Origin of the sequence: Allobosea sp. CRIB-10 (assembly GCF_900112185.1) — a bacterium.
Lineage (GTDB): Bacteria > Pseudomonadota > Alphaproteobacteria > Rhizobiales > Beijerinckiaceae > Allobosea.
Genome location: NZ_FOKP01000037.1, coordinates 1 through 41365, shown reverse-complemented (window position 1 = coordinate 41365; position 41365 = coordinate 1). Strand labels below are relative to the sequence as shown.

The following is a 41365-nucleotide window of genomic DNA, read 5'->3' as shown; positions in this document are numbered from 1 at the left end:
CGCGACCCGCTACGACAAGCTCGCCAGGAACTATCTGGCCTCGCTCTGCCTCGCCGCTCTCGTCGCCTACTGGCTGCGTTGAGTCTCGACCATAGTGCCCGTCTGGCGCAACCGTCTGCTCACGGAAATTACCCCTGACGATCTCCGGGCGCACTGCGGCAAGATTGTCGAACGTGGCGCGCCAGCTACTGCGATCCACGTTCGGGATATCCTGAAGCAGGTCTACGGATTTGCGATCCTCCACGGTGAGAAGATTGCCAACCCCGCTGACGATGTGGGGCCGGCCTCGATCGCGAATTTCGTGCCGAGGGATCGCTCGCTCTCCCCCTCGGAGATTCGAGTGATGTTGAGGCAATTGGAGCATGTCGCCACGCTGCCGACCATCCGTTTGGGTCTTCGCCTCTTTCTGCTCACGAGGGTTCGCAAAAGCGAGCTTCAGGACGCGACATGGGATGAGGTGGATTTCGAGAACGCCGTCTGGACGATTCCGAAAGAGCGGATGAAGCGCTCCAAGGCGCATAACGTCTACCTGTCGCGCCAGACTCGCCATAGCGGTGGGCGAGGGAGATTGCCTCGGCGACGGGTTGAACCACGCCCGTTTCGTTATTGACCATCATGACTGAGGCCAGCAGCAGTCGCTCATCGACGAGATCGGCGAAGGCGGCGAGGTCGAGGCGACCGGCCGCATCCACCGGCGCGTGGATGACTTCGAGACCAGCGTCGGCCAGGGAGCGCGCGGCTTCAAGCACCGACTTGTGCTCAATCGCCGAGACGACCAAGCGGTTTCGCGTCGATCCAGAGGTTCGCAAGGTCTGCGCTACGCCGAGAAGCGCCAAATTGTTCGCCTCAGTGGCTCCGGAGGTGAAGACGATTTCCGCGGGCGCTGCCCCGATGAGCTCGGCCACCGCTGCGCGGCCCGTCGCCACGATCGCGGCCGCCCCCTCGCCAGCGCCATTTGGTGATCCCGCATTCCCGGGCAGGTCCCAAGCGGCCAGCATAGCCGCCCGTGCCTCAGGGGCCAGAGGCTGAGTGGCGAAGCCGTCGAGATAGATTGGTCCGTGGGCCACGATAGGGGAATCGCTGAATGATGTCTTGTCGATGCCCTGGACGGTAGCGGCAGGACGGCGGACTTCCAAGGGACAAGGTTCCCGGTGCCTAGCGCGGCCAGACGTAGTGGGTACCTGCGGATAGAAATTGGTCGGTCTACTATCCAGCTATTGATGGAGGGGGAATAAAGATGTGAAATATCAATATCTTACGGAAGTTCGTGTGCAGAGTCCGTCCCCAAATGTTCCCGTTTTCTTTTGTTTCCGTTCTTCCGGCAAGATAACCGGAAATCCGTGCAAACGTCCCGGTGACCGCCTTCCTTGATCTGCGCTGCGAGGAGGCACCGCCGGCAGATCGGCCTCTTTCCGCGCAAGTGATCTCGGAGCGATTATCTCGCATTTCAGATGCGCGATAATTCTTGATATGCGATGCTCAAGAAAATTCCCGCGGACGTTCTGCAGGGTGAACTCGCAGCCCTTGGAGAGCGGCTGTTTCACTAGGTGCGCGGCCCTACGCCCAGAGTCAGACCCCGCGGCTGTCCGGGGTCCAGATCAGGCGCCGATGTGCCTGACCACTGACGGGCACCTTGGTGCCGGCCATTGAGCAGCCGTTTACCCATATCTTCAAGTCGGTCGGCACCGCCGGCTTCGAGACGTTGCCGGTCGTCGAGTAGCTTTGCCTCGAGCTCGGTCGGGCCGTGGGCTAGAGGTGCCCGAAGCCGCTTTGATCGACATGCCTGACGGCATGCGCCAGCCCTCCTCGTTGAGTGTTTCGATATCCGTCGAAGCGCTGAGGACCGCCGCATGCTGGCGATGGAGGATTTCTGCCCGGTACTGGGGCTCCCGAACTCGGCGAAACATGACGCCACGATCGAGCGCATGGCGCGGGGATTGCGCCCGTTGTCGGCCGACCCGGCTGCCGATCTCGAAATCCTGTTCCGGCGCGCTCTGTTCACGTGGTGCATCGCCGACGGCGACATGGTGGCTCCCCATCACGATGGATGCTGTCTTCTGCATCGAAGCGGACGAGGACACCCTGGCCCGCTTCCGCAAGCCGGAGATATTCAACACCGATCAGGGCTCGCAGTTCACCAGCCGCAAGTTCACCAGCCTGCTGATCGGAGCCGACATCAGGACCAGCATGGACGGCAAGGGCGCTTGGCGCGACAACGTCTTTGTTGAGCGCCTCTGAAAATCGGTCGAATACAAGGCGTCTAATTGCGCGCTTATGCCAGCGTATGGGAGGCCCGCGCGTCGATCGGCCGGTATCTCACCTTCTACAGCCACCAGCTGCTCCATGGCGGACAGCCGCCCGCCGTGGTCTATTTCAACGCCATCGAAACCGACCCGCCAGCCAAAGAGAGTAGCTTAAACCCGCCGGATATCTGTCCAAGAATCCGAGAGTAGCTCAGCTCCCATACGTCACCCGAAAGATTGACAGCGCCAAGGGACTATTTAACAATCATTGCAACTTATAGGGGGGAATGGTGCAGACGGAAAAATCGTCAGCCCTGTATGACAATGTGCTGGCAAGCGACCGGCGTCGCGCCCTTACCTCACGATCGAGCCCTCTAGCCGGTCGTAGCTTTCGTTCCCGACTGGAATTCTCTCTCCTCGGGTCGAAGAGACAACGCGGCATATCTCACCAGTGATAGTCAACCTCCACTCCGCGCCGGAATGAGAAATTGCGATCTCCGCTGCGAGGGGGGAATGACACTCAAACGATCAATTTTAAGATTCGATCTGGTCAAATACCGCAGTACGCATCGGGGTCTCCTATCGAATCTTCGACTCCGCCCGGCAGGCCGTTGACGTGAACGGCCCAGTAAAGCGAAACGCAAACTCGCATTGGGCTCACCCGATATGCTTAGGCTGATCTACCGGTTCGGAAACATCACGGCCGGGGCCATGCCGGTCCAGGTTACCGACGGACTTCCCCGTATCGGGGCGAGAACTCTGGCCGCCGCCGCCGTCCTTTCAGTCCTGTTGGGTTTCGGCTTTCACATGCTCTTCAAAGGTCTGACGGGTTGGCTCGTCGTCAACCCTCTGGTTGGGGTTCTGGTGGGCGATCCCGTGGCCGATACGTCTATCGTCGATCCGAGGGCCATGGATCGAGGCGGCAAGCGCTGGGCCTATACTTGGGCAGTTCTCAACGCGCCGCTATACGCCGAGCGGGCGACGTTGGAAAACACCACGGCACCTTCCGAGGTGGTGAAATATGATAAGCCTGTCCTACAGAGACAGAGCCTCAACTGGCTCTATTTCGATCTTATAGGGACGTATTTCGGCAGCGACGTTTCCGCCATCCAGATCTACGAATATCTCCTTCCGGAATGCAACAGAGACACAGCGGAAGCGCAGAAGGCCTGCCAGCAAGCCCTCTTGAAAGGGTCCTACTACGCCGCTGGTCACCTGAAAAAGAACGCGCTATTCATCGCGTATCGACTACAGTCCGGGCCAATACAGTTCATCTGCCTTTATATATTTTCCATTGGAGTGCTCATCCTGTTTCTGCGGGAACGGCGAGCCGCGGAGCTTCTAGAATACGCACTGAATGGAGAGAATTTCGGCAAGCGATTCTCCGGCGTACAGGATAAAGACCTCACCGAGCTGTCCTTCAGAGAGTATATGTTCAAGTTCTGGCAGAAAAAGATCGCAGATAATCGCAATAATGATTATGCTTCGCTGGAGGAGCATCTGCGCCAGTTTCGTACGATCCTCTACGAGCCGGGCGACGAGAACGAGCGCAAAGTCTTGATGTCCGAGAAGGCGGCTCACCTGCGCCGATACCATTCGGCTCTTTCCATGACCGTCCAGAAACAACCGGATGATTTGAAGGCGATGACCATCGACCGGCGGCATCGTGAAGTTCTACCTCGGATGATCCTGCGCGTCATCGCCGCCTTCGTGGTGGATCAAGCTCACTTTCCCAATGTTGCCAGGGAGCGTGCAGCTGCTGCCCTCGAGCACAGCGTGGACGAGCTCGCTGCCGTGCTCACGGTCGATCGCGATCTGTTTTCCCGTTGTGTCGAGCTTGTTCCGGTCGTCGGATTCTTCGGAACGGTCTGGGGCTTGTCGTTGGCGATGCTCGGGGCCAACGACGTCATTCGTGCGCAGGACTCGGCATGGTTCTACAACCTGGCGGAAAATGCCACGTTCGTGACCCAGGCATTGATCGATTCCAAGCCGGAGAGACAGCAGCTTGCCCTCGATGGCATGCTGAGCGCATTGAGCATCAAATTCGATACGACCGGCTACGCGCTGCTGCTGATGTTCTTCCTCATCATATTCGGCGCGCGCGCGGCGCGACGGGAGGATCGGGCTCTCTCAATCATCCATTCGACCGTCAACGAGAGCACGCTCTCGGTTCTGCCCACCTACGGCAATATCCGCCCGGCGGTCCTCACGTTGCCGCCGCCCGTGTCCGGCGCAGCGAAGACGGACGACCTGAGCGTGCGGTCGTGAGCGGAAAAATCGGGACCGGTCGCTGGACCAGACAGACGGGGCATACGCGTCCGTTTGGAATGTCCTTCGTCGATCTCGTGGCATCCGCGCTCGTCTGCGTCATCGCCCTCCTGATCCTCTGGCTGCAGTTCATCGATCCGCTCGGGCTCGTGCCCGGCAGACGAAGCGACTCCATCGGTGCCGATGCGAAGAGCTCCGGAAACGTCGGCGAGTCGGGCACCGCCGTTCACGGAGCGCTAGTTTCGGTCTTGGCCAAATGGAAGCACGGGGCCTCGGGCAAGCTCGAGGTGGCTTTGAACTGCGATAATCGTGCCGAGGACACGAAGTTCATCGAGCTCAACTCCAGCCGCTATGCTGAAGTGAGTTTTCGTTTCGCCGACGTCGCCGAGAAATGCACGCTCAGGACAAGGTCAGGCGATGGTGTCCCCGGGGATGTCACGCTTCACGTCCGAAGCATCGTGTATGGAGTCCGGTTCTACCAAGTCGTCATGGACGTCGCCGCCGCGAAAGACGGAGTGCCGTTGCTCGCCGATGCCGCCGCAACAGCCGTATGGCGGGCGTTGAAAGAAACGCAGCGCAAAGAGTGGATATTCAAATGGAACAGAGGCGGTGATGCGAAGACGACACGGTGATGCCTCGGAGTCGGAGATTCCGGTTCTGCCTCTCGTGGACATCCTGTTTTCCGCCTTCGCGGCCGTACTCGGCACGGCGACCGTCGTCGTTGCGATGATGCGCACGCGAGAGCCGGACGTGAAGCCGCAGCCTCTTCCTTTCTTCACGCTGGTGGCGAAGTCGACGGGCGTTGCCTGTCCCCTCGACAGGATCGAACCGGGATTCGTCGTCAGCAGTGGAGGCGAGCCTGGAGTCCTGTACTCGCCATATACCCAGGCGAACCAGGCAGCAGACAGCATCAATGGCCGTCCTGGGCTCAAGGCATGGTACATCGCCGATACAGGTCCGGGGGGAGGGTTGAGGAATGCCTGCAAGGCCCCGGCTTCCTGCGTGAAAGCCGAGCTGGCCTTGCTCACCGCCCAGGTCGAGCGCTTCGAGGTCAAACCAATCGTCGAAGGCTGTTCCAACTCCGTGGAGATCGCGTTCGAGATGGGTGTCATCGCCGACGATCAGTTGGCGGGGTTGAAAACCACGGCGCCCAGCCAGGTCCAGCCCATTGGCATCAGTGTGACGAAATGATGAGAACCGATCTGCGAAGCATCGTCTGCACCCTCCTGCTGGCGGCCGCGGTGGTGTGCATCGGACTGAGCGGGGCAAGGGCCGTCGAGGTCTCGGACCTGGGTGCCCGGAGATTGACGGTAACCTCGGCGGTCACGGATCTGCGCCGCCTGCGCAATGAATTCTGCGACATTCTGCTCCTGCTCGAGGGGCTGAAGATTGGAATGTCGCCCTGTCCATCCACGAAGTCGTGGACAGAGGACAGCTTCGACCGCTCTCCGGCGCCCGAGTTGCTGGAAGGGATCACGGACGACGCGCGCCGCGCGGTTCTGGCCTTCCAGCACTTGCTGGATGTGTTCTGCGAGCGGCACGATCCCCTCAATCCCCTCGGTGCCCTCAGAGAGTGCTGGCGCGATATACCCGGCAAGCGCCTCGAAGCGATCCGGCTTGCATCAGAGAAGCTCTATCTGCGGGCATCCGAGGGGGAGGGCGAGGCCCGAGACGATGCGGCGCGAATCGTCAAGCAGGAGGGGGAACGCGCGCTGGCGGCCATTGCGGTGCTCGGCCGCCAGTGGGCGCGACAGAAGTTCACGGCCGCGGGCGCAGGCAGCGGAGAGCTTGAGCCGCAGCTCAAATGCGTGGCGGGCCGGGCGCAGCCGGTCGTTCCCGGGGAAATAGAGAAGGCCTACGCGGCGCTCAAGGAGCTCGGGGCGGGCGAGAAGCTCAGGAGGGCACGGAGCTACTTTGCCGATATCAAGGTTGCGCTGACGCGGGCCGCTGACGCGCTCGCGGGCAAGATCGACGCTGCAGCGCTGGACCGGCTGTGCGAGCTTGCTGCGGCGGTCGATGCGCGGACCAACAGTCGCTTCGATCAACTCGTCGCACACCCCGACTCCGACCCGCGCGTCGCGGCCGACGCCACGCTGGTCGCGGCGCATCGCAAGCGGCTGTGCGATCTCGCCGACGCGGCGGACCAAGGCCTGTGCCGACCCGAAGCGGGCGACGACACGGCGGTATTCTCGAACTATCTGCGGTCTGCTTTCAGAAGCTGGTACAAGGCGAATGCATTGCTCGGAGCGGCACTGAACAAAGTCCAGGCCGCGACTTTTGCTGAGCGACAGCAGAAGAGCATCAGCGGGCTTCGGGGCATTGCCAACGCCGCGGCTGCCGCGGAGGTGCCCCGCGTATCGATGATCATCGCCAATATTCTAGCGCGAGACCTGGTGCAGACACATCCTCGCCCAAGCGGCGCCGAGGCTGGTGTCGAGGATACGCGTTCGCTCATCGGCAGGATCGGGACGCGCCTCAATGCGTTGGCGAAAACCAATACGGAAGCCGGCGGGACATGTGCCCCGGTCGATGCTGCCAAGGTCATGAAGAGCGTCAATACCCTTGCGGCCGAGTTGTCCGCCAGGATCGAACAGCTGGACAAGCAGGCCGACGCCAAACAGCGTTCCGCGCTCGTCGACGGGACCGCGGCATTTCTTGCACAAGCGATCTCTGCTTCCGATCTCTCGGAGATCGCAACCGCCGTGAGGCAGCTCGGCGCCCTGACAAATCGCATCGAGCTTGGTGAGCTGTCGGCCGCCGGCAGCGGTCTGGTCTTCGCCGCTACGTTGCAGTCCGTCTGCCTGTCGGGCGAGATCGTGAAATTCGAGCTCACTCTCGGCCTGGAAGCCAAGGCGCCCGCGGAGAAGCAGCAAGAGCAGGATCTCGCAAGCCGGGACGTCAACGTCGACGGCCCGACGATGTCGCTGCCGCTTCGCCGCTCCGTCGCGGTCGAATTCGCGCTTTCCGATTTTCAGTCGGCGCTGACCGGCGGCAGGCTGGAAACGACCTTGAAGGACGCGCTCAAGTCCCGTATGCCGCGGACGTTCACGGTGGATCTTGCAGACTTGTGCTCCATCGCGGTGATTCTCGAGACATCGGGCGACGGGTCGCAGACCGAATGCCGATGGCCCTCGGCGATTCCGCTGCCGGCCGGAGCTGCCCTGGCGATCAACCCGCAGCTCGATCAGGCCACGATCAGCTTTCCGGACTGGCTGCGACGGGCGCTGCCGGACACGTGTCCGGCCTCCTTCGCGCTGGCGAAAGGCGGCGACTCAGCGGCCATCCTCGATTGCCTGAAGGCCGACTTGAAAGGCGCGGCGGACAAGATCGACGTCGGCCTCGACGCATTGCTCGGAGAGCATCTGGCGGCGCTGCGTGACAAGGCGCGGAATGCGCTGAGCGCCGCGCTGACGCCAGGGTTGCGGCAGCGGATCGACGGCGGGGGTGCCTTCTCGAAATGCGTACCCGAGGTGACGGTGACGATCGCGAATGGCGGCGGCGCCATGCCGTCCGGTCGAGTTCTCGATCAAATTCGCAAGAGCGTTGCCATCGTCGATCGGCCGGATGGCATCGGGGATAAGGAGCAGGCGTTCACTCCGACTGCGCAGCTGCCGCTTCTCGAGCTGAGCGCGCGTCTGTCGATGGCAGCATGCTTTACCGCGCTCGATCCATCGAGCACCGAGCGGCGCACGCTCGGCATCTGGAGCGACCTCGACGTCAGCTGGGTGTCGACCCTTAGCGCAAGGATTCCCGGCTTTGGTCATGAGCCGGGCGCCCCAGGGCAAGATCCGCTGGCGGCCTGGGATCGGGCTTTCGGCGAGCTGCGGCTCGGCAAAGCATCGGACATGCTTGTCTGGGACAACCCTGCACCGCCCAAGGTCGCCGACCTCGACAGAGATGCGTTCGCAACAGCTCTGCTGCGCTCCGGCCATTTCGAGCTTTGTGCGGCGGAGGGTAATAGTGCGGAGAATCTGTTCTTCTGGCCGATGGCACTGACCGACGACGACAAAAGAAGTCTGCCCTGCACGACGCCGCGCTCCGGGCCAGGCATGCGCGTCGCCACTGGTCCGGATTACAAGTCCCTGCGGATCGTCGCTGACGGCATGCCGTTCGCCACGATCATGGGCAAGCTGGGAGGCGACATTTCGATCAGGCTCGAGCAAGCAGGAATTGCCTTCGGCGCCACGCCTCGGCCTGTTGCCGGCGCACAATCGTGCGCAACCGCAGCGCTCGAGGCCTCCAATATGGTTGCGTTCAAGCTCGACGCGGCAAAATTCTCGGCTTACGGCCCGCCGCGTGATCTTGGTGACCTGCAGGTCATCATCGGCTGGAGGCAAGACGAGCCGGCGATCATATCCCTCGTCAGCCACACGCGGCTGACCGCGCTCGAGGAGCCCATCAGGTCGGTCGCCGGCATCGCGCGAGACTTGCAGATTTACGGACTGACGGTCCGGAACGGCCGAGTCCTCCCGTGTATCGCCGGTCTCAATTCGGACGCGCTGGCCGTTTCGGTCGGCAGCACGTTCTTCGAAGAACTCCTTTCATCGGAGGCCGCGCGACGGTTCGGTGAGGTGGTGGACGTCGCTGGCGCCGCGACAACTTTGAAAAGCTTCATCCAGGACAAGCAGCCGACGGGAAGGCGCTATGAGGAGGCCAAGGCGGCTTCCGACCAGCTTGCCATCAAGTTGAGAACATGCCGCTCGAGGGATGCGACCAGCGCCACATTCCTCACCTGCGACTACGAATTGTCTTTCCTTGCGTGCAAAGCCGGGCTGCGCGTCGATCAGAGCGATCTTCGATCCGACGGGCCGCGAGTTCTCGCGGTGAATCTCATCAACGTGCTGGGACGTTGCACACCGGCGGCCCTGTCCGGCCTGTTCGGTACGACCGACAGCCTTGGGGACCGGCCGCTCGAGCTGGCGGAGCTCAGGCTTCGCGTCGACGATACCGTCCGACTTGAAGGCAAATTCGTGCCTCGCGCGGCGGCGCAGCAGGGTGCTGCCGCCACTGGTTGCGTCGGTAAGCTCGCGGGCGTCAGCCTCGACTTTGCAGTGGTGGCCGGGGGCGGGGCCCAGTTCACGCCGGGCGGCGTCGGCGCGCTTGGCAAATGCGCCGAGGAATATGCAAAGGGCCGCATAGCGGACGCGTTGCTGCCAACCAACCTGAAGGACAACATCGAGGCGCTGCGGGAGCGAATCGGTCTGATCGCGAAGGATTGGTTCGACGGCCTGGGAAAATTCGGACAGTGTGGAACACTTCGCGCAGAGGGATGGATCAACGTCAGATGCACCGAAATCAAATTCGCTGATGCCCGGCGCGACACGGAGTGGAGCAACCTCTCGACTGCCTGGTGCAACGTCATTGCCGATCCGATCAAGGCTTTGCTCGCAGGACAGAACATCGATCCGGCGCAGGAGTGTCGAAAAGCGCTGGAGGTCGATTGCAGTGCCGCGCATCCCCTCTGCGGCGTGACCGTCGGGTCGGCACACACGTTCGAAGCAAAGTCACCGTTCGCAGATGGACAGACGCTCCTCAAGGTCTCCGCAAGATACCAGATCCCGGACAGGTTAGATATCGATACGACCTTCTGCGAGAGCGCCGATATCGAGAAGACCGTCGGCTTTCTGCATATCAAGCTGAAGCCCGGATGCGCTGGTGGCGAGACCATCAAGCTCGACGGCATGATCTCGGTCACGGATAAATTTCCCTGGCCGGTGCCGCCGACGCCGATTTCGCTGTTCTACAACTTCAAGACAGGTGCCCTCAAGATCGACGGCGACGGCCTAGATTGGCGCCCGATGCTCAACAAGGCGCTGAGCCAGGCCATTCGCGGCCGGACGTTGAGCATTGCCGATGTCCAGATCAGGGCAGAGAGCGTTGACGTCGACGCGAAAAATCGGGTTACCGTCACCGGCACGATCATTCTCGATTGGGTGGAGCGGATCGAGGCGCCGAGCTTCCAGGTCGTCTTCGACCTGCTCAACGGGCGGACCGAGCTCCAGATACCGAACGCGCTCGATCAGATTCTTGCCAACGTGCTCAACCGCTTCGCCTCGAAGGTCAACATTCCGGGCGCCACGAAGGTGGAAATCATCAAGGTCACGAGGAACAAGACAACCCAGATACCAAATGGCGTCACCGCAAGGGTGACGATCCCCGCCAAGATGTTCAAGGCGACCCTTCCGCCGCTCACCATCGATCGATCGGGCGTGCGATTCGCCAAGCCGTTCGAGGTGAAGCTCGAGTTCGAAGCGGAGATCGCGATACCTCCAATCTCGTTGTCGAAGATCAGAGGGACGATCGGCGAACGCGCCCTTTCCCTGGGTGCCGACGCAACGCTTGCTCAGGCGTCGCTCGCCTATCTGCTGAAGGCCAAAGGCGATTTCACCGTTCCGTTCGACCTGCGCAATGACATCGTCGCACAAGAGCGGATGGTCGCGTTCACCGTGATCCCGCTCGGCGAGTCGACGAGCCGAATCAACGTCAGCAAACTGATGATGAGCCGGACGATCGATATCGGCGGCGCGCTCAAGCCGATCATCTGGCTGTTCGGAGAGGCGAAGATTACGACCCAGAGCCTCACCGGGAGGACCAACCTTGCGGTGTTCGAAGCCGATCTCGCGAAAGCCGACTTGAATGTCGACTTCCGAACGGGCCTCGTCAAGGCTCTCGGGAATGCCGACATCGGCATCGGAAAGCTGGCGTTCGTCTTCAATGGCAAGCAGTTCGCCTTGAACCCGCGGCTGGAGATGAGCGGAAAGATCCACGTCGGAAAGTTCGACCTGTCCAGCTTCAATATTCTGGCGCGAGCCGATTCCGCCGCCGTCAAGTTCAAGGTGCTTGGGATATCGCTCGGTTTCGTCACGCCGCGCCTCAAGGATATCAACGAGGACATGATCAAGAAGCTGATCGAGCAGCTGATCAGCTTCGACCTCAAGGACCTGGGCAAGGCCCTGGAAGCTATCCTGAGCGGCAACCTGACGATCAATCCGTTCTCAGGCTTCGGCAAGGACAGCGGGAACGGGGTCGCGAATGGCGACGGTGACGGCGCTGAGGGCGGCGAGGGGGGAAAAGGGGGCGAGGGCAACGACGGAGGCGCGGTCGGCTCGTTTCCCGCCGCCGGCCAAGACCTGGCGGCGCAAGGGCCGCCGAGCAACTCGAATCCCGCCGCAACCGCGGCAGCGGCGGAGCAAGCGAAAGCCGAGGCCGAAAAGCTGGGTCAGCAGGCCGTTTCGGAAGGCGCCAAACAAGGCGGCAGCAAGCCACTGCTGAATCCCGCAGGCAAACTGGCGATGAGCTTCCTCACGGCCGCCAACGGCAAGATTTCCGGTGCGCTGGCGCCGCCGGGGGAGGAGAACGCGCCGCCATTCGTCACGCTCGAGCCCGGCGCCTCTCCGCACGAGAATTTTGTCCCCGTGCCGAGCGGCTCTCCGCGCCTCAGCATCGTCAAAACGCCGGTGCTGCTCGAGAAGAATATCTTCGTCGCCGCGGAAGCGTCGAAGACGTTGTATCTGCCGCCGGCGGAGAAGAGGAACGTTGCCGAGAGTCCGATCAAGGGCGTTTGCGCAGGCAGCGCATCGGAGGTGGACCTGCTCCTGTTCGGCAATGGGGCGAACGCCAGCAAGCCCAAGTCGCTGCCGGCGGGCCTGCTAGGCCTCTGCCTCGAGGGCTTGAAGGACGTCGCCAGCCGGCCTGAGGCCAGCGATCTGTTGCTCGCCGGGCTTCGCGTTGCGTCGCTCGCTCTGCCCGATGATCCCAAGCCAGGCGCTCCGCTTCGCTCGACCTGGTTTGAGTGCAAGCTCGACGGCGGCAAGCTGACCGGGCTCGCGATGCTGGTCACCCACGAGCTGGCCTCCCACATCATCGTGCAACGCCCCAACAAGGTTCTGACCTACTACAAGATGGCGGGCTTTCCTCATGACAAGTCCTCGGAGCACATTGCGCGCGTTTGTGAGCTGCTGAAGACGGCCCGGGAGGACGATGAGGATCAGCCGATCGACGTGCTGCAAATCAAGGAGGGCGAAAAGGACTTGTTCACTGCCGCCCGCCTCGCCCGCGGCGAGTTCAAGTTCGAACGCGAATGGAAGGAGATCGACAAGCCCTCGGACCCCGTGCCCCCCAACCCGTGGACCCATTCGCCGGACACGATTGGCCAAGACATTCGCGAGGCGATCGATCAGCAGAACCGCGACATCCAGGCGCGAGCCCCCAGAGGCAAGGCCGAGAAAAGCACGCCGGCCAGTGGCGGCGGCGGGAACGCGCTGTGCGTCGTGGGCAAGGACGGCGCGCCTGCCCTTGCAGAGAAGAACGACATACCCTTCCTGATCCTCGAAACGGCTTCCGTCCAACATCGGGGGCTCACCTTTCCGGGCTTTTCCCCAGCCACGTGCGGGCCGGCCGGCACGGAACGGACGACGCTGGTGATCTATTACAAGGCGATGCCGGGCATCGGACGTTTCAGCCATGCGGGCGACGAATGCGCTCTGCAGATGTTCTGGAACGAGAATGGCGAGAAGCGCAGCGCATTCATCGATGTCTCGAAGAATCTGTGCGCGGTGCATGGCAAAGAGGCCAATCGCCAGATCTTCTACCGCGACATGTATCTCATCATGGATCAGTTGATGGACTGCATGGACCTCAGAGAGGCCAACATGCTTTCCTGTCTCGTGGTAGGCAGCCGGCCGCTGGCTGTCGGTGGAGGGTGGTCGGACACTCGCCGCCTGGTCATTGCGGCGACGAGCGATGAAAGCAGCGTAAAGGTGTGGGCCGGGCCTATCGAGTGGAGCACCACGTCGTCAAGCAAGCCGCTCAAAGGCGACCCTGCGGCCCTCAGGGCGCTGATCAGCCGCGATTGGACCCACCAGAGCGTCAATGCATTTGCCGACTGGATCGCCCGGCGAAAGGACCCGGATATCGAGCTGGTGCTGATGCAGGGAGAGACCGCTACCTTCAGTTCCAGTTCCGCAGCGCTCAGGTTGAATCTCCAGACAGGCGGCACGACTGAATTCCGCTTCATTGGCGGCGCGCAGAACCGGACCAAGGACGTGGTGCGCGCGGTGTTGCAAGCCATACCACCCACCTCTCCGCCCGGCGGCGGGGTGGTCGACGTTGCGCTCATCGATCGGACCGCCCCCGGCATCGTGACCTTCGCGGTCAGGCAGGAGCCCAGCAGCGATCGTTGGGACGTGCGGGAAGGGAACCAGGCCGCAAACAGGGTTCTGGTCGGCGTGAAGAATGAGGATCTCGTCCCGTCTTTCGGCGTCGCAATCAAGCGCATGCTCGAGAGCAAGACCGGCGACATCGAACTCGCCCGGAATTCTCACTCCATTCTGCTGGCGAGTGGTCCGACGGCCCTGGTTGCGGCCAAGGGTGCAGCCGCTTGCGTCGACGAGCTGCTGCCGCAGTCGGTCGGAGGCGTGCTCGGACCCGCGCTGGTAAAAGCGTGGCTCAGGGACTTTCCGCGCTCGCTGGTGCGCGCCACCAGATGCGTCGAGGGTGGGGCAACGCTGAATATCCCGAGGAAGCCGTTCGACAGCGCCGCCAAGCTCACTGTCGTCGACTATGAAGCAGGAACGCTGTCCACAAACCGAGCGTCTCACGTCGTCATGCCCGACGGCTGGGTGTTGACCGTGGTGCGCATCGCCGACGAGGACACGAGCCTGGTTGCGGCGGAGCGTCACCTGCTCGAATATGCGGCCGGCGCGAAGGACAAGCCTGCTCTGGTCACCCTGCTCGGCAAGATCGGCAACGACAAGCTGCGTTACGGCTTCGGCGCCGACGCTGTCGATGAAACCGGGCTTGCGGGATCGGATTTCGTCTGTCCGTTGGACGATCCGGAGATTTTCTCGAAGGCCTCGCCGGTCGTCAACGTCTTTCTTGCTTCCCTCGGCGATGAGTGCCGACGTCCGGAGTTTTCGATCAAGCGAGTGTCGTTCGCTCAACTGAACCGCCCGGGTGGCAGCATTCATGTCGTGACGGCACCAAGGCTCGACGCGCAGGCAACCTGGTCGGTTCACTATGGCCCGGCGGCGGGCCCCAATCGCGCGGTCATCAGTGCGCGGGTCAAGATGGCCGACCCCGCCACCGACGAGGAGGCGAAGGGCCTTCTGGGAGGCCTTGCCCGCGCCTGGTCCGAGCCCGCGCAGGGGGAAGCTCTCCCAGCCGATAATGCCCGTGCTGAGTTCGATCTTCGCAAACATTGTGAGGAAGGAGCCTGCGTCGCGGTTGCCGCGCCGACCGGCGTCAAGGACAGTGTCTATGTCTCAGCCGTCACGGCGGGGCAGGCTCCTCAGTTCTGGCCACTGGCCCGCGCTGGCCCCGAGGCAAAGGACCCCTTCGCGGGCCTCGGTGACAAGCGCGGAGCAGCGGTCAAGATGTTGCACGAGGATCTGCAGCAACTTGATGCCGGCGACCGGTCGCGCGGCGCGGAAGCAACCCGGGCTTTCTGCACGGCAGAGGGAGAGAGCTCGCTCTGGCCGAGACTGTCGGTTGCGGCGAGGCTGTCACCTCACATCTCGATCTATGATTCATTGGATGAGATCGATTCCGCCAGGCAGCTCTCGGTTATCGCGCATTCGATACCAAGCTGCGCATGGTTGAGGCAGGCTGTTGGGGCCAACCTTCGACGTGAGGTCTCGACTCTGCTGGCGATCGGGCCAACAGGGAATCCGCGCGAGTTGTGGGTGGGCACACCGTCGCTCGCGCAAGAGACCGTCTATTCTCGCTCCGGCAACAACCCTTGCAGCATCACCTCGGTGCTGTCCGGTCAAGCCACGTTCGCCGCCCTGTCCGAGCGGCCCGGGAGCCTCGACTGCCCGTCCAGACTGCTCGCGCGCGTGATTGGCGCGCGACTTGATGTACAAGAGCCTGGCGCACAAGAGCCTGGCACACAGGGACCCGGCGCACCCCTTAAACGAATGATTCTTCTCGATTCGACCTCCGCGTCTGCCTGGGTGGAGACGAAAGCGGGCTTCAAGCAAATCCTCCTGAGCGATCGACCGACCGCCTACACCGACACGCATTGGCGATTGCTCGAGGACAGCGACCTGGCCGACGAGCAGGCCGCACCGTCGCATATGGCCACGCTGGACGAGGGCGGCATCGAACAGTTGCTCCTGGTGGTTCCCACGTCGACGAGTGCGCGCCTGATCCTCCGCCGGGTCGATGCGCAGCCCGCCGAGGTGCAGGTGGTCGGGCTTCCAAAGGACACACGGCAACCTCGCGTGCGTGCGGCGCTCCGAGCGCTCCAGGGGCGCGGGAAGATTCCTGCCGGCCTGGCATTCAATGCGTCCGGCGATCCGGACAGCTCGGTGTTCTGGTTCGTCGATAAGGGTCTGGAGCACGCCGAGCTTTACAGAAGCTACGGAAGCAGCCTCCTTCAGAAACAGACGACGCTTCGACGTGAACCAGCTGTGGATCTGTCGGCGATCATGAGCAAGCTGGCGGCAGCGAATCCGCAGATCGTTTCCGCGATCGAGAAGAACGATCGGGCCGATAGGCCGACCCTACTCCGAATGGAGGCGAGCCGACTGGCTGCAGTGACCCCGGAAGAGCTCGTCGTGCAGACCGAGAATGCCATGCAAGGCGTGACATTCTCCGCCGCGATCCAATCGGCCGAGCCGTTTCCGGCGATGCCGATGATCGATGCCCTGCTGGCATTTCTGGTCGCGGATTTGGACCGGTGCTCGATGCGTGCCTGCTCGGCCGGGGGCAGCGATGACAAATTCGTGCTGCTGGATGGACGCAGTGCCACCTTTGGCAAGCGAGGTGACCTCGCCTTCGGGCACGCCACGATTGTTGGCGAGCAACCGGTCCAGCTCGCCACGCTGGAGCGCGTGCTTGCCATAGCTGCCGATGATCAACTCGCCGCGAAGGAGAGCACGCTCATCATTCTGGGCGCGAGAGAGGGCGTTCTCGCCAATGCGGCGAGCTTGAGGGGCACGGTTTTCTCCTCGAACGGCGGTCGACAAGTGCATCTGCGTCAGGAGCTTGCCGGCCGGCTTCGCAAGGACGTCTCCAGCGTGCTATCCCAGTTTCGAGAACCACTGGCAGAGCGCCTGCAGAGCCTGCGTGACGACGAGGCAGTTGGTCTGACAGGCGGAGTCAGATCGCGCATCTTTGCCTGTGGCACGCAGGGGCTGACAATACTGAACGATGCCGAGAATTGGAGAATAAGCTCCAACGACAAGATTTCGGCCGGATTCTGTGCGGCGCTCGAACAGAGAGATCTGCGACTAAGTGAAAAGGGTGAGTGGGAACTCGCCGGCCGCAACGATGCCTTCATTCTATTCCAGAAATCGGGCGAGGGTTTCGCCGTACGAGTCTGGACCCCTCAGCGAGACCTCGAACACAGTTTGACGCTTCCATTCACGCCTGCTTCTCCACCGTCCACGAGCGTTCCGCCCCTTGAGCACGAAGCGCGCGAGACCGCGTTGGATTGCAACGCGATCGATGCTGTCAATGCCGTTGGCCTTGGCTACTGGTTGCGCGGTGTTGGAACGAGCTGGAAATGTACGCTCAAGCTCGCGGCAGCGAATGAATCCCCGGAATTCATCCTGTTACAATCCACTCTTCTCATGGACGTCCCTGCTGCCGGCAATGCTGGCCGCCTGACGGCAAGCGCGCAGATTGCGCGCCGAGACCAGGAGGTACGGGGAGGTGAGATGACGCGCCAGGGTATTGTGCCGTCGGTCCTCCACACTGACGTGCTCGCGGCGCTGGCCGGACGCGTGCGTGAGACCTGTCCCGAGGCGAAGCACGTTCGGGCAAGCGAGATTGAGCTGGGAGAAGAGCGACCTGTCGTATTTTGGCGCAACCCGAGTTCGAGCGAAAAGGCGTGCAGCTCCGGTGTACTTGCCTGGCAACGAGACAGGGCCTCTCGTCTGCAGACGTTCGCCGGCGCTCCCGGGTTGATCGAGTTGCTCGGCCAGGAGCTTCTTGGCGGCAAAACACCTATCCTCTCTGGCTCGCGTCTTACACTTCACGAGCTTCTGCGCGAGCAAGGCATGATCGTCTCCAATTCGGATGCAACCGAACCCGACTTGATCGTGGTCCCTTATGGTTCGCCGCCAATGGGACGGACGACGAAGCATGTTGCGGAAGAGTGGGGCAAGGTTTGCGGCCGTCATGCTGTCGGATCGGGGTGTTCATCCGTGTCTGCGATGGAGTTGGCCCGGGCCGCATTGGCGGGTACCCGCAGGATCAGAGACGACTTCGTGTCGCCGGAAGACCCTTTCGCATTCTGGCGTCACATTGGCGAGGGGGCCGGCAACGCGCCTTTGCAATAGGGCGGCACGGTAGAGCGCGATTTCTTGCCTTAGGCCGATGAGAGGGACCCACAATGATCCGATCAATGCCACTGGCGCTGATGTTGTCGGCTGCCTCATTCTCTAACAACGCGGAGGCGCAAAGCGGGGGGTGCCTCGCGTCATTCAATGTGGACTCCGGCAAGACCCTGAACTATTTCGGCTGGCTGCCGACCAAGTCCAGTCCGGGGCTAAGCTCGATGAGCTGCGGCGCGGCGGACGCGTTGCGAACCGAGATCTTCGTAAAATATGTGGAAGTGATTAGAGCGAAAGCTTTGACGCCATCGGCTTATGCCGCGGAGCTGAGCGCACGTCGACGCACGCTCATCCAACAGCGCGATGACTTACGAAAAAGTCTAGATTCGAAGGCATCGATCGAGGCCGCAACCACGATAGGGAAGGTCGCGAGCTTTGAGGTGGCAAAAACGTCGATGCTGCTCGGCTGCTTTGCTCCAGAGACCGGCGTTGGCGCCGTCGTATGTGCACGCGGAATCGTAATGACGTTCGTCACCGGCTGGAACCTTTTCAAGCGGAACGTGACCGATGCTCAGCTTCGGGCTTACCTCAACACACTGGACCAATATATCGCCGACACGCAGGCGGCATACGATCGCGAAACAAAGCGAACGTCGCCCGCCGAAATTCAGAAAGTCGCCGAGAACGCTGCGCAAGCGTTCGCTGGTCTCTGCAAGGCGATCCAGGAGTATTGCCTGAAATAATCGACTTACTCAGGGCCTTTGCAGAGTTAGCAAATTTGCCATAAAGGGCCAGCCGTTCTGAACACTTCTAGTTGCTTCAAATCTTGATCAATTCAATTTTCGCGCTATTTCTGATATTCTTCATCATCGCGGTGATTTAAATACTGCTATGTGGGTCTCTTTTTCGGGTGGTATTTTGGCTTGAGCAGAGGAGAGATCGAAGAACTGACAGGATGCAGCACTTAGAGCGATCTGCGTATCTGGCAGGCTAAGACTTGAGCGCCTTGTTTTCAGGGTTTCGCGGCAGAACGGAGCCAAGAGCGGCTGGTGCTTACGATACGATGCGACTAGTCATTCTGCCGCAGGCGCTGCGGACTGTGCTCCCGCGCATCGTCAACACTTTCTTCGGGCCGTTAAAGGATGCGACGCTGGTAACCATCGTCAGCGTCTTCAACTTCCCTATCTCTTTCTGACCGATCTCACTTCTCAATCTGGCGGGATTGCCGGCGTCGTGCCATATGCCTGACCATCTCGCCCTAGGCGGTTCAGCCGAAAGTGGCCATCTGCGCCCCGCCGCCTTGCTGTCGATGTAACGAGCTGGGGCATCCTAGCGAGATCTGATGCAAGCGCTTTGGCCTCGCAACGAAGCGATATGGCTTGCTCCCGACAATGACCTGCGTTCCCAATTCCTGCGGTTTCTGCGGGTCGCTTCGAAGTCAGGGCAGGGCGGATCGAGACCTTCATGTCCGAGCCCAATCGCGCCATGGTGTCCATCCAGCGCCGAGGCGGCACCGATCACGCTCGATCGAGTTTGATGGACTGGAGGGATTGCTGTTATAATTCAATTGGTTGTTTTTGGTTCTGTGTGTAAGCGCCTTGCCGCTCCCCTCGTTGGGTACATGAGCTGAATGTGGCAGCCTCCTCCGATTGGCGAGACGGAGGATCGTGGTGGAAGCAGACGTCGAAATGGACGTCCATTTGGACGTCGCGACACCTGGCTACGTAGGCCGGCTTGAGGTTGTTGAAGGTCCGACGGGGCGGCGGGTTCGCACGGAGGGCGAAAGGGCCCGGATAGCGGCGGAGGGCTTGGTGCCGGGGGCGCAGGTGGCGGTGGTCGCGCGCAAGCACGGCGCGACACGCTCGCAGGTCTATGATTGGCGGCGGCGCCTTCGTCTGGGAGAGCTGGCCCTTCCGGAGAGCCGGGAGCCGCTGTTCGCGCCGCTGCTGGTGGAAGAAGCGCCGTCGCCCGGACTGCCGACGAAGCCGGCGAAATCGGCACCGGCGAAGTTTGAGATCGTGATCGACGGCATGGTGATCCGCACGGCGGTCGAGGTCGAGCAGTTGGCGCAGTTGATCCGTGCGGTGCGGGCCTCGCGATGATTGCGCCGGGCGCCGATCTGAAGATCTACATGGCGACGCGCCCTGTCGATTTCCGTCGCGGCCTCGACGGGCTGGCGGCGACGGCGCAGGAGGTTCTCGGCCTTGATCCCTATAGTGGCGCGGCCTTCGTCTTCCGCGCCAAAAGGGCGGACCGGATCAAGATTTTGGTCTGGGATCGCACCGGGTTAGTTCTGATACACAAGCGCCTGGAGGGTTCGAAGTTCGTGTGGCCGCAGGTTCGCAACGGCGTGATGAGAATGTCGCCTGCGATGTTCGCGGCCTTGTTTGGTTCGCCCCGAGCGGGCCCGGCGTCCGCAGCTTGCCGGGTGAGTGCGGCACACTGACTCAGGTCTGCGCCGGGCATGGCACTGAGGGCGGATCCATGCTCGAAATAGTGGATGAACGTCGCCGTTCTCCATGGTGAGGTCGAGCGTCTGAAGGCCGAGCTGGCACAGACGCAAGAGGCCCCTGGCTCAGTCCGAGGAAGCGCGGCGGCGGTTGGAGAGCATCGTCAGCGACCTCCAGCGCGAGAAGTTCGGGGCCAGGTCCGAGAAGCTCTCCGGCGAGCAATACCATCTACCGCTGGAGGACGTCGAAATCGCCCAGGGCGTGCTCGACGCCGCCCATGAGAAGGCGCAGCGGATCATCAAGGGCCGCCCGGACGGCGCCGGCGCGTCTCACCGGCGCAACCGCGGTGACCTGCCGGCCCATCTGCCGCGGGTGGACTGTGTGCAAAATCTTTGCACGCACGTTCCACTTCTCTTCTCTTTTCGTGCGCGCTCTGCACTATCCGAAGCTTGGCAAAAAATGGGGATCAGGGGCGTTGGATTCAAACATGGCTCGCAATGGCTATGCGCTAGAGCCGCCCAGATTGACAGCGAGGCTAGAGCAGCAACATTCGGAAGCGATGTTGACTTCGATCGACGTTGTTTTGACAGAAAATCGCATGTCCCAGCTCGCACACGCGAAGATCGAAAAACAGCTCATCCTCGCGTTCGTCGTACGTATTCCTTTCATCTACAAAATCGGCGATGACCCCTTGCGGGCCGCAAACTCTAACGCAAATTGACAATGCGTTCGCATCTTGCTCACGCATCGAGGCTGAAGTTGATCGTCTTAAATTCTATGAAGCGTTGTTTGACGCACTCTGTCGATACCGGAAGCAAGCCGATTTATCATCAGCGTCAGGCTTGGCATGAGACATGCGAATGAACTTTCGGATCTTTAAGGATCTTCTTTATATCCGTGCGAAGTGGCGAGAATGACTGCGTGAGCGTCTACGTCGATCACACCGCGCCGGACCAGATCGCGCAGACCGGTTAACCCGGCCGCGCTTGAAAGCTCCAGATATAGCCCCGCTTTTGCAAGCTTCTTTTGATCTTCGGAAACGCACCTCTCGGCCACAGCGACGGCCGATCCATTGGTCTTGCGCAATGCGTCGATTGCTTGATAGGCGACCGTATTGCCGCCAAGCGATGTCATGCGCGACATTCCGCGGAAGGAAGTACGATAGTCGGCGCCGGACTGGACCTGCTCGATGCGCGGGAATGGCTCGACCGCATGCACACGCGGTATCGTCTCCAGCGCGCCCGCACTCCTCAAATCGCAAAAGCCTTGGGCGACGCCCCATAGGACATCGCCTCGCGATGTTGGGACAAGCACGTCGGTGACAGGCAGCTCTTGCCATTGACTGGCTAATTCAATCGCAATAGCGCGATATCCATCGACCCCGAAAGGATTACTGCCGACTGCCGGAAGGAGATAATTGTTAGCGGGATACCACTCACCGGTGCGCGATTTCTCTCGGACCAACTGCCAGCGCTCGTCAGGTGTCTGCGCCATGACGATGGAGGCACCATACATTTTGATGGCGCGCCGCCAGTTCGCACTCATATTGGGGGTCGTTACCACGACACATTCCAAGCCCACATGAGCGGCATAGGCGGCAAGCGATGCGCCCGCATTGCCGCTTGATGCGATGGCAACCGTCCTAGCGTCAGCAGCCCGCGCACGTTGTACCAAAACCGCGCTCATGCGGTCCTTGTGGGATCCGGTCGGATTGGCGCCCTCAAATTTAACGCTGAGCGCGGCAACCCCGACGTTACGTGCCAGTTGCGGTAGCGCGTAGAATGGCGTGTTGCCTTCGCCCAAAAGGGTCTGCGGATAGACAAGCCACTTACTGGAATTGTGGCTTTTCACTGCCGCGGGAAAACTGCGATAATCGATTTGGAGACTGGAAGGCATCGATGCGGCCGCACAGGCGGGACAACCTTCAAGGTAATCCGTCAGCGGGAAGCTCTCAGCACACCGAATGCAGCGCATGCCGACCGCATTGCTGTTCGCAATTGGCAAGGAAGAGCGCGTCATCGAGATATCCGCATCAGCTCATGCCGCGCGGGGAGCGATTGCGGCAGATCATCATTACGCACAGATGGCGCCAAACAGCACAGAATCACGAGGGCTCCTCCGCTGCCCGCCTCTTGATCGGTAAAGTGATAGAGCAGGCCAGACGGTCAAACGGTGACTCTATGATGCCGACGATCTCAATATCGGCATTGGTCGTCGACTGATGATAGGCGCGGCGCAAGACCGGGTAGCCGGCCGGAATCGAGAACGCCTCCTGGGCGTATGTCGAGGCCGGGGCAGCATCGATTACGAGCCGCCTCTCCGTGGGAGCGACGTTGATACTTTTCAGGGCATCCGTCGTCAGGCTGCGGCCGAACTCTTCAACAAGCGAGTCCGGCATAGTTGTTGAGACATAGATCACATAATACATGATCGGCAGGTCGCCTGCGCAGGCAAGCTTCCGAATGCAGAACTTGATGCCTCCGGATTTGTCGAAAGCGCGTAAGCTCGGATCAGTTATCATTTCTCGCGTGATGGAAATGAGCTGCATCGTCAGCTTCTGACCATGCCGCCGCGCGTCCTCCGTCGACGACATGCCCACATCCAGCTCGCGCAAGAAGCGACGCTGCTGTTTGACGAACGTACCCTTCCCGGCGACTGCAGTGAGTAGACCCGACGTCTGCAGATCCCTCAGAGCTCGCTTTACGGTGATGGCGCTAACGCCGAATTCATCGCTAAGTTGCGCGGCCGAGGGAATGGCGCCTCCCTCAAGATAGGTTCCATCGGCGATCCGCTTCCGGATCTCTTCGCGCACGCCTTCATGAAGTGAGCTCATGCTTCTCCCCGATGGCTTCCAGAATCGCCGCATTCATCGATTGTTGACATACCTGGTATACCTAGTTTAACGATCATTTCCTGTCAAACGCGGAGGCGCAAATGCTCAAGATTTCGCTTGGCACTTTTCGATCATTGTTCATGGGCGGGGTTACGATTGTGGCGATGGGTGCAACGACACTCAACGCCCAAGCGAAAACGACGCTGGAGCGGATTATCTCGTCCGGCAAGATCACTATCGGCATCCACAACAGGGCTCCATGGGGCTTTCGCGGCGTCGATGGTCAGGCAACTGGCTTTCATCCAGATCTCATTCGGGCCGCTTTCGCGCCGCTAGGGGTGAAAGAGGTCGAGTTCGTCATCGCCGACCTCGGCGCCCTCATTCCAGGGCTGCTTGCTGATCGAGCCGACGCGGTGGCTTCCGGCTTTTCCATTACGCCAGCTCGGTGCGAACAAGTGGCCTTTGGCGAGCCGGAACTGGCGATCGGCGACGCGGTCATTGTACAGGCGGGAAACCCGCACGGCATTCACAGCTATGCCGACATCGTGAAAAATCCCAAATTATCGATTGGGGGATCGCGTGGCAGCGCCAATCTAGCCAACGCCAAGGCGGCCGGTATTCCAGCCTCGCAGATCCAGCAATTTCAGAACACTGAGTCGTCGGTTTCCGCCATCATGGCAGGCCGCGTCCAAGCCGTGGCGTTCTCCAGTGGTTCCGTAGTTTCATTGTTGCAAGATCCACGAGTCACCGGTCTGGAACGTGCGATGCCGTTTCAGGGCTATATCAAGCCGGATGGCAAGCCCGCGGCCAACTATAGCGGCATCGCCTTCCGCAAGGGCGACGCCGAATTGAAGGCCGCATACGACAAACGCCTTGCCGAGCTCAGGGCCGATGGCGGTTTAGTAGCAATAGCAAAGCGCTACGGCTTCACGGCAGACGAAATCGCGTCTGACTCCGTGAAAGCGGCAGAGCTTTGCGCAGACAAAATGTAAGTGGCTTCAGGTTACAGCCGTGAGCCAGATCGAGATCATCCAGAACATCTTCCAGGGGTTTGGGGTAACAGCCACCGTTACGATCCTTGGTCTGATCTACGCCATCCCCTTCGCCCTTGTGGCGGGCGTCCTGCAGTACGTTCTTTTAGGCCTGCCCCGCACACTCGTGACTGCGGTGATTGAGTTCTGGAGAAGCTCCCCGGTCATCGTCCTGCTGTTCGTCTTTTACTATAGCTTGCCGGCATTTGGCATACGGCTCTCCAGCACGACCGTTGCAGCCATGGTCCTCGGCCTCAATATCGGCGGCTACGGCAGCCAAGCGGTGCGTGCCGCTCTACAAGCTCTGCCACGCGGCCAGGTCGAGGCAGGATTGGCGCTTGGACTCAAACGCTGGACGGTCCTTGGCTGCATCGAGTTGCCGCAGGCGATCCGCTCGATGATCCCGACCTTCATCAATCAGCTCATCCAACTGATCAAGGGGACGGCGTTGGTTTCACTGATCGCCCTGACCGATATGACCTATCGCGCCAAAGAACTCGCTCAGATCGAGTACAATCCAGTCGGAATCTATTCAGGCCTGCTACTGGCCTATCTGGCCCTTTGTTATCCGGTGACGATCTTTGGCCGTCGCCTGGAGCGGCGCTCCAGCTTCGGGGGGAGACAGCGTGAGCTTTGACCTCAACTTCGCGCTCGCGACGCTCCAGACGATCTTGTCGGCGCTTTCGACGACGATATGGGTAAGCATTGTCAGCTCGCTCGGCGCGGCCGTCCTTGGCTTTCTCTGGGAAATCTTGCGACGAACCTCCATGCCCCTTGGCTGGGTCATGCAGGTCATGATCGACTCGATTCGTTCGACGCCCCTTCTGGTGCAGATTTACACGCTTTACTTCGTGTTTCCCTACTACGGCGTCACCTTGCCTGCGCTTGCGGTCGGCATCATCGCGTTGAGCGTCTATTATTCCGGCTATCTCGCGGAGATCTTTAAGGCAGGAATCGATGCCATTGACCCAGGCCAGTTCGATGCAGCCAAGGCTTTAGGCATCGGGCGGATCACAACGATTTTCCTGATAGTAGCGCCGCAGATGCTACGCAACATCGCAGCGCCGATGGGCAATTACTTCATCTCACTTCTCAAGGCCACGCCTTATCTGGCAGTCATCGCGGTTCCGGAAATGTTTGGCAGCGCCCTCGATGTCGCGTCTGACACCTTCCGATATGCCGAGCCGATGCTTGCAGCTGGTCTAATCTTCCTCTTGCTTTCTGTGTCCATCGCGCAACTCGTCAAGATGTTGGAGCAGCGCTTGCTGGCGAGGGGCAAAAGATAGGCTCCGGCGGTTGGATAATTAAAAGTTCCCGCACCAAGCTGGGTCATTTCGGCGGCATAAGATTTCGAACGCGCGCGATAGATCTGAATGAGGTTCAAAAAACATGCTTCCACAATCTGAAGCAATCGTAGAAATCGTGGGTCTCAACAAATGGTTTGGTGCGCTCCATGTCTTGGATGGCATCGACCTGTCGGTCTCTAGCGGGGCACGGATCGTTGTCTGCGGCCCGTCAGGATCGGGCAAGTCGACACTGATCCGTTGCATAAATGGGCTGGAAACCTACCAAGCGGGCACGCTCCGTCTCGCCGGGATCGTTCTCGGCCAAGCTGCGGGGGCCAGCGCCGCCGCACGGCGTCAGACCGGTATGGTCTTCCAGAGCTTTAACCTCTTCCCGCATCTGACAGTGCTTTCCAATTGTACGCTCGCGCTGCGCCGCGTCGCCGGCAAATCCCGCGGCGAGGCCGAAGATATCGCCATGGCGTATCTGGAAAAAGTGAGAATACCCGAGAAGGCGAAATCCTATCCAGGGCAGCTCTCGGGCGGACAGCAGCAGCGCGTAGCGATCGCACGCGCGCTCTGCCTCAACCCTCGCATCATGCTCTTCGACGAGCCGACATCTGCGCTTGACCCCGAAATGATCAAGGAGGTGCTCGACGTCATGACAGCGCTGGCGCGCGACGGAATGACGATGCTGTGCGTTACCCACGAGATGGGATTCGCGCGCGAGGTCGCCGACCAAGTGATCTTTATGGATAGCGGTCGCATTCTCGAATGTGTCCCGGCGCAAGACTTCTTCGACGGGGCAGGCCACCCCCGCTCGCGCCTCTTCCTGCAAACAATCATGAAGCACTGAAAGAGCGGCTATGGCGGGATACACACAAGTCTGGACGCCGCTCGATTTCGAGGCGGACGGCAAGCAATGTGACTGGTTGCGTTTGCCTTTTTCGACCGACCTTTCCGGCTACGGAGTGGTGCCCATCCCCGTGATCTGCATCAGGAACGGTGACGGCCCTACGGCACTGCTGATCGCCGGCAGCCATGGCGATGAGTATGAAGGGCAGGTGGCGCTTGCCAGGCTGTCGCGTGAAATCGAGGCGGCAGATGTAAGAGGGCGTATCATCATCCTCCCGTCGCTGAACTTGCCCGCAGTAGAGGCCGGTCGACGGGTCTCTCCTCTCGACGACGGAAACCTCAACAGATCTTTTCCAGGGAATCCGATTGGTGCGCCGACCACAATGATCGCGCACTATGTCGGCACCGTGCTCCTCCCCATGGCGGATTTCGTAATCGACCTGCATGCAGGAGGACGCTCGACGAACTACGTGCCATGCGCACTGATCAGGAGCGGCGGGTCTGCAGAAGAAAAGAACAAGCTCATTGAACTTGCGACAGCGTTTGGGGCGCCAGTCACCTCAATCAGCGACGGCTCGGGCGGAGGCGGCGCGACTACCCTGTCGGCCGTTGCGCAGGAACTTGGCGTTCCGGCGCTCACCGCCGAGCTGGGGGGCTGCGCTACCCTGTCGCGAACGGGAACGGCTCTTGCCGAACAGGGCCTTCGGCGCGTCCTGAAATTGTACGGCATGTTGCCAGAGGCGAACACCGATACTGGCCCATCGACCCGCCTCATGCGCGTACGTGGCAGGGGCGCCTTCGTTTACGCGATGCGCAAAGGGATGTTCGAACCGGCTGCAGACTTAGGCGATGTCGTTCAACCCGGCCAAGTTGCCGGCGTCATTCATGTTGTCGATCGGCCGTGGGACGCGCCGGAACCAATCGTCTTTTCGGAAGGGGGCATGGTCGCCTGCCGGCGCGCTCTGGCTCTAACCGCGCCCGGCGATTGTCTCTACAAACTGCTCGTCGACCTCGATGCGGACTGATTGTCGACCCGACCCTCCATTGGTGCGATTCCGATGGTAGCGCGCCCGAGGCGTCGTTCGACAATCCATCCGGTGATGTGCTCGTCGTACGGCCTGGCCCGCTTCGCTCACATTGTCCGACGACGGTTGGCAGTTCATGCCTCCAGCAAGAGCACATGGGGAGCGAGCACGCCGATCTAACCGCGGATCATTCCCTAAGACGGCGTTAGCGGTTGGCGCCGCGGTCTCTCCACGTGACGGCATCAGCGCGCAAGCTTTGTGGAGCTTCCTGCCACGAATGAGGTGACCGGATGGCACCATCTTCTTCAATCGAACTTCGCCACCTTCGCTATTTCGTTGCTGCGGCCGATCACGGGAGTTTCCGCAAGGCTGCCACAGCAGTTGACGTCAAAGAATCGGCTGTCAGTCGTCGAATCCGCGATCTTGAAGATCATCTCGGCGCCTCCCTGTTTTAGCGCCATAACGGCGGGGTGTCGCTGACGCTATCAGGACAACGTTTCCTGCGCCGTGCGCGCAAGGCCCTTCAGCAGATCGATGAGGGCGCCAGGGACTTCGGAGCTATCGGGCGGGTCGAGCGCGGTAAGGTCAAGGTCGGCATCTTCTCGTCCTTCGCCTCCGGCTTCCTGGCCGATTTGTTTCGCGCCTACGATCAGAAACACGCAAAGGTGCGCATCGACTTCATCGACGGAGCTCCAGCCGAGCATGTCGCCGCGATCCGCCAGCTTCGCCTTGACGTGGCATTCCTCTCCAGCAGCCGAACCTGGCCCGACTGCGAAACCACTTATCTCTGGTCGGAGCGCGTTTTTGTAGTCCTGCCCAACACGCATCGTATGATCGAAAAAGAGGCCCTGGAATGGTCTGATCTCGCCAATGAGGCATTCATCGTTAGCGACGCGGCGCCCGGTTCAGAAGTCCATGCCTATCTGGTTCAGCGTTTCGCCGCGCTCGGTTATCACCCTCAGGTCCAACCGCAATATGTCGGCAGGGACAATCTGTTAGCTGCAGTTGCGGTCGGTCGTGGCCTGACCCTAACCACTGAGGCGACCGCAGCCATGAGGATGCCGGGTGTCACGTATCGTCCAATCGCGAACGAGAGACTAACGTTTAGAGCGGTTTGGTCACCGCGAAACGACAATCCTGCCCTGCGGCGGCTGCTCAGCCTTGCGCGGACGATGTCGCGGTGACTTGCCAGCAGTTGTTCATGGCGTGCAGCTGCCTCGTCTAGCGATCCAGATCACCGTCCGGACCGACGTCTCGCGCTCGCGAACCCGCGATCGGTTGCAATGAAGCGCTCCAACATCGGCACGATCAGCTTCACGGGCTCGGCTGCAGGCTGGTTCGTTTCGCGGGCCAACACCTCGGCATAGGCGACAAGGTCGCGATGCAGGCTGGCGGGAAGCTCCACGGATATCTTGACTGGCTTGTCGTCTGCGAGGAGGCCGAGTTTCAGCTTCGTCATCATCTGCCTCGATAGGGTTCGAACACGAGGTCACGCGTCACGATGACCCTGACCGGGAATCCCGGCCGGATTGTCAGCGTCGGCGCGACGTTGAGCTGACGCCGGACGATCTGCTGGCCGGCGTCGTTAATGGTATCCTGTCCGCCGCTGCGGATGGCGCGCAGCAGCCGGTTCTCGTCGTTGACGGCGAGCTCGGCGCCGATCGACAGCAGGGTCGAGAGGCCAGCGGCCTTGGCGAGATCCCACCAATGGTAATCGACGCCGTCCTCGAGACCGGCATAGCCCTGCGTATCGGCGCCGGGTTGACGCTCCAGCACGATGGAGCGTCCGTTGGGAAGGATGAGCCGGTTCCAGACGAGGAGCACGCGGCGTTGTCCGAACTGCACGTTGTTGTCGTACTGCCCAATGATGCGCGTGCCTTGCGGCACGAGCAGGATGCGGCCGGTCGGGCTGTCATAGATGTGCTCGGTCACCTGCGCCGTGATCTGGCCGGGCAGATCGGAGCGAATGCCGGTGATGAGCGCGGCCGGAATGACCGCGCCAGCCTGGAGCACGAAAGGCGAGGCCGGTGCCATGATGCGATCCGATGAGGTCATGCGGCGATCGACGGGCGCGTTGAGGAAGGCGAGCTGCTTGTCTTGCGCGCTCGGCTGACCGGGCTGGCCGGTGAAGTCCAAACCGGCGAGGTTCGGCGTGCCGCCTGGTCCTCCGGGCGCGGCCGGCGAGCCCGCCCGCGACTGGAAGAACACGGTGCTGGTGCGTGCGGCCTCTTCCTCGGCCTTCCGGCGTTGCTCCGCTTCGTCGACGGCAGGCATTACGACGGCTGGCGGCGCGACACCGGCGTCGAGGATCGGTTTGCCGAGGTCGCCAGGCAGTGGGGCCCCAAGAACCGGGCCGGTATAGTCGCGCGGCAAGCCGGCGAGACCGTCAGCGGGCTGCCGGTTGGCGGTCGAGTAAAGCTCCTCGCCCTCCTTGCCGGCATGGCGGGTCTGCAACGCATAGATCACCGCGCCGCCAACACCGAGCGAGGCGACGACGCTAAGGCCAGCGAGCACCTTGCGCGACAGGCGGGTGACGCGCGGCGGCTCGGCGCGCAGGCGCATGGGTTCGGTGGTTTCGGTCTCGCTCATGACGACGGCCTCCCATCCGTGCGGGTGATCCGGACGGTCTGCTGCTTGTCGCCGCTGCCGAGACGCAGCTCGGCGGCGTTGAACAGGCGATCGACGATCAGGATGTGCTGATGGACGCGGCTATTGGCGATCTGCGCCTCGCCCTCCGGGCCGATCACGAAGATCGGCGGCATCTCGCCCTGCACGATGCCGCGCGGGAACTCGACATAGACACGCCGGCCGTCGTCATAGGCGGCGACCGGCTTCCACGGCGGATTGTCGCCGGTCAGGCCATAGCGATAATTTCGCGCGGCAACCGCCGGAATGATCGGCGTTGCCGGCAGGGCCTGCCGCTGGCCGGCGGATAGCGGATAGGCCCAGGCGACAGCGGGCATGTAAGGATTCTGACCAGAGCGCAGCTCGAGCATGTAGGTGCGCCGGTCGGTCGTGATGACCAGATTGGTGGTGATGTCGGCGCGTGACGGCTTCACCATCACATGGACGCGTCGGGTGACGCCCGATCCGCTCTCGGTATCGCCGATGATCCAGCGCGCGGTGTCGCCGGCTGCGATCGGGCCGGCGCCGGTCAGGCTTTCGCCGGGCTCCAACGCGATATTGCTGATCTGGCCGGGCGCGGCATAGACTTGATAGAGCGCGCCCTCGCTCCAGGGATAGATCTGGATCGCGTTGTAGTAGCCCTCGCGGCGCGGCTGGACGCGCGCCGCCAGATTGGCGTTCTCAACGCGCGGGGTCGGCGTGTTGGCAGCGGTTCCGCCCCGCGCCGGCGTCCAGGCCGGCGGGACATGCAGCGGCCTCGGCCGATTGTCGGTGACAGCGGCGGGCACCGCAGGTAGAGGCGGTACGTCGGCGTCGTAGCTGATCTCCGGCGGCTTGTCGGTGGCGCAACCGGCCAGCATCGTGGCGGAGACCAGCAAAACCGGAAACGCGGATTTACGGAAAGACGGATTCCCGCCTCCGCGGATCGTCAGGCTCATTGGCTCATCTCCCGCGACCAGTTGATGGCGTTGACGTAGATGCCGAGCGGATTAGCTTTGAGGCGTTCGGTGTCGCGCGGCGGCTGCAGCACAATGGTCAGGATCGCGGTCCAGCGCTCGGTCGCCGAGAGCTTGCCGTCCTCGTAGCGGCGCTCGGTCCAGGCGACACGGAAGGAATCCGGCGAGGCACGGATGACGGAGGACACCTCGACGGCCACTTGTTGCTTGCCGACCTTGGCGAAAGGGTCATTGGCGCGGGCATAGTCGTTGAGCGCGCCCGCGCCGCGATCGGTGGTCCATTCATAGGCGCGCAGCCAGTTCTGGCGGACGATGATCGGATCGGCCGGGATGCTCCTGACCTGCTCGACGAAGCGGGCGAGATGCCAGGCGATCTGCGGATCGGTCGGGCGATAGTCAGCGGTCGCTGCGGTGACGGTTTGTGCTTCGCCGAGCCGATCGACCTGCACCACCCAGGGCACGACGGTGCCGCGCGCCGATTGCCAGACCAGAGCTGCTGCAAATCCGGCCGACAAGATCAGCGATCCGAAGGCCATGATGCGCCAGTTCCTGGCCTGGACGCGGGCGGATCCAATGCGCTCGTCCCAGATCTGAGCGGCCTTCTGGTAGGGTGTCTCTGGCTCGGGCGTCCGGCCGTAATGCGTGGCGGGTCGTCGAAAGAGGTTCATGAGCGATTACCTTCGGAAAGATTGACGGAAGAGCCGGAGCCGTGGCTGTCGCCGGAGCGGACGGCATGCGCGGCGGCGCTGACGCCGTGAGAGATCTGCTGGCCACGCTTCATGCGCCTGGCCCAGGCCGGCGGACCGGCCGTGGGGGACGCCGGCGCTGCCGCGGAGGCAGCATCGCCGCCGACCGTGCCCATGCTCGAAGAGCCGCCGGTCGCGCCGAAGCCGCCCTCCACGCCGTCGTCGAAGCTGGATTTGACGCTCTCAGCCGCGCGGGCCGCGGCGCGGCGCAAGGGCGAAACGACAGCCGCACCTGCGGCCTGGGCGACGCCACCGAGGCCCGAGGCGACGCCTGCGGCGCCGGACTGCCCCATCGATCCGAGCGTATAGGCGGACGAAGCCGCGCCGGCCGCCGCCGCTCCGCCCCGCACGGTCGCAGCGCCACCGGAGATGCCTGCTCCTCCTCCCTTGGCGGCCAGGCCCGCCACGCCGGCCGCGGCCACTGCCGCGCCGCCAACGGCCAGCCCTGTGCCAACCGCCGCACCGGCGCCAAGCTGCGGACTGCCCGAGACGAGGCCGTTGGCGATGCCGGGGCCGAAGATTCCGAGGCCGAGCAGGGAGAGTGCGGCGAGCACGATCGCCATGGCTTGGTCGATGGTCGGGTTCTGGCCGGCGCCGCCTTGTGTGAACTGTGAGAACAGGGTCGAGCCGATGCCGATGATGACGGCGAGCACCAGGACCTTGATTCCGGAGGAGATGACGTGGCCGAGCACGCGCTCGGCCATGAAGGCGGTCTTGCCGAACAGGCCGAAGGGGATGAGGACGAAGCCGGCGAGCGTCGAAAGCTTGAACTCGATCAGTGTGACGAAGAGCTGCACCGCCAGGATGAAGAAGGCGAGCATGATGAGCGCCCAGGCGAAGAGCAGGCAGGCGATCTGGATGAAGTTCTCGAAGAACGAGATCCAGCCCATCAGGCTGGAGATCGATTCCAGCAGTGGCCGGCCGGCGTCGAGCCCGGTCTGCGCGACCTTGCCGGGGCGCAGCAGATCCTGAGCCGAGAAGCCGGTGCCGCTGGCCTTCAGGCCCAACCCCGAAAAGCTCTCGAAGACGATCTTGGCGAGGTTGTTCCAGTTCGAGATTAGCCAGGCGAAGACGCCGACGAACAGCGTCTTCTTGATGAGCCGCGCGATGATGTCGTCATCAGCGCCCCAGCTCCAGAACAGCGCGGCAAGCGTCACGTCGATGACGATCAGCGTGGTCGCGATGAAGGCAACCTCGCCCGACAGCAGGCCGAAGCCTGAATCGATATAGCGGGTGAAGGTGCCGAGGAACTGGTCGATGACGCCGGTGCCCATTCGTCAGCGCCCTTCGCTCGAAGCCGGCGCTGGCGTCTTGCCGAGGAAGCGGTCACGGGTTTCGGCCCAGACGCGCAGGCATTCGGCGTCGTTCGCCGCGGCCTGCCCGAGCTGCTGGCACCGGCGCTGCCCTTCGCGCAGCGGATCGGTTTCAGGGCGGAGAGCCCGCACCCGCTCGGATGCTGGCGCGTCGTCCTCGCGGGTCAGCTCGATCACCGTCGCCGTGATGGCGACCGCGACGAACAGGATGGCGCCGACGCGCGCCAGCATCTTGCTGTCCATGACGATGGTCCCGCTCTGGCGTCAGTTGCCGTTGTTGAACATCCGCGTGCTGCCGGGCTGATAGCCCGAGCCCGGCGCGAGGAAGCGGCGGCGCTGCTCGCGCCCCTGTTCAGCGGCGGCCGTGCGTTCGGCCTCGGTCAGCGCGCCGGCGCGGCCATTGGCCGAGATCAGCGCGACGAGGTCGGAGAGCTGCTGCGACTGGAGAGCGAGGAGCTGGTTGCCGGCCTGCGTCGCCTGCAAGACACCGGTCGCACCCTGGCTCTGGGTAACCAGCGTCGACATCTGCGTGCGATTGCTGTCGATATTGCCGACGACGCCGGCCTGGATGCGCAGCGCGTCCTGCAGGCCACCGACCGTGTTCTGCCAGCGCGAGCGCGCATCGCTAACGAGCTGCTGGTCGGTCGCCGAGAGCGAGATGGCCCCGTATTTTTGGCTGAACATCTGGTCGATCTGCTGGACGTTGAAGGCGATGTTCCGCGCCTGGTTCAGCAGCGCTTGAGTCTTCTGCACCGACTGCTGGATCTGCTGGAGTCCGGAGAACGGCAGGCTGGCGAGGTTCTTCGCCTGATTGATCAGCATCTGCGCCTGGTTCTGCAGCGCGGTGATTGTTGATCTGCTGTAGCGAGCGCGCGGCGGTGAGCACGTTCTGGGCATAGTTCGACGGATCGAAGACGATAAGCGCCTGCGCCGGCGTCGCGATCATGGGCGACACCATGATCGGGATGGACATCATGGCGGCGGCGATCAGCGCGGTGCGTGAGCGGAAACGGCGAAGAGTCATGGTTGGACCTCCTGTTGGGCTTCGGGAATGAGCGTTGGGACGAGATCGGCGGCCCAGCTGGCGCCGCGGGCGTTGAACCAGGCGGCGAGAAAGCCGTCATGGCCATGCTCGGCGACGAGGCTCGCGATCAAGGTCTGGTCGGTCTTGGCGGATGCGGCGCAGAGCGCGAGGCCGACTTCGCTGAGGCCCAGCTCGAACAGCCGGTTGCCGCGCCGCGACTGGCAGTAGTAGTCGCGCTTCGGCGTCGCTCGGGCCAAAATCTCGATCTGGCGATCATTGAGGCCGAAGCGGCGATAGATCGCGGTGATCTGCGGCTCGATCGCGCGCTCGTTCGGCAGCAGCAGCCGGGTCGGGCAGCTCTCGATGATCGCCGGTGCGATCGCTGAATTGTCGATATCCGACAGGCTCTGCGTGGCGAAGATAACGCTGGCGTTCTTCTTGCGCAGCGTCTTCAGCCATTCTCGGAGCTGCCCGGCAAAACCGTCATCATCGAGGGCGAGCCAGCCCTCGTCGATGATGAGCAGGGTCGGCCGACCATCGAGCCGGTCGCCGATGCGGTGGAAGAGATAGGAGAGGACGGCCGGCGCCGCGCCGGTGCCGACAAGCCCCTCGATCTCGAAGGCCTGCACATCAGCCGAACCCAGATGCTCGGCCTCGGCATCGAGCAGCCGGCCATAGGGACCGCCGACACAATAGGGCCGCAGCGCCTGCTTGAGATCGTTCGATTGCAGCAGGACGCAGAGGCCGGTGATCGTCCGTTCCTCGATCGGAGCGGAGGCGAGCGAGGTCAGCGCGGTCCAGATGTGCTCCTTGGCCTCCGGCGTGATCGCGATAGCCTCGCGCGCCAGGATCGAGACGATCCAGTCGGCGGCCCAGGCGCGCTCATAGCTGTCGGGAATGCGGGCTAGCGGCTGCAGCGAGACGGAAGCGTCGGAACCGTCGGTCAGCCCACCACCAAGATCGTGCCAGTCGCCGCCCATGGCGAGCGCAGCGGCGCGGATCGAGCCGCCGAAGTCGAATGCGAAGACTTGCGCCTTGGGGTAGCGGCGGAACTGCAGCGCCATCAACGCGAGCAGCACGGATTTCCCGGCGCCGGTCGGACCGACGACCAGCGTATGGCCGACATCGCCGACATGCAGCGAGAGCCGGAACGGAGTCGCCCCTTCGGTCTTGCCGAACAGCAGCGGCGGCGCGTCGAAATGCTCGTCACGCTCCGGCCCCGCCCAGACGGCCGAGAGCGGAATCATATGAGCGAGGTTCAAGGTGCTGATCGGCGGCTGGCGGACATTGGCGTAGGCGTGCCCAGGCAGAGAGCCGAGCCAGGCGTCGACCGCGTTGACCGTCTCGACCATGGCGGTGAAGTCGCGGCCCTGGATCACCTTCTCGGCGAGCCGCAGTTTTTCGTCGGCCAGGCGCGGATCAGCGTCCCAAACCGTGATCGTCGCGGTGACATAGGCCATACTGACGACGTCTTGCCCGAGCTCCTGCAAGGCCTGGTCTGCATCGGCCGCCTTATTCGCGGCATCGGCGTCGACCAGCACCGATTGCTCGTTGGTCATCACCTCCTTGAGGATCGCGGCGATCGACTTGCGCTTGGCGAACCATTGCCGCCGGATTTTGGTCAGCAGCTTCGTCGCGTCGGTCTTGTCGAGCTGGATGGCGCGGGTCGACCAGCGATACGGGAAGGCCAGCCGGTTGAGGTCGTCGAGCAGGCCCGGCGTGGTCGCGGTCGGAAAGCCAATGATGGTCAGCACGCGCAGGTGCTGATCGCCCAGCCGCGGAGCGAGCCCGCCGATCAACGGCTGGTCGGCGAGCAGCGCATCAAGATAGATCGGCGTCTCGGGAACACGAACGCGATGGCGTTTGGTCGAGACGCAGGCATGCAGATAGGTGAGCGTCTCGCCGTCATCGAGCCATTGGCATTCCGGCATGAAGCCGTCGAGCAGTGCGAGCACGCGATCGGTGCGGTCGACGAAGGCGCGCAGGATCTCATGCGGATCGACGCCGGAGCGTTCGCGGCCTTCGTAGAGCCAGGTCTCCGCACGCGCGGCATCCTCGGCCGGGGGCAGATAGAGGAAAGTCAGGAAATAGCGCGAGTCGAAGTGGATGCCTTCCTCCTCGAAATCGGCCTTGCGCTCGGCATCGACGAGACCGGAGGCCGGATCCGGAAAGAGGCTGTCGGGATAGATCGCGGCCTCATGCCGCTGCGCCTCGACAAAAATGCTCCAGCCGGAGCCGAGGCGGCGGAAGGCGTTGTTGATGCGCGAGGAGATCGCGACCAGCTCGGCCGCGACGACCGAATCCAGATCCGGTCCGCGAAAGCGCGCCGTGCGCTGTAACGAACCGTCCTTGTTGAGCACGACGCCGGGCGCGACCAGCGCGGCCCAGGGCAGGTAGTCGGCAAGGCGCCCGGCGGAACGACGATATTCGGCGAGGTTCATCATGACTGCGCCCTCAGACCGACAGATGGCCGGGAATGCGCAGATGCCGGCGGCCGACCTCGACGAAGAGCGGGTCGCGCTTCGCCGCCCACACCGCCGCGAAATGCCCGATGGCCCAGATGAACAGGCCGGCGAGCCAGAGGCGCAGGCCCAGGCCGACGGCGCCGGCGAGCGTGCCGTTCAGGATCGCGATGGCGCGCGGCGCGCCGCCGAGCAGGATCGGCTCGGTCAGCGCCCGGTGGACCGGCACGGTGAATCCCGGCACGGCGTCGAGCGGCTCGAAGGCGGTCGCCATCAGATCAGCGCCCCGCCGCCAAAGGAGAAGAACGACAGGAAAAAGCTCGATGCCGCGAAGGCGATCGAGAGTCCAAAAACGATCTGGATCAGCCGACGGAAGCCGCCAGAGGTATCGCCGAAGGCGAGCGTCAGCCCCGTGGTGATGATGATGATCACCGCGATGATCTTGGCGACGGGCCCCTCGACGGACTGCAGGATCTTCTGGAGCGGCTGCTCCCAAGGCATCGACGAGCCGGAAGCCCGCGCGGCAGGAGCGCACATGATGCTGATGGCAATGCCGGTGGCGGCTGCAGACATGCGGCGACAGCCGCGCGAGAGAGTGCGGATCATGAAGGGTCTCCAATATTCGGGATGGCTGAGCTGATGCGGTAATCGCCGTCGGGGCCGAGCTCTTCGACGCGGGCGAACTCGACGAGCCGGCGCTGCGAACCGCGACCGGAGAGCACGGCGACAAGATCGATGGTCTCGGCGATCAGGGCGCGCGGGACAGTGAGGACGGCTTCTTGAATGAGCTGTTCGAGCCGGCGCAGCGCGCCGATGGCGGAGCCGGCATGGATCGTGCCGATGCCACCCGGATGGCCGGTGCCCCAGGCTTTGAGGAGGTCGAGCGCTTCGGCGCCGCGGACCTCACCGATGGGAATGCGGTCGGGCCGCAGGCGTAAGCTGGAGCGCACCAGATCGGAGAGCGTCGCGACGCCATCCTTGGTGCGCATGGCGACCAGGTTCGGCGCCGCGCATTGCAGTTCGCGTGTGTCCTCGATGATGACGACGCGATCGGCGCCCAGCGCCACCTCGGCCAGCAAGGCGTTGGTCAGTGTCGTCTTGCCGGTCGAGGTGCCACCGGCGACCAGGATGTTGGCGCGCGACGCGACGGCGGCCCGTAGGGTTTCGGCCTGCTCCGCGTTCATGATGCCGGCAGCGACATAGTCGTCGAGCGTGAACACGGCGACGGCGGGCTTGCGGATCGCGAGCGCAGGTGCTGCGACGACAGGCGGCAGCAACCCCTCGAAGCGTTCGCCGGTTTCGGGGAGTTCGGCTGAGACGCGCGGTGACCGCGGATGCACCTCGGCGCCGACATGATGGGCGACCAGGCGCACGATGCGCTCCCCGGCGGCGGCCGACAGCGTCTCTCCTGTATCGGCCAACCCCTCGGACAACCGATCGACCCAGATGCGACCATCCGGGTTCAGCATCACCTCGACGACGGCGGGGTCTTCCAGAAACCGCGCGATTGCGGGGCCAAGCGCCGTGCGCAGCATCCGCGCGCCGCGCTGAAGCGCTTCCGGTTTATGGCGGTGAGCGGTCATCTCGTCCCCGATCGACAAGGGGACGCAAGACTCAGCTCCCCGGATGGGGGTGACTAAAAGGGTCCGGAATCAGACCCGTTCAACAAGATTCGAGGGTCATCGTAGCGTGGCGTGCAAATACAGGAGCACGGCGGTGCTGCCGTCATTCGGCATTCTGAGTTCCGACATCTGTCGCTCATGCTAGCGAATCATGGCGCGGATGTTGAACAGGCAACTCGGGAGCTGCGGCATTGCCCAAAAAGAAGCCCGCAACCGTGAAGACGGCGCGGGCGAGGATGGGAGGAAACGCCCAAACGGGCGTGATTGTCATGCACGGAATGTGCCAGCGCGGTGAAGTGATCACCCGGACTCTTCATTCGGAGAGACGCCGGGAACGTCGTCGGGAATCTCGCGCAGAAAGCTCTGCCCCTTCTGCAGGCGCTTGCCGAGCATTTCCACGAAGCCTTCGAACCGCTCGCGGCCTTTGGCCTGCGCCGCGGCCTGGGCGTCCGGCGGTACGGGCGGCGTGGTCGACAGCCAGAAGCGCACATAGAGCGCGAGTGTTTCGGCGGTGATGCTGAGATCGCGCTCCATCCGCTGGACCTGCCTAGACAGCCTGTCGAGCCGGCGTGTGAAAGCGGCTTCGCGCGCATCGGTATGGTCGGGCGAGAGGAACGAGCTGACCGCCGCCTCGACGATCGCGGATCGTGGCAGCTTCTTGCGATCGGCAAGCTCGTTGATGCGCCCGATCAGTTCGACGGGCAAAGTGAGATTGAGACGGTCGCGCATGTCGTCAGAGCTCCATGCCGTCGCCAGGGTCGAGCGAGACCTGGCGGGCAATGCCGGTCATCTGACGGCGCAGCGCCTGACGCTGGCGCGCGACATCCTCGGGCTCGTCGTCGAGAATGCGCGTGAATTCCTCGGCCGGGCGCGGATCGGTCGTCTCCTTGACGATCGAGACATGGTCGGGAAGCTCGGGTTCGCGGCGCAGACCGGCATTGGCCTTGTCGGGTTCGTGGGCGGCTATCAGGGCGGGATCGGGCTTCTGCGGCTGGACCGTCGACCAGCCATCCGTGTAGCGGGTGCGCCCCGATTTCTGCGGATCGGGCGGCGGCAGCACGCGCTCGCGGAATCGGACATCCTCGTAATAGCGAACCTTCTTTGCCCGCACGGGCGGCGTGCCGGCGGCCATGACGATCTCGTCGCTCGGCGGAAGCTGCATCACCTCGCCGGGGGTTAGCAGCGGCCGGGCGGTTTCCGAGCGCGACACCATCAGGTGGCCGAGCCAGGGAGAGAGCCGATGGCCGGCATAGTTCTTCATGGCCTTCATCTCGGTCGCGGTGCCCAGCGCATCCGAGACGCGCTTGGCGGTCCGCTCGTCATTGGTCGCGAAGCTGACGCGGACATGGCAGTTGTCGAGGATCGAATTGTTGGCGCCGTAGGCCTTCTCGATCTGGTTGAGCGACTGGGCGATCAGGAAGCTCTTGATGCCGTATCCGGCCATGAAGGCGAGCGCCGATTCGAAGAAGTCGAGGCGGCCGAGCGCCGGAAACTCGTCGAGCATCATCAGGATGCGGTGCTTGCGCTCCTTGGCGTGCAGATCCTCGGTCAGGCGCCGGCCGATCTGGTTGAGGACGAGACGGATCAGCGGCTTGGTGCGCGAAATATCCGAGGGCGGCACGACCATGTAGAGCGTGGCCGGCTTTGCCTCCGTGGTGAGGTCGGCGATGCGCCAGTCACAGCGGCTCGTCACCTCCGCGACGACAGGGTCGCGATAGAGGCCGAGGAAAGACATGGCGGTCGAAAGCACGCCCGAGCGCTCATTGTCGGATTTGTTGAAGAGCTCGCGCGCGGTCGAGGCGACGACTGGGTGAGGGCCGGCTTCACCGAGATGCTTCGTCGCCATCATCGCCGACAACGTCGCCTCGATCGAGCGCTTCGGATCGGAAAGAAAGGCGGCGACGCCGGCGAGCGTCTTGTTCTCCTCGGCATAGAGGACGTGCAGGATCGTGCCGACGAGGAGAGAGTGGCTGGTCTTTTCCCAATGGTTGCGCTTGTCAAGCGAACCTTCGGGATCGACGAGGACATCAGCGACGTTCTGCACGTCGCGAACCTCCCAGTCGCCGCGTCGGACCTCGAGCAGGGGATTGTAGGCGGCCGAGTTCGGATTGGTCGGATCGAACAGCAGCACGCGGCCATGCCGGGAACGGAAGCCGGCGGTGAGCTGCCAGTTCTCGCCCTTGATGTCGTGGACGATGGCCGAGCCCGGCCAGGTCAGGAGCGAGGGTACGACGAGGCCGACGCCCTTGCCCGAGCGCGTCGGCGCAAAGCACAGGACATGCTCCGGCCCGTCATGACGCAGATAGTCCTGCTCCAGCCGCCCGAGCACGACGCCATCGGCGCCGAGCAGGCCTGCCGCCGCCACCTCCTTCTTCTCGGCCCATCGCGCCGAACCGTAGGTCTGGACGTTCTTGGCTTCGCGCGCGCGCCAGACCGACATGGTGATCGCGACGACGATCGCGATGAAGCCTCCCGACGCGGCGATGAACCCGCCCCGCATGAAAATGCCGGGCGCATAGGCGTCGAAAAAGTACCACCACCAGAAGAGGGCGGGCGGATAGTAGACGGGCACGCCGGCGAGCTTGAACCAGGGCGTTCCGAGCTGCCCCTGAAACCCGAGTTGCCAGGCGACATATTGCGTGGCGCCCCAGGTGGTGGCGAGCACGATGAGGGTTACGACGAGAATCTGCCCCCAGAGGATTTTGGTCGCGGACATAGCGAGATCCTTTCCGTGGTTGTCAGATGCCGAGATCGCGCTTGCGGCCGATCGCCCATTCGATGCCGCCGCCGTCCTTGGCGACGCCGGCGACGTGCTGGCCGAGCTTGCGTTCGAGGTCGCGCGACCAAGGCACGAGCTGGAAGCCGAGCCCGTCGTCGATCATCGCGAAGCGGCCGGAGGAGAGGGTGAGGCGCCGGCGCACGGTGCCTGCGACGTATTCGCCGGCCTGCGCCTTCACATGCGGCAGGCCGGTCTCGGCCGCGAGCTTGTCGCTTACGGCATCGAGTTCGCGCCGGCGCAGTGTCGCGAGGAGGTCGCGCTGCATGACGATGCGCTGGCCGTCGCGCTGCGCCAGTCCCTGATCGGCGAGGTGTGAGGCGCGCGCCTGCATGGCGTCGCGCACCTCGCGCCCGAACCCGGCCTGCGACAACGGCATCGCCTCGCGCTCGACAAGGCGATGGTCGAGCCAGGTCGCGCCGGGCGCCGTGACTTGTGCCTGAAGGTCGAGATCGGAGCGCGTGGCGAGCGCTAGGGTCTAAACTCAACGGCCAGTTTGTGATTCAAGCAGGTCATGGGAGAGGTAAGTTCCATGAGCCGCTTGTTTTGGTTGAATGACGAGCAATGGTCGCA

General features: G+C 62.7%; 30 protein-coding genes and 7 pseudogenes. 20 read left to right on the top strand and 17 right to left on the bottom strand.

What is annotated here, in order from left to right; genetic code table 11:
- Positions 1 to 82 (top strand): annotated as a pseudogene (locus BMZ69_RS31375) (IS5/IS1182 family transposase); the annotation flags it as partial.
- A gap of 15 nt (positions 83 to 97) precedes the next feature.
- Positions 98 to 544 (top strand): annotated as a pseudogene (locus tag BMZ69_RS28760) (site-specific integrase); the annotation flags it as partial.
- A gap of 13 nt (positions 545 to 557) precedes the next feature.
- On the opposite strand, the pseudogene BMZ69_RS32260 reads toward BMZ69_RS28760, so the two are convergent.
- Positions 558 to 1067, bottom strand: a pseudogene (locus BMZ69_RS32260) (aminotransferase class V-fold PLP-dependent enzyme); the annotation flags it as partial.
- A gap of 783 nt (positions 1068 to 1850) precedes the next feature.
- Between BMZ69_RS32260 and BMZ69_RS32255 the strand changes: the two are divergent.
- The 11 genes and pseudogenes from BMZ69_RS32255 to BMZ69_RS32250 all read left to right on the top strand — a co-directional run.
- Positions 1851 to 1967, top strand: a pseudogene (locus BMZ69_RS32255) (hypothetical protein); the annotation flags it as partial.
- Positions 1968 to 2025: 58 nt separating this feature from the next.
- Positions 2026 to 2330 (top strand): annotated as a pseudogene (locus BMZ69_RS31800) (IS3 family transposase); the annotation flags it as partial.
- 579 nt (positions 2331 to 2909) lie between these two features.
- Positions 2910 to 4511 carry a MotA/TolQ/ExbB proton channel family protein gene (locus BMZ69_RS28745; protein ID WP_092163390.1) on the top strand — a complete coding sequence of 534 codons (1602 nt, stop codon included), beginning with the start codon at positions 2910 to 2912 and terminating at the stop codon, positions 4509 to 4511.
- A 59-nt stretch (positions 4512 to 4570) separates the two neighbouring features.
- Positions 4571 to 5143, top strand: coding sequence for a hypothetical protein (locus tag BMZ69_RS28740; protein WP_092163389.1), 573 nt, complete (start codon positions 4571 to 4573; stop codon positions 5141 to 5143).
- 34 nt (positions 5144 to 5177) lie between these two features.
- Positions 5178 to 5702 carry a hypothetical protein gene (locus BMZ69_RS28735; protein WP_139219277.1) on the top strand — a complete coding sequence of 175 codons (525 nt, stop codon included), beginning with the start codon at positions 5178 to 5180 and terminating at the stop codon, positions 5700 to 5702.
- Complete coding sequence (locus BMZ69_RS28730; protein WP_139219275.1) at positions 5702 to 17797, top strand: hypothetical protein; 12096 nt, start codon at positions 5702 to 5704, stop codon at positions 17795 to 17797. The genes BMZ69_RS28735 and BMZ69_RS28730 overlap by 1 nt, the downstream gene beginning before the upstream one ends.
- A gap of 65 nt (positions 17798 to 17862) precedes the next feature.
- Positions 17863 to 18534: a hypothetical protein gene (locus BMZ69_RS28725; protein WP_092163386.1), complete on the top strand. Its 672-nt coding sequence runs from the start codon at positions 17863 to 17865 to the stop codon at positions 18532 to 18534.
- Positions 18535 to 18788: 254 nt separating this feature from the next.
- A complete protein-coding gene (locus tag BMZ69_RS31370; RefSeq protein WP_139219273.1) occupies positions 18789 to 18986 on the top strand; it encodes a hypothetical protein in 198 nt (65 codons plus the stop codon).
- A 475-nt stretch (positions 18987 to 19461) separates the two neighbouring features.
- A complete protein-coding gene (locus BMZ69_RS28720) occupies positions 19462 to 19893 on the top strand; it encodes a transposase (RefSeq protein WP_244543600.1) in 432 nt (143 codons plus the stop codon).
- Complete coding sequence (tnpB, locus tag BMZ69_RS28715; protein ID WP_092163385.1) at positions 19890 to 20237, top strand: IS66 family insertion sequence element accessory protein TnpB; 348 nt, start codon at positions 19890 to 19892, stop codon at positions 20235 to 20237. The genes BMZ69_RS28720 and tnpB overlap by 4 nt, the downstream gene beginning before the upstream one ends.
- A 154-nt stretch (positions 20238 to 20391) precedes the next feature.
- On the top strand, positions 20392 to 20928 hold the full coding sequence (locus BMZ69_RS32250) for a transposase (RefSeq protein WP_244543599.1): 537 nt from the start codon (positions 20392 to 20394) through the stop codon (positions 20926 to 20928).
- A gap of 189 nt (positions 20929 to 21117) precedes the next feature.
- Here the strand turns inward: BMZ69_RS32250 and BMZ69_RS28705 are convergent, their stop codons facing one another.
- Together BMZ69_RS28705 and BMZ69_RS28700 are read right to left on the bottom strand one after the other, a co-directional pair.
- Positions 21118 to 22260 carry a threonine synthase gene (locus BMZ69_RS28705; protein WP_210188112.1) on the bottom strand — a complete coding sequence of 381 codons (1143 nt, stop codon included), beginning with the start codon at positions 22258 to 22260 and terminating at the stop codon, positions 21118 to 21120.
- An 85-nt stretch (positions 22261 to 22345) separates the two neighbouring features.
- A complete protein-coding gene (locus tag BMZ69_RS28700; RefSeq protein ID WP_092163380.1) occupies positions 22346 to 23074 on the bottom strand; it encodes a GntR family transcriptional regulator in 729 nt (242 codons plus the stop codon).
- Positions 23075 to 23175: 101 nt separating this feature from the next.
- Between BMZ69_RS28700 and ehuB the strand changes: the two genes are divergently transcribed.
- The 7 genes from ehuB to BMZ69_RS28670 all read left to right on the top strand — a co-directional run bounded on the left by ehuB (position 23176) and on the right by BMZ69_RS28670 (position 28452).
- On the top strand, positions 23176 to 24066 hold the full coding sequence (ehuB, locus tag BMZ69_RS28695) for an ectoine/hydroxyectoine ABC transporter substrate-binding protein EhuB (protein WP_244543598.1): 891 nt from the start codon (positions 23176 to 23178) through the stop codon (positions 24064 to 24066).
- A 19-nt stretch (positions 24067 to 24085) separates the two neighbouring features.
- Complete coding sequence (locus tag BMZ69_RS28690) at positions 24086 to 24742, top strand: amino acid ABC transporter permease (RefSeq protein ID WP_092163379.1); 657 nt, start codon at positions 24086 to 24088, stop codon at positions 24740 to 24742.
- Positions 24732 to 25391 carry an amino acid ABC transporter permease gene (locus BMZ69_RS28685; RefSeq protein ID WP_092163378.1) on the top strand — a complete coding sequence of 220 codons (660 nt, stop codon included), beginning with the start codon at positions 24732 to 24734 and terminating at the stop codon, positions 25389 to 25391. The genes BMZ69_RS28690 and BMZ69_RS28685 overlap by 11 nt, the downstream gene beginning before the upstream one ends.
- A gap of 103 nt (positions 25392 to 25494) precedes the next feature.
- Positions 25495 to 26244: an amino acid ABC transporter ATP-binding protein gene (locus tag BMZ69_RS28680; RefSeq protein WP_092163377.1), complete on the top strand. Its 750-nt coding sequence runs from the start codon at positions 25495 to 25497 to the stop codon at positions 26242 to 26244.
- A 10-nt stretch (positions 26245 to 26254) separates the two neighbouring features.
- Positions 26255 to 27268 carry a succinylglutamate desuccinylase/aspartoacylase family protein gene (locus tag BMZ69_RS28675; RefSeq protein WP_092163376.1) on the top strand — a complete coding sequence of 338 codons (1014 nt, stop codon included), beginning with the start codon at positions 26255 to 26257 and terminating at the stop codon, positions 27266 to 27268.
- A 290-nt stretch (positions 27269 to 27558) separates the two neighbouring features.
- Positions 27559 to 27723: a helix-turn-helix domain-containing protein gene (locus BMZ69_RS32245; protein WP_244543597.1), complete on the top strand. Its 165-nt coding sequence runs from the start codon at positions 27559 to 27561 to the stop codon at positions 27721 to 27723.
- A 15-nt stretch (positions 27724 to 27738) separates the two neighbouring features.
- Complete coding sequence (locus BMZ69_RS28670; protein WP_244543596.1) at positions 27739 to 28452, top strand: LysR family substrate-binding domain-containing protein; 714 nt, start codon at positions 27739 to 27741, stop codon at positions 28450 to 28452.
- 50 nt (positions 28453 to 28502) lie between these two features.
- Here BMZ69_RS28670 and BMZ69_RS28665 read toward each other — a convergent pair whose 3' ends face one another.
- The 14 genes and pseudogenes from BMZ69_RS28665 to BMZ69_RS28600 all read right to left on the bottom strand — a co-directional run.
- Positions 28503 to 28727, bottom strand: a complete 225-nt coding sequence (locus BMZ69_RS28665) for a DUF2274 domain-containing protein (protein ID WP_092163375.1) — start codon at positions 28725 to 28727, stop codon at positions 28503 to 28505.
- Complete coding sequence (locus BMZ69_RS28660; protein WP_092163374.1) at positions 28727 to 29857, bottom strand: TraB/TrbI/VirB10 family type IV secretion system protein; 1131 nt, start codon at positions 29855 to 29857, stop codon at positions 28727 to 28729. Before BMZ69_RS28660 ends, BMZ69_RS28665 begins: the two co-directional genes overlap by 1 nt.
- On the bottom strand, positions 29854 to 30831 hold the full coding sequence (gene trbG / locus BMZ69_RS28655) for a P-type conjugative transfer protein TrbG (protein WP_092163373.1): 978 nt from the start codon (positions 30829 to 30831) through the stop codon (positions 29854 to 29856). The genes BMZ69_RS28660 and trbG overlap by 4 nt, the downstream gene beginning before the upstream one ends.
- Positions 30828 to 31517 carry a conjugal transfer protein TrbF gene (trbF, locus tag BMZ69_RS28650; protein ID WP_092163372.1) on the bottom strand — a complete coding sequence of 230 codons (690 nt, stop codon included), beginning with the start codon at positions 31515 to 31517 and terminating at the stop codon, positions 30828 to 30830. The genes trbG and trbF overlap by 4 nt, the downstream gene beginning before the upstream one ends.
- Entirely contained in the window at positions 31514 to 32869 is a 1356-nt protein-coding gene (trbL, locus tag BMZ69_RS28645) for a P-type conjugative transfer protein TrbL (protein ID WP_092163370.1), read from the bottom strand. The genes trbF and trbL overlap by 4 nt, the downstream gene beginning before the upstream one ends.
- A gap of 3 nt (positions 32870 to 32872) precedes the next feature.
- Positions 32873 to 33151, bottom strand: a complete 279-nt coding sequence (gene trbK-alt, locus BMZ69_RS28640; protein WP_092163368.1) for a putative entry exclusion protein TrbK-alt — start codon at positions 33149 to 33151, stop codon at positions 32873 to 32875.
- Positions 33152 to 33172: 21 nt separating this feature from the next.
- Positions 33173 to 33932, bottom strand: a pseudogene (gene trbJ, locus BMZ69_RS28635) (P-type conjugative transfer protein TrbJ).
- On the bottom strand, positions 33929 to 36376 hold the full coding sequence (gene trbE / locus BMZ69_RS28630; protein WP_092163367.1) for a conjugal transfer protein TrbE: 2448 nt from the start codon (positions 36374 to 36376) through the stop codon (positions 33929 to 33931). Before trbE ends, trbJ begins: the two are co-directional and overlap by 4 nt.
- A gap of 10 nt (positions 36377 to 36386) precedes the next feature.
- The gene (locus tag BMZ69_RS28625) at positions 36387 to 36668 is read right to left on the bottom strand and encodes a VirB3 family type IV secretion system protein (protein WP_092163365.1); all 282 of its coding nucleotides are present in this window, start codon (positions 36666 to 36668) and stop codon (positions 36387 to 36389) included.
- Entirely contained in the window at positions 36668 to 37000 is a 333-nt protein-coding gene (locus BMZ69_RS28620; protein WP_092163364.1) for a TrbC/VirB2 family type IV secretion system protein, read from the bottom strand. Before BMZ69_RS28620 ends, BMZ69_RS28625 begins: the two co-directional genes overlap by 1 nt.
- Positions 36997 to 37977 carry a P-type conjugative transfer ATPase TrbB gene (gene trbB, locus BMZ69_RS28615; RefSeq protein ID WP_092163392.1) on the bottom strand — a complete coding sequence of 327 codons (981 nt, stop codon included), beginning with the start codon at positions 37975 to 37977 and terminating at the stop codon, positions 36997 to 36999. Before trbB ends, BMZ69_RS28620 begins: the two co-directional genes overlap by 4 nt.
- A gap of 339 nt (positions 37978 to 38316) precedes the next feature.
- Positions 38317 to 38745, bottom strand: coding sequence for a ribbon-helix-helix protein, CopG family (locus BMZ69_RS28610; protein ID WP_092163362.1), 429 nt, complete (start codon positions 38743 to 38745; stop codon positions 38317 to 38319).
- 4 nt (positions 38746 to 38749) lie between these two features.
- A complete protein-coding gene (locus tag BMZ69_RS28605) occupies positions 38750 to 40732 on the bottom strand; it encodes a conjugal transfer protein TraG (RefSeq protein WP_092163360.1) in 1983 nt (660 codons plus the stop codon).
- A 22-nt stretch (positions 40733 to 40754) separates the two neighbouring features.
- Positions 40755 to 41270: pseudogene (locus BMZ69_RS28600) on the bottom strand (DUF3363 domain-containing protein); the annotation flags it as partial.
- Between the last annotated feature and the right edge of the window lie 95 nt (positions 41271 to 41365).

What these genes read in the sequence shown, in the direction of transcription:
- BMZ69_RS28745 (WP_092163390.1), top strand. Translation starts at nt 2,910, where the DNA reads ATGCTTAGGCTGATCTACCGGTTCGGAAACATCACGGCCGGGGCCATG.
- BMZ69_RS28740 (WP_092163389.1), top strand. Translation starts at nt 4,571, where the DNA reads ATGTCCTTCGTCGATCTCGTGGCATCCGCGCTCGTCTGCGTCATCGCC.
- BMZ69_RS28730 (WP_139219275.1), top strand. Translation starts at nt 5,702, where the DNA reads ATGAGAACCGATCTGCGAAGCATCGTCTGCACCCTCCTGCTGGCGGCC.
- BMZ69_RS28725 (WP_092163386.1), top strand. Translation starts at nt 17,863, where the DNA reads ATGCCACTGGCGCTGATGTTGTCGGCTGCCTCATTCTCTAACAACGCG.
- tnpB (WP_092163385.1), top strand. Translation starts at nt 19,890, where the DNA reads ATGATTGCGCCGGGCGCCGATCTGAAGATCTACATGGCGACGCGCCCT.
- BMZ69_RS28705 (WP_210188112.1), bottom strand. Translation starts at nt 22,260, where the DNA reads ATGACGCGCTCTTCCTTGCCAATTGCGAACAGCAATGCGGTCGGCATG.
- BMZ69_RS28700 (WP_092163380.1), bottom strand. Translation starts at nt 23,074, where the DNA reads ATGAGCTCACTTCATGAAGGCGTGCGCGAAGAGATCCGGAAGCGGATC.
- ehuB (WP_244543598.1), top strand. Translation starts at nt 23,176, where the DNA reads ATGCTCAAGATTTCGCTTGGCACTTTTCGATCATTGTTCATGGGCGGG.
- BMZ69_RS28680 (WP_092163377.1), top strand. Translation starts at nt 25,495, where the DNA reads ATGCTTCCACAATCTGAAGCAATCGTAGAAATCGTGGGTCTCAACAAA.
- BMZ69_RS28675 (WP_092163376.1), top strand. Translation starts at nt 26,255, where the DNA reads ATGGCGGGATACACACAAGTCTGGACGCCGCTCGATTTCGAGGCGGAC.
- BMZ69_RS32245 (WP_244543597.1), top strand. Translation starts at nt 27,559, where the DNA reads ATGGCACCATCTTCTTCAATCGAACTTCGCCACCTTCGCTATTTCGTT.
- BMZ69_RS28665 (WP_092163375.1), bottom strand. Translation starts at nt 28,727, where the DNA reads ATGACGAAGCTGAAACTCGGCCTCCTCGCAGACGACAAGCCAGTCAAG.
- BMZ69_RS28660 (WP_092163374.1), bottom strand. Translation starts at nt 29,857, where the DNA reads ATGAGCGAGACCGAAACCACCGAACCCATGCGCCTGCGCGCCGAGCCG.
- trbG (WP_092163373.1), bottom strand. Translation starts at nt 30,831, where the DNA reads ATGAGCCTGACGATCCGCGGAGGCGGGAATCCGTCTTTCCGTAAATCC.
- trbF (WP_092163372.1), bottom strand. Translation starts at nt 31,517, where the DNA reads ATGAACCTCTTTCGACGACCCGCCACGCATTACGGCCGGACGCCCGAG.
- trbL (WP_092163370.1), bottom strand. Translation starts at nt 32,869, where the DNA reads ATGGGCACCGGCGTCATCGACCAGTTCCTCGGCACCTTCACCCGCTAT.
- trbK-alt (WP_092163368.1), bottom strand. Translation starts at nt 33,151, where the DNA reads ATGGACAGCAAGATGCTGGCGCGCGTCGGCGCCATCCTGTTCGTCGCG.
- trbE (WP_092163367.1), bottom strand. Translation starts at nt 36,376, where the DNA reads ATGATGAACCTCGCCGAATATCGTCGTTCCGCCGGGCGCCTTGCCGAC.
- BMZ69_RS28625 (WP_092163365.1), bottom strand. Translation starts at nt 36,668, where the DNA reads ATGGCGACCGCCTTCGAGCCGCTCGACGCCGTGCCGGGATTCACCGTG.
- BMZ69_RS28620 (WP_092163364.1), bottom strand. Translation starts at nt 37,000, where the DNA reads ATGATCCGCACTCTCTCGCGCGGCTGTCGCCGCATGTCTGCAGCCGCC.
- trbB (WP_092163392.1), bottom strand. Translation starts at nt 37,977, where the DNA reads ATGACCGCTCACCGCCATAAACCGGAAGCGCTTCAGCGCGGCGCGCGG.
- BMZ69_RS28610 (WP_092163362.1), bottom strand. Translation starts at nt 38,745, where the DNA reads ATGCGCGACCGTCTCAATCTCACTTTGCCCGTCGAACTGATCGGGCGC.
- BMZ69_RS28605 (WP_092163360.1), bottom strand. Translation starts at nt 40,732, where the DNA reads ATGTCCGCGACCAAAATCCTCTGGGGGCAGATTCTCGTCGTAACCCTC.